55 protein-coding genes are annotated in these 56,014 nt (G+C 71.0%); 25 read left to right on the forward strand and 30 right to left on the reverse strand.

Features of this window, described 5'->3' with window-relative positions; translation table 11 throughout:
* Positions 1–21 precede the first annotated feature (21 nt).
* Both OWR29_RS21860 and OWR29_RS21865 read right to left on the reverse strand, forming a co-directional pair.
* Positions 22–3,009 carry a UPF0182 family membrane protein gene (locus tag OWR29_RS21860; protein WP_267564911.1) on the reverse strand — a complete coding sequence of 996 codons (2,988 nt, stop codon included), beginning with the start codon at positions 3,007–3,009 and terminating at the stop codon, positions 22–24.
* 79 nt (positions 3,010–3,088) lie between these two features.
* Entirely contained in the window at positions 3,089–4,114 is a 1,026-nt protein-coding gene (locus OWR29_RS21865; protein ID WP_267564912.1) for a YlbL family protein, read from the reverse strand.
* Positions 4,115–4,204: 90 nt separating this feature from the next.
* Here OWR29_RS21865 and OWR29_RS21870 point away from each other — a divergent pair, with 90 nt between their 5' ends.
* The gene (locus tag OWR29_RS21870) at positions 4,205–5,467 is read left to right on the forward strand and encodes a zinc-dependent metalloprotease (protein WP_267564913.1); all 1,263 of its coding nucleotides are present in this window, start codon (positions 4,205–4,207) and stop codon (positions 5,465–5,467) included.
* Position 5,468: 1 nt separating this feature from the next.
* Here OWR29_RS21870 and OWR29_RS21875 read toward each other — a convergent pair whose 3' ends face one another.
* Together OWR29_RS21875 and OWR29_RS21880 are read right to left on the reverse strand one after the other, a co-directional pair.
* On the reverse strand, positions 5,469–6,065 hold the full coding sequence (locus tag OWR29_RS21875; RefSeq protein WP_267564914.1) for a hypothetical protein: 597 nt from the start codon (positions 6,063–6,065) through the stop codon (positions 5,469–5,471).
* A 9-nt stretch (positions 6,066–6,074) separates the two neighbouring features.
* Positions 6,075–6,608, reverse strand: a complete 534-nt coding sequence (locus OWR29_RS21880; protein ID WP_267564915.1) for a M48 metallopeptidase family protein — start codon at positions 6,606–6,608, stop codon at positions 6,075–6,077.
* 469 nt (positions 6,609–7,077) lie between these two features.
* Between OWR29_RS21880 and OWR29_RS21885 the strand changes: the two genes are divergently transcribed.
* From OWR29_RS21885 to OWR29_RS21900, 4 genes are all read left to right on the forward strand, one after another.
* Positions 7,078–7,239 carry a DUF5679 domain-containing protein gene (locus tag OWR29_RS21885; protein ID WP_015625326.1) on the forward strand — a complete coding sequence of 54 codons (162 nt, stop codon included), beginning with the start codon at positions 7,078–7,080 and terminating at the stop codon, positions 7,237–7,239.
* Between the two features lie 274 nt (positions 7,240–7,513).
* Entirely contained in the window at positions 7,514–8,554 is a 1,041-nt protein-coding gene (locus OWR29_RS21890) for a ThiF family adenylyltransferase (RefSeq protein ID WP_267564918.1), read from the forward strand.
* Positions 8,555–8,651: 97 nt separating this feature from the next.
* Complete coding sequence (locus OWR29_RS21895) at positions 8,652–9,998, forward strand: ABC1 kinase family protein (RefSeq protein WP_267564919.1); 1,347 nt, start codon at positions 8,652–8,654, stop codon at positions 9,996–9,998.
* A gap of 100 nt (positions 9,999–10,098) precedes the next feature.
* Positions 10,099–11,370: a M18 family aminopeptidase gene (locus tag OWR29_RS21900; protein WP_267564920.1), complete on the forward strand. Its 1,272-nt coding sequence runs from the start codon at positions 10,099–10,101 to the stop codon at positions 11,368–11,370.
* 297 nt (positions 11,371–11,667) lie between these two features.
* Here OWR29_RS21900 and OWR29_RS21905 read toward each other — a convergent pair whose 3' ends face one another.
* From OWR29_RS21905 to OWR29_RS21915, 3 genes are all read right to left on the reverse strand, one after another.
* Complete coding sequence (locus tag OWR29_RS21905; RefSeq protein WP_221375701.1) at positions 11,668–12,030, reverse strand: WhiB family transcriptional regulator; 363 nt, start codon at positions 12,028–12,030, stop codon at positions 11,668–11,670.
* A 143-nt stretch (positions 12,031–12,173) separates the two neighbouring features.
* Positions 12,174–12,461 carry a hypothetical protein gene (locus OWR29_RS21910; RefSeq protein WP_267564921.1) on the reverse strand — a complete coding sequence of 96 codons (288 nt, stop codon included), beginning with the start codon at positions 12,459–12,461 and terminating at the stop codon, positions 12,174–12,176.
* A 135-nt stretch (positions 12,462–12,596) separates the two neighbouring features.
* Complete coding sequence (locus OWR29_RS21915; RefSeq protein WP_267564922.1) at positions 12,597–14,732, reverse strand: ATP-dependent DNA helicase UvrD2; 2,136 nt, start codon at positions 14,730–14,732, stop codon at positions 12,597–12,599.
* An 82-nt stretch (positions 14,733–14,814) separates the two neighbouring features.
* Here OWR29_RS21915 and OWR29_RS21920 point away from each other — a divergent pair, with 82 nt between their 5' ends.
* Positions 14,815–15,060 (forward strand): mycoredoxin, encoded by a 246-nt coding sequence (locus tag OWR29_RS21920; RefSeq protein WP_267564923.1) that lies wholly within the window; start codon positions 14,815–14,817, stop codon positions 15,058–15,060.
* Here the strand turns inward: OWR29_RS21920 and OWR29_RS21925 are convergent.
* From OWR29_RS21925 to OWR29_RS21950, 6 genes are all read right to left on the reverse strand, one after another.
* Positions 15,021–15,509, reverse strand: coding sequence for a hypothetical protein (locus tag OWR29_RS21925; protein ID WP_267564924.1), 489 nt, complete (start codon positions 15,507–15,509; stop codon positions 15,021–15,023). The genes OWR29_RS21920 and OWR29_RS21925 overlap by 40 nt on opposite strands.
* Entirely contained in the window at positions 15,506–15,958 is a 453-nt protein-coding gene (locus OWR29_RS21930; RefSeq protein ID WP_267564926.1) for a hypothetical protein, read from the reverse strand. Before OWR29_RS21930 ends, OWR29_RS21925 begins: the two co-directional genes overlap by 4 nt.
* Positions 15,959–15,985: 27 nt before the next feature.
* The gene (locus OWR29_RS21935) at positions 15,986–16,879 is read right to left on the reverse strand and encodes a phytanoyl-CoA dioxygenase family protein (RefSeq protein ID WP_267564927.1); all 894 of its coding nucleotides are present in this window, start codon (positions 16,877–16,879) and stop codon (positions 15,986–15,988) included.
* A gap of 102 nt (positions 16,880–16,981) precedes the next feature.
* Positions 16,982–17,953 carry an NAD(+) diphosphatase gene (gene nudC / locus OWR29_RS21940; protein WP_267564929.1) on the reverse strand — a complete coding sequence of 324 codons (972 nt, stop codon included), beginning with the start codon at positions 17,951–17,953 and terminating at the stop codon, positions 16,982–16,984.
* Positions 17,950–19,269 (reverse strand): M16 family metallopeptidase, encoded by a 1,320-nt coding sequence (locus OWR29_RS21945; protein ID WP_267564930.1) that lies wholly within the window; start codon positions 19,267–19,269, stop codon positions 17,950–17,952. Before OWR29_RS21945 ends, nudC begins: the two co-directional genes overlap by 4 nt.
* Positions 19,266–20,573, reverse strand: a complete 1,308-nt coding sequence (locus OWR29_RS21950) for a M16 family metallopeptidase (protein WP_267564931.1) — start codon at positions 20,571–20,573, stop codon at positions 19,266–19,268. The genes OWR29_RS21945 and OWR29_RS21950 overlap by 4 nt, the downstream gene beginning before the upstream one ends.
* A gap of 167 nt (positions 20,574–20,740) precedes the next feature.
* Between OWR29_RS21950 and OWR29_RS21955 the strand changes: the two genes are divergently transcribed.
* The 4 genes from OWR29_RS21955 to OWR29_RS21970 are packed head-to-tail and all read left to right on the forward strand — an operon-like array spanning position 20,741 to position 23,912.
* Entirely contained in the window at positions 20,741–21,151 is a 411-nt protein-coding gene (locus OWR29_RS21955; protein ID WP_267564932.1) for an RrF2 family transcriptional regulator, read from the forward strand.
* Positions 21,148–22,218, forward strand: a complete 1,071-nt coding sequence (locus tag OWR29_RS21960) for an ABC transporter substrate-binding protein (protein ID WP_267564934.1) — start codon at positions 21,148–21,150, stop codon at positions 22,216–22,218. Before OWR29_RS21955 ends, OWR29_RS21960 begins: the two co-directional genes overlap by 4 nt.
* A gap of 13 nt (positions 22,219–22,231) precedes the next feature.
* Positions 22,232–22,987 carry an ABC transporter ATP-binding protein gene (locus OWR29_RS21965; RefSeq protein WP_267564935.1) on the forward strand — a complete coding sequence of 252 codons (756 nt, stop codon included), beginning with the start codon at positions 22,232–22,234 and terminating at the stop codon, positions 22,985–22,987.
* The gene (locus tag OWR29_RS21970; RefSeq protein ID WP_267564937.1) at positions 22,977–23,912 is read left to right on the forward strand and encodes an ABC transporter permease; all 936 of its coding nucleotides are present in this window, start codon (positions 22,977–22,979) and stop codon (positions 23,910–23,912) included. The genes OWR29_RS21965 and OWR29_RS21970 overlap by 11 nt, the downstream gene beginning before the upstream one ends.
* Here OWR29_RS21970 and OWR29_RS21975 read toward each other — a convergent pair.
* Entirely contained in the window at positions 23,909–24,799 is an 891-nt protein-coding gene (locus tag OWR29_RS21975; RefSeq protein WP_267564939.1) for a hypothetical protein, read from the reverse strand. The genes OWR29_RS21970 and OWR29_RS21975 overlap by 4 nt on opposite strands.
* Positions 24,800–24,834: 35 nt before the next feature.
* Complete coding sequence (locus tag OWR29_RS21980; RefSeq protein ID WP_267564940.1) at positions 24,835–25,035, reverse strand: hypothetical protein; 201 nt, start codon at positions 25,033–25,035, stop codon at positions 24,835–24,837.
* 165 nt (positions 25,036–25,200) lie between these two features.
* On the opposite strand from OWR29_RS21980, the gene OWR29_RS21985 reads away from it, so the two are divergent.
* Entirely contained in the window at positions 25,201–25,914 is a 714-nt protein-coding gene (locus OWR29_RS21985; protein WP_267564941.1) for a lysophospholipid acyltransferase family protein, read from the forward strand.
* Positions 25,915–25,969: 55 nt separating this feature from the next.
* On the opposite strand, the gene cspE is transcribed toward OWR29_RS21985, so the two are convergent.
* A complete protein-coding gene (cspE, locus tag OWR29_RS21990) occupies positions 25,970–26,173 on the reverse strand; it encodes a transcription antiterminator/RNA stability regulator CspE (protein WP_015625344.1) in 204 nt (67 codons plus the stop codon).
* Between the two features lie 222 nt (positions 26,174–26,395).
* On the opposite strand from cspE, the gene OWR29_RS21995 reads away from it, so the two are divergent.
* Entirely contained in the window at positions 26,396–26,812 is a 417-nt protein-coding gene (locus OWR29_RS21995; protein WP_267564942.1) for a pilus assembly protein CpaE, read from the forward strand.
* Here the strand turns inward: OWR29_RS21995 and OWR29_RS22000 are convergent.
* The 5 genes from OWR29_RS22000 to OWR29_RS22020 all read right to left on the reverse strand — a co-directional run bounded on the left by OWR29_RS22000 (position 26,809) and on the right by OWR29_RS22020 (position 36,870).
* Positions 26,809–30,189: an ATP-dependent helicase gene (locus OWR29_RS22000; protein ID WP_267564943.1), complete on the reverse strand. Its 3,381-nt coding sequence runs from the start codon at positions 30,187–30,189 to the stop codon at positions 26,809–26,811. The genes OWR29_RS21995 and OWR29_RS22000 overlap by 4 nt on opposite strands.
* Positions 30,186–34,145 (reverse strand): ATP-dependent helicase, encoded by a 3,960-nt coding sequence (locus OWR29_RS22005; protein WP_267565128.1) that lies wholly within the window; start codon positions 34,143–34,145, stop codon positions 30,186–30,188. Before OWR29_RS22005 ends, OWR29_RS22000 begins: the two co-directional genes overlap by 4 nt.
* A gap of 101 nt (positions 34,146–34,246) precedes the next feature.
* Entirely contained in the window at positions 34,247–35,269 is a 1,023-nt protein-coding gene (locus OWR29_RS22010; protein ID WP_267564944.1) for a LacI family DNA-binding transcriptional regulator, read from the reverse strand.
* A 268-nt stretch (positions 35,270–35,537) separates the two neighbouring features.
* Positions 35,538–36,089 carry an LOG family protein gene (locus OWR29_RS22015; protein WP_267564945.1) on the reverse strand — a complete coding sequence of 184 codons (552 nt, stop codon included), beginning with the start codon at positions 36,087–36,089 and terminating at the stop codon, positions 35,538–35,540.
* A 1-nt stretch (position 36,090) separates the two neighbouring features.
* On the reverse strand, positions 36,091–36,870 hold the full coding sequence (locus tag OWR29_RS22020; RefSeq protein WP_267564946.1) for an LOG family protein: 780 nt from the start codon (positions 36,868–36,870) through the stop codon (positions 36,091–36,093).
* A 190-nt stretch (positions 36,871–37,060) separates the two neighbouring features.
* On the opposite strand from OWR29_RS22020, the gene OWR29_RS22025 reads away from it, so the two are divergent.
* Positions 37,061–37,261 (forward strand): hypothetical protein, encoded by a 201-nt coding sequence (locus OWR29_RS22025; protein ID WP_267564947.1) that lies wholly within the window; start codon positions 37,061–37,063, stop codon positions 37,259–37,261.
* 2 nt (positions 37,262–37,263) lie between these two features.
* On the opposite strand, the gene dapE is transcribed toward OWR29_RS22025, so the two are convergent.
* Positions 37,264–38,334: a succinyl-diaminopimelate desuccinylase gene (gene dapE, locus OWR29_RS22030; protein WP_267564949.1), complete on the reverse strand. Its 1,071-nt coding sequence runs from the start codon at positions 38,332–38,334 to the stop codon at positions 37,264–37,266.
* Between the two features lie 70 nt (positions 38,335–38,404).
* Between dapE and dapD the strand changes: the two genes are divergently transcribed.
* A complete protein-coding gene (gene dapD / locus OWR29_RS22035; RefSeq protein WP_267565130.1) occupies positions 38,405–39,340 on the forward strand; it encodes a 2,3,4,5-tetrahydropyridine-2,6-dicarboxylate N-succinyltransferase in 936 nt (311 codons plus the stop codon).
* Here dapD and OWR29_RS22040 read toward each other — a convergent pair.
* Positions 39,330–40,130 (reverse strand): LysR family transcriptional regulator ArgP, encoded by an 801-nt coding sequence (locus tag OWR29_RS22040; protein WP_267564951.1) that lies wholly within the window; start codon positions 40,128–40,130, stop codon positions 39,330–39,332. The genes dapD and OWR29_RS22040 overlap by 11 nt on opposite strands.
* A 71-nt stretch (positions 40,131–40,201) precedes the next feature.
* On the opposite strand from OWR29_RS22040, the gene OWR29_RS22045 reads away from it, so the two are divergent.
* The 6 genes from OWR29_RS22045 to OWR29_RS22070 all read left to right on the forward strand — a co-directional run bounded on the left by OWR29_RS22045 (position 40,202) and on the right by OWR29_RS22070 (position 44,389).
* Complete coding sequence (locus OWR29_RS22045) at positions 40,202–40,798, forward strand: LysE/ArgO family amino acid transporter (protein WP_267564952.1); 597 nt, start codon at positions 40,202–40,204, stop codon at positions 40,796–40,798.
* Positions 40,799–41,090: 292 nt separating this feature from the next.
* Complete coding sequence (locus OWR29_RS22050) at positions 41,091–42,113, forward strand: DNA polymerase III subunit beta family protein (RefSeq protein ID WP_267564953.1); 1,023 nt, start codon at positions 41,091–41,093, stop codon at positions 42,111–42,113.
* A 42-nt stretch (positions 42,114–42,155) separates the two neighbouring features.
* Positions 42,156–42,461, forward strand: a complete 306-nt coding sequence (locus OWR29_RS22055; RefSeq protein WP_267565131.1) for an ArsR/SmtB family transcription factor — start codon at positions 42,156–42,158, stop codon at positions 42,459–42,461.
* Complete coding sequence (locus OWR29_RS22060; RefSeq protein ID WP_267564954.1) at positions 42,458–42,838, forward strand: SRPBCC family protein; 381 nt, start codon at positions 42,458–42,460, stop codon at positions 42,836–42,838. Before OWR29_RS22055 ends, OWR29_RS22060 begins: the two co-directional genes overlap by 4 nt.
* An 85-nt stretch (positions 42,839–42,923) precedes the next feature.
* Positions 42,924–43,652: a class I SAM-dependent methyltransferase gene (locus OWR29_RS22065; RefSeq protein WP_267564956.1), complete on the forward strand. Its 729-nt coding sequence runs from the start codon at positions 42,924–42,926 to the stop codon at positions 43,650–43,652.
* Between the two features lie 29 nt (positions 43,653–43,681).
* The gene (locus OWR29_RS22070; protein WP_267564957.1) at positions 43,682–44,389 is read left to right on the forward strand and encodes a carbon-nitrogen hydrolase family protein; all 708 of its coding nucleotides are present in this window, start codon (positions 43,682–43,684) and stop codon (positions 44,387–44,389) included.
* Here the strand turns inward: OWR29_RS22070 and OWR29_RS22075 are convergent.
* Positions 44,386–45,114, reverse strand: a complete 729-nt coding sequence (locus tag OWR29_RS22075; RefSeq protein ID WP_267564958.1) for a class I SAM-dependent methyltransferase — start codon at positions 45,112–45,114, stop codon at positions 44,386–44,388. The genes OWR29_RS22070 and OWR29_RS22075 overlap by 4 nt on opposite strands.
* A 30-nt stretch (positions 45,115–45,144) precedes the next feature.
* On the opposite strand from OWR29_RS22075, the gene OWR29_RS22080 reads away from it, so the two are divergent.
* The 5 genes from OWR29_RS22080 to OWR29_RS22100 all read left to right on the forward strand — a co-directional run bounded on the left by OWR29_RS22080 (position 45,145) and on the right by OWR29_RS22100 (position 48,908).
* Positions 45,145–45,537, forward strand: coding sequence for a RidA family protein (locus tag OWR29_RS22080; RefSeq protein WP_267564960.1), 393 nt, complete (start codon positions 45,145–45,147; stop codon positions 45,535–45,537).
* Between the two features lie 497 nt (positions 45,538–46,034).
* Positions 46,035–46,514 (forward strand): hypothetical protein, encoded by a 480-nt coding sequence (locus OWR29_RS22085; RefSeq protein ID WP_267564961.1) that lies wholly within the window; start codon positions 46,035–46,037, stop codon positions 46,512–46,514.
* Positions 46,511–47,065, forward strand: a complete 555-nt coding sequence (locus OWR29_RS22090; RefSeq protein ID WP_267564962.1) for a hypothetical protein — start codon at positions 46,511–46,513, stop codon at positions 47,063–47,065. The genes OWR29_RS22085 and OWR29_RS22090 overlap by 4 nt, the downstream gene beginning before the upstream one ends.
* Positions 47,062–47,772 carry a hypothetical protein gene (locus OWR29_RS22095; RefSeq protein ID WP_267564963.1) on the forward strand — a complete coding sequence of 237 codons (711 nt, stop codon included), beginning with the start codon at positions 47,062–47,064 and terminating at the stop codon, positions 47,770–47,772. The genes OWR29_RS22090 and OWR29_RS22095 overlap by 4 nt, the downstream gene beginning before the upstream one ends.
* A gap of 482 nt (positions 47,773–48,254) precedes the next feature.
* Positions 48,255–48,908, forward strand: coding sequence for a hypothetical protein (locus tag OWR29_RS22100; RefSeq protein WP_267564964.1), 654 nt, complete (start codon positions 48,255–48,257; stop codon positions 48,906–48,908).
* A 6-nt stretch (positions 48,909–48,914) separates the two neighbouring features.
* Here OWR29_RS22100 and OWR29_RS22105 read toward each other — a convergent pair whose 3' ends face one another.
* The 6 genes from OWR29_RS22105 to OWR29_RS22130 form a co-directional block, all read right to left on the reverse strand.
* Positions 48,915–50,231: a DUF4407 domain-containing protein gene (locus tag OWR29_RS22105; RefSeq protein ID WP_267564965.1), complete on the reverse strand. Its 1,317-nt coding sequence runs from the start codon at positions 50,229–50,231 to the stop codon at positions 48,915–48,917.
* Positions 50,232–50,614: 383 nt separating this feature from the next.
* On the reverse strand, positions 50,615–51,259 hold the full coding sequence (locus tag OWR29_RS22110; protein ID WP_267564966.1) for an SIMPL domain-containing protein: 645 nt from the start codon (positions 51,257–51,259) through the stop codon (positions 50,615–50,617).
* Between the two features lie 504 nt (positions 51,260–51,763).
* Positions 51,764–52,237, reverse strand: coding sequence for a hypothetical protein (locus tag OWR29_RS22115; protein WP_267564967.1), 474 nt, complete (start codon positions 52,235–52,237; stop codon positions 51,764–51,766).
* A gap of 92 nt (positions 52,238–52,329) precedes the next feature.
* Positions 52,330–53,424 carry a S8 family serine peptidase gene (locus OWR29_RS22120; protein ID WP_267564968.1) on the reverse strand — a complete coding sequence of 365 codons (1,095 nt, stop codon included), beginning with the start codon at positions 53,422–53,424 and terminating at the stop codon, positions 52,330–52,332.
* 263 nt (positions 53,425–53,687) lie between these two features.
* Positions 53,688–55,589, reverse strand: a complete 1,902-nt coding sequence (locus OWR29_RS22125; protein WP_267564969.1) for a hypothetical protein — start codon at positions 55,587–55,589, stop codon at positions 53,688–53,690.
* On the reverse strand, positions 55,586–55,996 hold the full coding sequence (locus tag OWR29_RS22130) for a hypothetical protein (RefSeq protein ID WP_267564970.1): 411 nt from the start codon (positions 55,994–55,996) through the stop codon (positions 55,586–55,588). Before OWR29_RS22130 ends, OWR29_RS22125 begins: the two co-directional genes overlap by 4 nt.
* Between the last annotated feature and the right edge of the window lie 18 nt (positions 55,997–56,014).

Here is a 56,014-nt window from a genome sequence, read left to right on the forward strand (position 1 = left end):
GTGGGTCACCGGGACCGGCGGTCAGCCGCTGGGGGTTGGTGAGGGGTTTCCGGAGGGGTTGGCCGGCGCCGACGGGGTGGCTGAGGCGTTGGGGGCCGGGGTGGCGCCGGCGGCGGCGTTGCGGGCGGCCTCGAAGTTGTTCATTGCGGTTTCGAGGGCCTGCAGCGCTTGGCCGTAGCGGGCGAAGTCGCCGGACTGCTGGGCTGAGCGGACGTCGGCGATGGCCTTGTCGACGGCGGCTGCGGCGGTGGCTAGTTCGCCGGTGAGGGCGGGCGGCGGGGCGTTGTTGTTGCCGCTGTTGCCGCTGTTGTTGCCACTGTTGTTGTTGCCGCTGTTGCCTGTGTTGCTGTTTCCGCTCTGGGCCTGTTTGCCCTGCGTGACCAGCTGTTCGAGGCCCTGTTTCAGGTTGTCGGCCAGCACCACGTACGTGCCGCCGTCGCCGTACGACATCAGGATCTTCTGCAACTGCGGGGCCGCGTTCTCTTGGTTGCCGGGTCGTACGTAGACCGGTTCCACATAGAGCACGCCGCCTTCGACCGGCAGGGTGATCAGGTTGCCGTAGAGCACCTGGCTCTGCGAGTTGTTCGACAGCAGGGTGAGCTGCTGTCTGGCCGTCGAGTTGCTCGTCATCTTCTGATGGACCTGGACCGGGCCTGGTGTGACCGCCTGATCCGGTAGCTCGAGCACTTCGATCTTGGGTTTGTTGTCGACGTACGAGCCGGAGATCAGCGCGGCCAGGTTTTCGCGGTTGGCCGGTGTGACGCCGGCAGTCAGCTGGAACCTGGTCTGGTCTTGTTCGGGCAGCTGCACGTTCAGATAGAACGGCGGCTGCTTCTGGTTGCTCGAGGGCGCGTCGGGCGCGTTCGGCACCTGCCAGAAGTCCTGGCCGGAGAAGAACGCCTGCGGGTCGGTCACGTGGAACCGGGTGAGCAGGTTCCGCTGCACCTTGAACAGGTCTTGCGGGTAGCGGAAGTGCGCCTCGAGCGAGGCCGGGGTGTCCGCCTTGGGGACGATCAGGTCGCCGCCGAAGGCCTTGTTCCAGGCCTTGAGCACCGGGTCGTTGTCGTCGAACTCGTACAGCTTGACCGTGCCGTCGTACGCGTCGACCGTCGCCTTCACCGAGTTGCGCATGTAGTTGACGTCGTCGCGGGCCAGCGCGAACTGCCCCTGGCCGGTGAGCTCGTCCTGCGTCTCGCTGGCCAAGTTGATCTTTTGCGAGTACGGGTACGAGTTCGACGTGGTGTAGCCGTCGAGGATCCACACGATCCGGCCGTCGACGGCCGCCGGGTACGGGTCGCCGTCGATCGTCAGGAACGGCGCGACCTTCTCGACCCGCTCGCGGGGCTCACGGATGTACATGAGCTTGGAGTCGGAGTTGACCGCGTCGGAGAGCACGAAGTTGCTCTCGGTGTTCTTGATGGCGAAGACGAGACGCCGGAAGAACGAGCCGATCGAGACGCCGCCCTCACCGGTGTAGGTGTAGAGCTCTTCGCCGGCGTTGTTGTCCTCTTGCGGCCGGTCGAACTCGACCTTGCGGTTCTCGTCGGCCTGACCGACGATCGCGTACTCGGAGGACTGCTCGCCGTAGTAGACGCGCGGCTGGTCGACCTTGATCTCTTCGGTGGACGAGGAGCAGCCGGGCGGGCGGTCGTCGCCGAGGAAGCCGGAGACGAACACCGGCAGACCACCGCAGAACTGGTTGGCCGGCGCCGCCACCAGGCCGTAGCCGTGGGTGTAGACGGTGTGCCGGTTGAGCCAGTTGCGCTGCTGCGTGGTCAGCTTGTCGTCGTTGATCTCACGCACGCCGACCACGTAGTCGGCCGCCTTGCCGCCGATCGTGTAGCGGTCGACGTCGAGCTTCGCGCCGAAGTCGTAGAAGCCGCGCGACTGCTGCGACTGGGTGAACGCCTGCGAGACGAGTTGCGGGTCGATCAGGCGGGCGTTCTGGGCGCTGGTGTTGGAGGCCAGGTCGCCCGGCGGCACCACATTGTTCGCCCGGTACGGCGCGACCTCGGTGTTCTCGAGCCCGAAGGCCTGCCGGGTGGCGTCGATCGAGCGCTGGATGTACGGCGCTTCTTTCTCGCTCAGGCTGGGCTTGACCGAGAAGTTCTGCACGGCCAGCGGGTAGATGCCGCCGATGGCCACCGCCGAGATCGCCAGCAGGGCCAGCGAGACGCCGGGCCATACCAGATTGCGCATCCACGCGTTGGAGAACACGATGATCGCGATCGCCACCACGATGGAGATGTACGCGAGGATCTCTTTCGCCGGTAGCAGCGCGTTGACGTCGGTGTAGCCGGCGCCGTAGAGCCCGGGCGAGACGTGCTGCTCGAGCAGCAGCGCGCGCCGGTCGAGCACGTACGCCACGGCCTTGAGCAGCACGAACAGCGCGACCAGCGAGGTCAGGTGGGCCCGCGCGGCGGTGGTCATGCGGTCGCCGACGCCCTGCAGCCGTACGCCGCCGAAGATGTAGTGGACGGCGAGCGCGCCCAGCACCGAGAGCACCACGGCGGTGAACGCAACGCCGAGCACGTAGCGCAGCATCGGGTAGTCGAAGACGTACCAGCCGACGTCGACCTTGTGCTCGGGATCCTGGACGCCGAAGCTCCCGCCGTTGCGGAAGAGCATCCAGTCCTTCCACCGGCCCTGCGCGGACAGGCCCGCGAAGAAGCCGATGATCAGGGTGAGGACGGTGATCCAGGTGCCGAGCCGGGGCGCGATGATCATGCGGTAGCGCTCGAGCGTGGCCTGTTCGGCCGAGTGCGGCCGCAGCATCGGGCGCAGGCGGTAGGCGAGGTAGAGGTTGCCCGCTATGACCAGCGCGACGACGGCGCCGATGACCAGGAAGAGAAGGAGGCGGGTGAGCAGGACACCGGAGAAGACGTTGACGAAGTCGACCTCGTTGAACCAGAGGTAATCGGTGTACGCGTCGATGCCCCACCCGAGCAGCGTGAAAAGAAGGAAGACCCCGACCAGGACGCCGACGGTGACGCGACCGCGCCGGCTCATCCTCGGTAGAGGGCTGTTACGCATAACCAACGGAGGCTCCACATTTCAGTCGGGCCGGTGTCTCACAGTACGTCATCTGTCACTCTGCCGAGCACGGCTTGGGAGTGCCGCCCCCGGTGAAGGTCTTGAGCGCGGTCAGGGCGTCGTCCACCGTGGCCACCTCGGCCATCGGCAGACCGTCCACAGCGTTGCGCAGTGCCTCGGCGCAGTTACCCTCAGGCACCAGGAAGATCTGAGCGCCGGCCTTCTTGGCCCCGACGAGCTTCTGCGGGATGCCGCCGATCGGGCCCACGTTGCCGTTGTTGTCGATGGTGCCCGTACCGGCAATGATCTTGCCGCCGGTCAGGTCGGCCGGCTCGAGCTTGTCCATGATGCCGAGCGTGAACATCAGCCCCGCGCTCGGTCCGCCGATCTTGTCGAGGTCGATCGAGACCTTGAACGGCGCGTTCTGCTTCGTGTTGATCTCGACGCCGAGCCGGGGCACGTTGTTCTCGGCCGCCTTGGTGGTGATCTTCGCCGTGGCCGGCTTGCCGGCCCGGGTGTACGCGATGGTGAGCGCGGTGCCGACCGGCTTGGCCCGGACCAGTTCGGTCAGCTTGGACGGGTCGATGACCTTGGACCCGTCGACCGCGGTGATCACGTCGCCCGCCTGCAGAATGCCGGTCGCGGCGCTGCCGGCGCTCACCTTCTCGACCACCGTCTGGACGGGGTAGCCCAGCTTGGTCAGGGCGACGGTGATGGCGCTGTCCTGCGACTCGGTCCATTCCTCGGCGTTCTGCTGCTCCACCTGCTTCTCGGTGCGGTCGGGCGGGTAGATCAGTTCCCGCGGCACGACCGCGTCGGACGAGCTGAGCCAGCTGCTGATCGCCCACACCAGCTCGACCTGCGACTGCACGTTCACCGTGGTCAGCCGCAGCTGACCGGCCGACGTGGTGGTCTTGGCATCCGTCACCTGGATCACCTCGGCGCCGTTGTCCGAACCGAGTGTGTTCACCGTCGGGCCCGGCTTCAGCACGACGTAGGGCAGCGGCGCGGCCATCACACCGACGGCCAGCAGGGCGGTGATCAGGGCGCCGAGGATTACGGTGACACCACGACGTCTCATGCGCGAGAGACTATCGCCCCTGCCTGAGTTCTCTCTGAGCTGACACCGCCACGGGTCCCGAGCGGTCGTTTCGCGCGTACCGTTGGCTACGTGCCTGATATCCCGTTCGGCTTCTCCCTGCCGGGTGCCCAGCCACCCGACCCCTCCGACCCGCAGCAGATGCAGCAGTTCATGGCGCAGCTGCAGCAGATGTTCGCCGGCCCCGGCAGCGGCCCTGTGAACTGGGACCTGGCCCGGCAGGTCGCCGCCAGCCAGCTGTCCGCCGCCGGCGACCCCGCGGTGAACATGTTCGAGCGTCACCAGGTGGAAGAGGCGCTGCGCCTGGCCGACCTGTGGCTCGACCCGGCCTCGGCACTGCCCAGCGGCATCCGTACGGCGGCCGCCTGGAACCGCAACGAGTGGATCTACAACACCCTCGACGTGTGGAAGAAGCTGTGCGACCCGATCGCGGGCCGCATGGTGGGCGCCATGGGCGACCTGGTCCCCGACGAGGCGAAGGCGCAGCTCGGCCCCATGCAGTCGATGGTCGCGACGCTCGGCGGCGCGCTGTTCGGCGGCCAGCTCGGCCAGGCCCTGGGCCAGCTCGCGGCCGAGGTGCTGTCGGCGGGCGACATCGGCCTGCCGCTCGGCCCCACCGGCACGGCCGCCCTGGTGCCGGCCAACATCAAGGCGTACGGCGACGGTCTGGAGATTCCCGAGGACCAGGTACGCCTGTACGTGGCGCTGCGCGAGGCGGCTCACCAGCGGCTGTTCGGTCACGTGCCGTGGCTGCGCGCGCACGTGCTGAGCGCCGTCGAGACGTACGCGAACGGCATCACCGTCAACCGTGAGGCCATCGAGGACGCGATGAGCCGCGTCGACCCCGCCGACCCGGAGTCGATGCAGGCCATGGCGCTCGAGGGCATCTTCACCCCGGAAGACACCCCGCAGCAGAAGGCCAGCCTGGCCCGCCTCGAGACGGCGCTCGCGCTGATCGAGGGCTGGGTCGGCCACGTGGTCGACCGGGCCGCGGGCGACCGGCTGCCCTCCGTGGTGCAGCTGGGCGAGGCGTTCCGCCGCCGCCGCGCCGCCGGTGGCCCGGCCGAGCAGACGTTCGCCGCCCTGGTCGGCCTCGAGCTGCGCCCCCGCCGCCTGCGTGAGGCGGGCGTGCTGTGGGCCGCCGTCACCGACCACCGCGGCGTGCAGGGCCGCGACGCCCTGTGGGGCCACCCCGACCTGCTGCCTACGGATGAGGACTTCGCCGACCCGCAGGTCTTCGCCCAGGGCACCGCCGACTGGGACATCAGCGAGCTCGACAACCTGGGCCAGGGCCCCGACGAGGGCGACACCAAGGACGGCGAGACCAAGGAGTAGGTCAGCCGCCGAGCAGGGCGCGCGTGTTCTCCCAGCCCTCCAGGGCCGGGTCCAGGCGCGCCAGCTCGGCCGGCCCGCGCAGCCGCCGCCACTCGGGGGTCGACGAGACGTCGCCGGGCCGGGGTGCGCCGCGCCGCAGCACCTGGGCCGAGGCGTCGTCGAGCTCGTGGTCGGCCAGCCAGTCCGGCGCGGGCAGGCTCGTAGCCAAACCGAACAGCCCGTTGCCGGCGCCGCCCGGCGAGACCGCGACGGCCTTGTTCTCGAGCGGCCGCAGCAACTTCCCCAGGATCATTCCCGGCACGTCGGGCGCGTCCGCGGCGATCACCGCCGCCTGGTCGAAGCCGTCCTTCGCGGCCGCGGCCAGCACCGGCAGGTACGTCGGGGTGGGCACCTCGTAGATCCGCATGCCCGGCCAGGCGATCTCGCGGGCCAGATCCAGATCGCCGGCGGTGGCGGCGACGGCCGCCTCGGCCTGGGCCAGCCGGGCCAGCAGATCGACCACGTCCTCGGCGAGTGCCGTCCGCCAGGCGGTGAGATCAACACCGGGCGGGCTCCACGTCACCGGCACCAGCAGAGCTGCGACCACCCGTTGAACCACGAACCCACACTAGTCGTCGGCGAGCACCAGGCCGGTCGCGGCGGAGATGCCCTCGAGGTAACCGCGGGCCCGTTCGGCCTTGGGGAAGCGGTTGACCAGTTCCCAGAAGCGGGCGCTGTGACTGGGCACGACCAGGTGGGACAGCTCGTGCAGGAGCACGTAGTCGATCACCCAATCCGGCATCTCCTGAATGCGGTGCGAGATGCGGATCGTGCCGTCGTCGGGGGTGCAGGAACCCCACCGGCCGTTCTGGTTGGTCACCCAGCGCACGCTGGCCGGCTGCACTTGGGCGGCATGGTCGCTGAGGTAGCGGTTGGTGAGGCGGCGCGCCCGGATCAGCAACTCGTCGTCGGTGCGCTGGATCCGCTCCTCACGGGCGGCCAGGCGAGCCAGCATCCGCTCGACCCACTCGGTCTCTTCCGCTCGGGAGAACCGGTCGGGGATGAGCACGACCACGCGTTCACCGTCGCGATAGGCGGACACTGTGCGACGACGGCGCTGGCTGCGCCGCACTTCCACGACAGGCTTGCGCGTCCGGGCCATTACCGGCTCGCGCGGCCCAGATTCGGGTTCACGTTGAGACGCTAATCCGTGAGACCCATGTCACCGCAAGAGTACGCCGGATGACACGCGTGAGATTTGTGTACTTCGTCCGCTTATTACCGAAAAATTTTTCGTCACTCCGCCGACGGCGGCGGTTCGCCAACTTAGCTCACGGGTCGGTCCGTCGGCCAACGCGTTCGGCGTCCCATTTCTGCCCGTTTGATGGCACCGTACGGCGTGTTGCACCACAACATCCCAAAAAGGGCGATTCGGACGGGCACACTCACGTCGTCGGCGACACCGCCGACGCCGCGCTGACATGGAACTGGCCTGACCTGGGTAGTGACCGCCCCGACGGGTGGCCACATCCACGTGGTCTCGGAGCGGTCCAGCGCCGAACACAGGTCGCGGCCTGCCACCGCGAGCAGGCATCGGGCCGACCCGGCCGACAACATGACGAGGAGGAACCGTGGCCGACAACACGTACAACGGCTACTGCGTGAAGTGCAAGGAAAAGCGCGACTTCCAGGGCACCGTAGAGGTCTCGAAGACGGGCATGAACATGGCCAAGGGCAAGTGCCCGGTCTGCGGCACGACCGTGAACCGCATCCTGGGCAAGGCCAAGGCCTGAGAGAAGGAACGGCCCCGCCGGCTTGGTCCCACTAGGCCAACTTCAAGCCCGCGGCAAGGCCGTTCACCCACCCGGGGAGGGCTGATCGCCCTCCCCGGTATTTCTCACCGCACCGCCATATCCCCACCCGGCGGGGCACGTTGAGTGAGGTTGTGGATAACCCCACGGCCCTGTGGATAACTCACCGCAGCCTGTGGACAAAGCGTGTCACGAGCCGTCGCGGCCTGTGGACAACTTATTCGCTCCGCATCCCCGCAGTGACATCCTGTGACACGTGAACCGCCCTCTTCTTATCCCCGGCCTGCCGCGCGTCTGGCGTGACGAAGGTGAGCTGCAGCTCGGCTCCGACCCGTCCCGGGCGTTCGTGCTTCGCCTCCCCCATCCCCGCACCGCTCAGGTGCTCGACCTGCTCGACGGCAGTCGGCCCGAGCGAGTCGTCCTGCTGCATGCCGCCGAAAAGGGCATTCCCTCCGAAGAGGCCCAGGCGGTCCTCGATTCTCTTCGCGCCGCCGGGCTGGCCGTGCCGGCCGCCTCGCTGCTGCCGCACTCCATCCCGTCCGTGCACCGCCTCACCGGCGAGGCCGCCGTCCTGGCGATGCGCGGCGGCACTTCCCGCACGCCCGCTTCCCGCCTGCGCCGCCGTCACGCGGCCCGGGTGGTGATCAGCGGGCGGGGCCGGCTGGGCGCGCCGATCGCGGTGGCGCTGGCCGAGGCCGGCGTCGGCCACGTTCATCCCGAGCAGCCAGGGGTCGTCCACCCCGGCGAGCTGGCGGGCGGCCCGCTGCGGGCGTCCGATGTCGGCCGGCCGCGGGACGAGGCGATCGTCGCGGCTCTCGAGCGAGTGGCGCCGGGCATGGAGACCGGCGCCGTCCGAGGCGGGCCCGCGACCCTGGTCGTCCAGCTCGACCCCGACATGCCGGTCACGCTGGTCGCGGCCGCCCACTCGCAACGCCGCCAGCCTCACCTGGCCGTGACGATCCGCGACGGCGCCGCCGTGATCGGCCCCCTGGTCCCGGCCACCGGCGGCCCCTGCCTGGCCTGTCTCGACCTGCACCGGCGCGACCGGGATGCCGCCTGGCCCGGCCCGCCCACCCGCACCGCTCCCGAGCCGTGCACCGTCGCCACCCTGCTGGCCGCCACCGCGTACGCGATCGAAGAGATTCTGACTTTCATCGACGGCGGCACTCCCGAGACGCTGGGCGTCTCGACCGAGCTGACCTCGCCCTCCCGCCTGCGCCGGCGCACGTGGCCGCCGCATCCGGGCTGCGACTGCCTGCGGCCGCCGCGCCGCCGCAGCCGGCCGGTCAGCTCGTGAAGGAAGTGGGCAAATCGCGATGGACTTTCACGGTTCTATCGGGCAAATGGCATTGAGGCGGGCGGTTGAACCTTCCGACTTCGGTCACAATGATCTGGTGAGCGACATTCCGCGGCGTGCGGTTTCCCGCACCGCCAAGCTGGCCGCGCTTCCCCTGGGCTTCGCCGGGCGCACCGCGCTGGGGCTGGGCAAGCGCGCCGTCGGAATGGCCACCGACGTCATCTCCGAGGACATCCAGCGCCGCACGGCCGAGCAGCTTTTCAGCGTCCTGGGCCAGCTCAAGGGCGGGGCCATGAAGTTCGGCCAGGCTCTGTCGGTCTTCGAGGCGGCCCTGCCGGAAGAGATGGCCGGCCCGTACCGGCAGGCCCTGACCAAGCTGCAAGAGGCCGCGCCGCCCATGCCGGTGGCCAGCCTGCACAAGGCCCTGGCCGAGCAACTGGGCCCCGACTGGCGCGACAAGTTCGCCGAGTTCGACGACAGCCCGGCCGCCGCGGCCAGCATCGGCCAGGTGCACCGCGCGGTCTGGAAGCTGCCGCCGGCCCGCAAGAACGCCAAGCCCAAGACGGTCCCCGTCGCGGTCAAGGTGCAATACCCGGGCGCCGGCGAGGCCCTGATCGCCGACCTCAAGCAGCTCTCCCGCCTGGCCGGCATGTTCAAGATCATCCAGCCCGGCATGGACATCAAGCCGCTGCTGGCCGAGCTGCGCGAGCGCATCACCGAAGAGCTCGACTACGCGATGGAGGCGGAGACCCAGACGGCCTTCGCCGAGGCGTTCGCCGGCGACCCCGAGATCTACGTGCCGCGGGTCATCGCCTCCGCGCCCAAGGTGCTGGTCACCGAGTGGGTCGAGGGCACCCCGCTCTCCAAGATCATTTCCGACGGTACGGTCGAGGAGCGCGACCAAGCCGGCCGCCTCATGGCGACGCTGCACTTCTCGGCCCCGGCCCGCTCCGGGCTGCTGCACGCCGACCCGCACCCGGGCAACTTCCGCATGCTGCCCGACGGCCGCCTCGGCGTGATCGACTTCGGCGCGGTGGCCCGGCTGCCCGGCGGTCACCCCGAGCCGATCGGCCGGCTGGTCCGCCTGGCCCTCGAGGGCGACGCCCAGGGGGTGGCCGACGGGCTGCGTGAGGAGGGCTTCGTCAAGCAGGACGACGAGATCGACGCCCAGGGCCTGCTCGACTTCCTGCGCCCGATGATCGAACCGGTCGCGGTCGAGAAGTTCCGGTTCACCCGCAGCTGGCTGCGCGGCGAGGCGACCCGGCTGAGCAGCCCGCGCTCGCCGGCCTACCAGCTCAGCCGCAAGCTCAACCTGCCGCCGTCGTACCTGTTGATCCACCGGGTGACGCTGGGCTCGATCGGCGTGCTGAGCCAGCTCGAGGCCGAGGCGCCCTACCGCGCGATCCTCGAGAAGTGGCTGCCCGGCTTCGCACCGGTCGCGTGAGGCCGCCGAATGAGCGACCGGAGGCCGGCCGCGTGAGGCGGCCGGGATGAGCGACCGGTCGGGCGGCTGAGCGGCGGTCGCTCATGATCTGATGGGTGGCATGGACGCGTCTGCTCACATCGATGATCTGGCCGCCTTCGTCTCGGCGTCGCCCAGCTCGTACCACGCGGCCGCCGAGGTGGCCCGCCGCCTGGGCGCGGCCGGCTACGAGACGCTTGACGAGACCGCCGACTGGGCCGAGGCCGTACGCCCGGGAGCCCGCCTGCTGATCGTGCGCGACGGCTCGGTCATCGCCCTGGCGCTGCCCGATGCGGCCGGTCGCGGCACCCCGTTCCGGGTGCTCGGCGCGCACACCGACTCGCCCGGCTTCAAGCTCAAGCCGAAGCCATCCACGGTCACGTTCGGGTGGTGGCAGGCCGGGGTCGAGGTGTACGGCGGTCCGGTGGTCCCGTCCTGGTTCGACCGCGAGCTCGAGTTCGCGGGCCGGGTGGTGCACCGCGACGGCGCGGCCCACCTCGTGCGTACCGGCCCGTTCGCGCGCATCCCGCACCTGGCCATCCACCTCGACCGCGCCGTCAACGACTCGTTCGCCCCGGACAAGCAGCGCGAACTCCAGCCGATCTGGGGCGTCGGCGCTTCCGAGAACGCTGACATCGTCGCCCACCTGGCCGGGCTGGCCGGCATCGACGGCGCCGACGTGGCCGGGTACGACATCATCACGGCCGACTCGGCGGCTCCCGCCCGCTTCGGCGCCGACGGCAAGCTGTTCGCCTCGGGCCGCCTCGACAACCTGTCCAGCGTGCACGCCGGCGTGGCCGCGCTGCTGACGGCCGAACCGGTCGACGCGATCGCCGTGCTGGCCGCCTTCGACCACGAGGAGGTCGGGTCGGAAAGCCGTTCCGGCGCGGCCGGTCCGTTCCTGGCCGACGTGCTGGAAAGGGTCTCGGCCGGCCTCGGCGGCGACCGCTCCGATCTGGCTCGCGCGATCGCCGGCTCGTGGTGTCTTTCCTCCGACGCCGGTCACGCCGTGCACCCCAACCGCCCCGACCGCCATGATCCGGTCAACCGCCCGGTGCCCGGCGCGGGTCCCCTGCTGAAGATCAACGCGAATCAGCGCTACATGACCGACGGCGCCGGCGCCGCCCTGTGGGCCCGCACGTGCGCGGCGGCCGGTGTGCCGTACCAGGAATTCGTCTCGAACAACTCGGTGCCCTGCGGCTCGACGATCGGCCCGATCACCGCCGCCCGCATCGGCATCCCCACGCTGGACGTCGGCGTGCCGCTGCTTTCGATGCACTCGGCCCGCGAGCTCTGCCACGTCGACGACCCGGCCTACCTGAGCGCCGCCATCAAGGTTTTCCTGTCCGCATAAGCAGCACAGCGAGAGGCCCGCCCGCGGATTGCGGACGGGCCTCTCGGCATCTCATGTGCAGTTCAGTGAGCAGCGACTATCAGAATCGCCGTCCGCCGAGTTCGCGCGAGGCGGTGTGACGCGCCTCCATGGCTACCTGGCGAGCGGGACGGTGTGCCTCAGGTGTGTAGTCACTCTGAGGCCGACGCATTCGGGCCCTGCTCAACGCTTCTTGGAGAAGTCTCATCTTGGTTGCTCCACTCGCATACATGTCGGTTGTCTGCTTTCCGTTGAAGGGGAGGGGGACGATGGTCATTTTCAGGCCGCCAGACCGACGGTCTTGCGGGATTCGAGTCCGTTAGCGGCGAGCCGCTCCTCGACCTCGTGGGCCAGCTCGGCGTCGCGCGCCACGTCGGCCTTACGGGGACGGCCACGCGGCCGCTTGCGCGGAACCACGGCGCCGCGCTCGAAGATCTCGCCGCCCCAGACACCCCAGGGCTCGTTCCGCTCGACCGCGCCGGCCAGGCACTCGACGCGCAGCGGGCAGTCCCCGCAGAGCGACTTGGCCAGTTCCAGCTGGGCCGGGGAGTCGGAGAACCACAGGTCCGGGTCGAACTTCCGACAGGGCAGGTTTGCCTCGATCTCGACGCTCACGTCGAGTGGGGCCAGCGCCAGACTCATAAAGCCCGGTCACCTCTCTCTTCTCATCGATCTTCTGGATCGCCGTTCAGGTCGTGCACCGGTCGGTGAACCGGCAAAAAAATTAAGGCCGCGGATCCCGGTTACGGGTTCCGCGGCCTCGAGGTGAGCCGGAGGTCTGTTGATCAGACCGGCCTTCCTCGAGGCGGGACACCGCTGCCACCATCCGTGTAGCGCTTGGAGATGGAGACATTGCTGCCCTTGAACCCAGTGGTGCTGGTGGTGCCTTCGGCTGCGAGCTTCCATGCCACGCCCAGCTCGGCCTGGACGGAGACCTGGTGCACCCGCGGAGCCGGAGCCCGCTCTGCGGCCAGCACCGGCACCACGGGGGCCGGAGCGAGCAGCGAGGCGGACGGAGCGCAGGCACGGGTCAGCGGCATCGACAGCTGCATCGTCATCGTGTAGATCTCCATCGTTGCCACCTCCTCCATTTGCACTGCACTCGTGTGTGTGCGATCTAGAACCTCAGCCCGCCGAACATCCCTGCTCGGCGAGGTGTGAACTGAGGCTATGCCTGGCGTAGCAGCCGAGGCAAACGAATTAACGGACTAACTTTCAAAGTTTTTCTGAGCGACCTCGTCGGGGCTCGCTCCGCCTACGAGAGCGAACACCGATTCGCCGTACTGACCGAGCTTGCGGGGCCCGATCCCGGCGATCGCCAGCAGCTCGGCCGGCGACGACGGACGGCGCTCGGCCATGGCCACCAGCGTGGCGTCCGTGAAGACCACGTACGCAGGCACTTTGAGCTCGGCCGCGGTGGCCGCCCGCCACTTCTGCAGACGCTCGAAAAGCTCCTCGTCGAGGTCCGACGGGCAGGTCGGGCAGCGGCCCAGTTTGCGGTCGGCCCCGGCCAGCAGGGTGGCCCCGCAGATGCGGCAGGACGACACCTGCGGGCGCCTTCGGTCGGGTTTCCGACTCCGGTCGCCGGCCCGCTCGGTGGCCGAGGTGCGTTCGAGCTGAGGCAGGAACCGGCACGGGCGGCGGGCCCGGCCGCCCGGGGAGCGCGCCTGGCCGTACGAGAGCCACAGCCACTGCCGAGCCCGGGTGACCCCCACATAGAGCAGGCGGCGCTCCTCTTCGAGCTGCTCCGGCGTCTTGGCGTACGTCGTGGGCAGCGTGCCGTCGGCCAGGCCGACCAGGAAGACCGCGTCCCACTCGAGGCCCTTGGCCGAGTGCAGCGAGGCCAGGGTGACCCCGGCCACGGTGGGCGCGTGCTGCTGCTCGGCCCGGCGGCTCAGCTCGTCGTTGAAGGCGGTCAGGGTCACGTCGCGCTGCACCGCGCCGGCCTGCCCGATCGGTTCCAGGGCGGGAGCGCGCGCGTAGTCCTCGGCCAGGGCGACCAGCGCGGCCAGCGCCTCCCACTGCTCGCGGGCCGAACCGCCGGGCGGGGGCTGCTCGCGCTGCCAGCCCGTCGCCGCCAGCGCCTCGACGACCGCCTGGACCAGCGGCGTCTCGCCCGGGATGGAACGGACGGCGGCGCGCATGGCGATCATCGCCTGGCGGATCTCCGGCCTTTCGAAGAAGCGCTCGGCCCCGCGTACGACATAGGGAACTTCCGCCTCGGCCAGTGCCTTTTCGTACGCCTCGGACTGCGCGTTCGTCCGGAACAGCACCGCGATCTCGCTGGCCGGCGTGCCCGACGCGATCAGGTCGCGGCACCGGCGAGCCACCGCGACCGCCTCGCCCGCCTCGTCCGGGAAGATCTTGAGCTCGGGTTCGGCCCCGGGCGGCCGCTGACCGACCAGTTCGAGCCGGAGCCGGGCCTCGTTGCCGCGGGCCTGCCGGATCACCGCGTTGGCCAGCCCGACGACCTGTGGGGTGGAGCGGTAGTCGCGGACCAGCCGGATCACCACCGCCTCGCGGCGCTGCCGGGGAAAGTCGATCAGGTAGGACGAGGTGGCGCCGGTGAACGAGTAGATCGTCTGGCTGGCGTCGCCGACCACGGTCAGGTCGTCGCGCCCGCCCAGCCAGGCGTCGAGCAGGCGCTGCTGCAGGGGGTTGACGTCCTGGTACTCGTCGACGACGAAGTGGCGGTACTGCGCGCGGATCTGCTCGGCCACGTCGGGGTGCTCCTCGATCCCCCAGACGGCGGCGCGCAGCATGTCCTCGAAGTCGATCACGCCTTGGCGGCGCTTGAGCGACTCGTACGCGGTGAAGACCTCGGCCACCTTGGCGGGCTCGAAGGGTGGTTCGCGCAGAGCCTTCTTGGCCGCCACCGCGTACTCGCTGGGCTCGACGAGCGACGACTTGGCCCACTCGATCTCACTGGCCAGGTCGCGCGCGCCGGTGCGGTCGGCCCGTACCCCGGCCCGCGCCGCGGCCAGGCCGACCATGCGCGCCTTGCTCTCGAGCAGCTCGGGCATGGCCCGCCCCTCGAGCAGCCGGGGCGCGAAGTAACGCACCTGGCGCAGTGCCGCCGCGTGGAACGTGCGCGCCTGTACGCCGGCCGCCCCGAGCTCGGTGAGCCGGGAGCGCATCTCGGCCGCGGCCCGCGCCGTGAAGGTGACCGCGAGGATGTGCCGCGGACTCACCTCGCCCGTCAACGTTCGATACGCGATGCGATGGGTAATCGCCCGAGTCTTACCGGTGCCGGCGCCGGCCAGGATGCAGACCGGGCCGGCGGGGGCGGTCACCGCCGTCCGCTGCTCGGGGTCGAGCCCAGCCAGCACCGCATCAGTCCGCACGATAGGGAATCATGGCACCCGGGTCTGACGTTGTGCCGGAAGGCGCTGTGCCATGTGACCCAGCCGAAGGAGTTCCCGACCGATGTTGACCATGTACTCGACGTCCTGGTGCGGTTATTGCCACCGCCTCAAGTCGCAGCTCGACCGCGAGGGAATCGCCTATGAGGTCGTCGACATCGAGCAGCAGCCGGACGCGGCCGAGTTCGTGATGAGCGTCAACGGCGGCAACCAGACCGTGCCCACCATGAAGTTCGACGACGGGTCGGCGCTGACCAACCCGTCCATCGTTCAGGTGAAGGACAGGCTGGCCGCGCTGGCCGCCGGCTGATCCCGCACCGCCTCCGCGATGACCTCGACGGCGAGCTCCTCGGCCTCCATGACCAGGCCCTCGAGCTCGCCGTCGGTCATTGCCAGCTCTTCCACGAGCCCCGCGAAGAGCAGCAGGTGGGCCCCGCTGCGGACGGCGTCGTCGATCTCGTCCACCGGCACCGTCTCGCCCAGCGCGTCGCGGATCAGCATCTCGGCCGCGAGCGCCGGCAGGGCGGCGGCCGCATGGTGCTGCAGCACGGCCGTCACGGTGCGCCGGATCTCGGCCAGCGGGCTGTCCGGTTCGAACCGGCGGCGGACGGCGAGTCCGAAAGCGATCTGCCACACGTGGCGCGCGGCGGACGTCGCTTCCCCGCTGCGCGCGGGCGGCGCGTCCTCATAGGCCACGCGCCGCAAATAGCGCCCGGCGGCGGTGTGAATGCCGTGGACCGGCGAAAAGATCGGGCTCATGATTCCGGCCGGTCGAAACGGGCCAGCCGCCACTCGGCCTGATGCACCAGCGCGACCAGTTCGGCCGTGGGCACGCCGGGCGGCCGCGCCAGGTCGCCCACGATGTGACAGATCAGCTCGAAGCGGCGCAGATCCGGGATTCCGTACGCCAGCTCGGGCTCGCCCAGCACCGAGCGGATGACCGCCTCGGCCTCGCGGGCCAGCTGACCGCCGGCCGGCAGCGACTGGTACTCGAGCAGGTCGCGGACGTAGGCCGTGACGTCGCGCGGATCACGCCCGACGAAGCTGCGCCGCACCGCGACCGTGAAGAGCTCGCGCAGCAGCCGGACCGTGCGCGGCGAATCGTGCCGACGCGACAGCGACCGCGCCGGGGACTCCTCCCCCAGAGACTCGAGGAGAAGCCGGCCCGCCGCGGTCGCCGTGTTGTCTAATGTCCCGCTTTGCCCCACATCCGTAGGGTATCTGGGAAGCGGCTGTTACGGGATGAGAGCCGGGATGCTGGAGTCGAGCAGTCCCCGCTCCTTGAGCGCGCCGTACAGCGGCGTCGTCTCGGGGTAGTGGCCCCACGCGTGGTCGCCGCTGCCGTCGCCCTGCGGGCAGTGGCCCAGCAGCTGCTTCTGCACGTCGTTGAAGCCGGCCCACTCCGGGGTGTCCGGCAGGCCGGCGACGTCGTCGCGGCCGGCGATCCAGCGGTACGTGTAGCCGAAGAAGGCGCCGACGCGGGTGATCTCGGAGTAGTTGTCCGAGCGCGCGTGCCACAGGCGGCGGTCGAACACGACCAGGTCGCCGGGGTTCGCGGTGATCTGCAGCGCGCCCTCGGGCTGCGGCCACGGGGTGCCCCGGTTCGGCGGGCCGGGCAGCCAGTTGGTCTTGTGGCTGCCGGGCAGGACGGTGAAGTTGCCCCGGCCGGTCTCGCTCACGTCGGACAGCCAGTAGGCCAGCTTCACCGACAGCGTCGGGCGCGGGTCGGTCTCGATCTCACGGTTCTGGCGGCCGCCGTCCTGGTGCCAGTGCCACCAGTCCTTCTGCTTCTCGTGGATCTGCGGGTGCACGTCGATGTGGGAGTGGTAGACGTGCACGTTCCAGCCGAGCAGCGACCAGATGTAGCGGAACGCCACCGGGTGGTCGAGCAGGAACGCCAGCTCGGGCAGGGACGTCACCGCGGAGAGTTGGTGCAGCGCACCGGTGGAGCCCAGGCCGTGCCCGCCCGGCTGACCGGCCCGCTCGAACGCGCCCAGGACCGCGTTGCGCGCCAGCGCGATCTCACTCTCGGACAGGACCCCGGGCACCACGAGAAAGCCGTCCCGGTCGAACTGGGCCCGCTCTTCCGCGGTCATCGGGGCCCATGCGGGCGCTTCCACCTGCGTCATCGATCTTCCGCCTCTCGGTCTTTGTAAACCGAGACGCGGACGGAGGCCTTTTTGGTTACTTCGGAAGAAGAAAACTTCTCTGATTAGACGAACTTGATTCCGTTAGCGGGCCAAACCGCCCAACCAGCGCTCAATGAGGTAGAAGGCGATGGAAGAGGGCATCGGCAGGCCCATCGGGACGCCCGTCGACGGGTCGTGGAAGTCGCCCGCGATCATCTTCGCGATGTCGTCGCGGGTGAACCAGTGCGCCTCGTCGATCTCGGCCGGGTCGAGCCGCATGGGCTGCTCGGGGTCGGCCGTGGCGTGGTAGCCGAGCATCAGCGAGCCCGGGAACGGCCAGGACTGGCTGCCCGCGTAGCGCAGCGAGGTGAGGGCCAGGCCGACCTCCTCGCCGACCTCGCGGGCGACGCTGGCCTCGGCCGACTCGCCGGGCTCGACGTAGCCGGCCAGGCACGAGAAGCGCAGGCCCCCGTCGGCGCCCTTACCCCAGGCCGCGTTGTGCCCGAGCAGGCAGCGCCCCTCGGGCCCGGCCACGCCGTCGTGCACGAGCACGATCATGGCCGGGTCGGTGCGGGGCCACATCATGTTGCCCTCGGTGTCCTTCCGCGCCCAGCCGGCCTCCACGGCGGTGGTGGGCAGGCCGGTGCGCGGTGAGAACTTGTGGCTGCGGTGCCAGTTGCCCAAGGCGACGGCGGTGGTGAAGATTCCGGCGTCGCGATCGTCCAGCAGGTGGCCGACGTCCCGCAGGGTGACCGCCGGGGCGTCCCCGGACTCGGGCAGGGGCGCGTCGACGGTCCACAGCGGGGTGCCGTCGGCGTCGAGGCCGAGGAACCAGTGCTCACCGTCGGGCGCCTCGGCCGACGGCAGCAGCACCAGCCGATCGTCGGCGGCCCGGGCCCGGCCGCCCTTGCTCAGGTCGACCACCAGCACCCGGCCGCGGGTCCAGGCCGCGGCCAGCCACTCGTCGTCGGTGCGGTGCAGCGCCGCCCGGTCGAGGGTGCTGCGGGCCAGCGGCGGCGCGTCGATCAGGCCGCTGGGCTGCTCACGGACATCGGGCTCTTCCGGGGCGCTCACGCGACGCTTCGTTCCACCGTGGTGAGCGCGGACAGCGGACCCTCGACCTGCGCGGCGTCACCCAGCACGACGGTGACCGCCTGAGACGGGGCGAGGAAGCGGGAAGCCACCTCGGCCACCTGCTCGCGGCTCGCCGTGGCCAGGGCGGCCGAATACTGCCGCAGATGGTCGAGGCGGAGGCCGAAGCTGGCGTACATGCTGGCCAGGCCGGCCAGACCGGCCTGGGTGGACATGCCCAGGCGCAGCGTGCCCAGGGCATAGCGGCGGGCCTGCTCGAGCTCTTCCTCACCCGGCGGCAGGCTGGCGATGCGGCCCAGCTCGTACAGCGTCTCGAGCAGGGACGGGCCGGTCACCTCGGTCGCCACCTCGGCCGAGAGCACCAGCGCGGAGCCGGCCAGGTAGTGCTCGATGCCGGTGTGCGGGCCATAGGTGTAGCCCTTGTCCTCGCGCATGTTCTCGACCCAGCGGGACGAGAAGTAACCGCCGAAGACCAGGTTGGCCAGCTGCAGGGCGGCGTAGTCGGGGTCGGTGCGCTCGAGGGCGGGCAGGGCCATGCGCAGCGACGACTGCACGGCGCCGGGCCGGTCGACCAGCAGCAGCGGGCCGGGCTCGAGGGCCGGGGTGGGCGGCACCTCGACCGCCTTGGCCGGGCCGGTCCAGCTGCCGAGCGCCTTCTCGGCGGCGTCGATGGCCTTCTCCGGGTTGAGGTCGCCCACCAGCACCAGCACCGCGCCCTCGGGGCGGACCCGCTCGGCGTGCAGGGTGCGCAGCTGGGCCGGGCGGACCGCGCGCACCTGCTCGGGCTCGGGCGTCTGGATCGCGTACGGGTGCTTGCCGTACATCCGCTTGAGCAGAGCCGTACGCGCGAGGTGGGCCGGCTGGGTCAGGGCCACCTGGATGTGGTCGACCAGCCGGTCGCGCTCGGTCGCCACCTCGTCGTTCGGGTACGCCGGGTCGGTCAGCACGGCGGCCAGGATCTCGAGCATGCGGTCGAGGCCTGAGGCCAGCGAGTTGCCGGTGACCAGCAGCCGGTCGGGGTCGAGCCCGGCCGACAGCCCGCCGCCGACCGCCTGCAGCTCGGCCGCGATGTCGACGCTGGTCATCGTGCCGGTGCCGGTGAACAGCGCCTGGGACAGCACCGTGGCCCGGGACAGCGGCGCCTTGCCGAACGGCACCCGCAGCCGCAGCTCGACGAGCGGCACCGACGTACGCCGGATGGCGATCACCGTGAGGCCGCCGGCCAGCGTGCGTTCGGCCTCTTTGGGCAGCTTGAGCTTCGCGTCCGGGATCAGGGCGGGCAGGGACTTGCTGGTCATGCGGCGGCTCCCGGGACGACCTCGACGGTGGCGCGCCGCTCGGGGCGCAGGGTGGCGGCCGCGGCGGCGATCTGCGCCTCGGTGACCTCGCCGACCAGCTTGGGCAGTTCGTTGAGCATCTCGGGCCGGCCGCGCTGCAGTTCGAGCACGGCCATCGGCAGCGCCCGGCCGAGCACGGCGTCGGTGTCCCGCAGCAGGTGGGTGGCGATGCGGGCCTGCACCCGCTCGAGCTCGCCCGGCTTGAGGCCCTCGGTGGCCAGGTGGTCGAGCTCTTCGTCCACCGTGCGCAGCACCTTTTCGGCGTCGCCACCGGGCGGCATGTGCGCCTGCAGCAGCATCGCGGTGGGGTTGCGGACCTGGAACTCGTCGCCCATGAAGCCGATGTAGCCGCCGATGCTGGTCACCGTACGGTCGCGCTGGACCAGACGCTCGACCAGCCGGGACGCGTCGCCGTCGGTCAGCACCTCGGCCAGGACGACGAAGGGCAGGTAGTTCTCGAAGTCGCCGATCGGGTCGGGCACCCGCCAGGCGCTGGCCACGCCGGGCAGCGGGGCCAGCCGGTCGGTGTAGACGTCGCGCTTCTCGCTGGTCAGCCCGGGCTCGTCGAAGTCGGGCAACGGCGGCGCGGGGCGGGCCGGCACGTCGTCGAAGTGGCGGTGGATCATCTCGGTCGCCGTGGCCACGTCGAAGTCGCCCGCCACGGCCAGGGTCGCGTTGCCGCAGGCGTAGTAGCGGTCGAAGAAGGCCTGAGCGTCCTCGACCGTGGCGCTGTCGAGGTCGCCGAACGAGCCGTAGCCGTCGTGGGCGTTGGGGAACGTCGAGAACATCACCGGCGGCAGCCGCAACCAGGGGAACCCGCCGTAGGGCCGGTTCAGCACGTTGACGCGGATCTCTTCCTTCACCACGTCGATCTGGTTGAGCAGGTTCTCTTCGGTCAGGCGGGGGCCGCGCATGCGGTCGGCCTCGAGGAAGAGCGCCCGCTCGAGCGCGCCCGAGGGCAGCACCTCGAAATAGTCGGTGTAGTCGAGGTGGGTCGAGCCGTTGAACGTGCCGCCGGCCCCCTGCACGTGCCGGAAGTGGGCCAGCTTCTCCAGATTCTCGGAGCCCTGGAACATCAGGTGCTCGAAGAGGTGGGCGAAGCCGGTGCGGCCCTCGGGCTCGGAGCGGATGCCCACGTCGTAGACCACCGCGACCCCGACGACCGGGGCGCTGCGGTCGGGGGTGAGCACCACCCGCAATCCGTTGGCCAGGGTGAAACGCTCCACCGGGTACTTCGTCGCGGGGATCTTGATTCTGCGCGCCACAAAATGACATTAGCGCCTTCTCCGACCTGCGTCGCGACCGCAGGTGACCACTTGACCACCGGCTGATGTTCCGGCATGGGGACACGGGCTTGACGCCAATTCCTCCTTAGACCATCATTCCTATCCACTAGATAGGTGTAAGAGACAATGGCGGGACAGGGGGCTACGTGTACGTCTCGGCGCGCACCGACTACGCCGTGAGGGCCATGCTCTCGGTGACGGCGGAACACCCCCGCCTCGTGAAGGCGGCCACGCTGGCCGCCGCTCAGGACATCCCGCTCAGTTTTCTGCAGGGCATCCTGCTCGACCTGCGCCGCGCCGGCCTGCTGCACAGCCACCGCGGCGTCGACGGCGGCTACGCGCTCGCCCGGCCGGCCGAGCAGATCACCGTGGGCGACGTCGTCCGCGCCGTCGGGGGCGCGCTCGCCACGGTGCGCGGCCTGCCCACCACCAACGCGACCTATCACGGGGCCGCCACCGGGCTGCGCGACGTGTGGGTCGCGGTCGAGGAAGCCATCGAGGGCGTCGTCGACCACAAAACCTTGGCTGAACTCTCCATTCTCAAGGAGTCCGCATGAGCTCCCGCACCTCACGTGCGCTTGCTGTTGCCGCCACCGCCCTGCTGTCCGTCTCGCTGCTGGCCGCCTGCGGCGGTGACGACGAGGCCGGCGGGTCGTCCTCGGGCGGATCGGCCGAGGCCGCGTCGCTGCGCCTGGGCTACTTCCCGAACATCACCCACACGCCGGCCCTGATCGGTGTGAACAAGGGCTTCTTCCAGACGTCTCTGGGCAACACCAAGCTCGAGACGAAGACGTTCAACGCCGGCCCGGCCGCGATCGAGGCGCTCTTCTCGGGCGCCATCGACGCCACGTACATCGGCCCCAACCCGGCCATCAACGGCTGGTCGCAGTCCAAGGGCACCGGCCTGAAGATCATCGCGGGCAGCACCTCGGGCGGCGCCGGCCTGGTGGTCAAGGAGGGCATCAACACCGCGGCCGACCTCAAGGGCAAGAAGATCGCCACCCCGCAGCTGGGCAACACCCAGGACGTGGCGCTGCGGGCCTGGCTCAAGGAGAACGGCCTCAACGCCGACCAGCAGGGCGGCGGCGACGTCTCGGTGCTGCCGCAGGACAACGCGACCGCGCTGCAGGCCTTCGCCCAGGGCGCGATCGACGGCGCCTGGGTGCCCGAGCCCAACTACAGCCGGCTGATCCTGGAGTCCAAGGGCAAGGTGCTGGTCGACGAGAAGGACCTGTGGCCCAGCGGCCTGTTCGTCACCACCCACCTGATCGTCACCCAGGAGTTCCTGAAGAAGTACCCGGCCACGGTCAAGAAGCTGCTGCAGGGTCACCTCGAGTCGCTCGACTACATCGAGAAGAACAACGCCGAGGCCCAGACCGCGGCCAACGCCCAGCTCGAAGCGCTCAGCGGCAAGCCGCTGAAGGACGACGTGCTCAAGGCGTCGTTCAAGAACCTCACCTTCACCGCCGACCCGGTCGCCTCGTCGCTGTTCACCAGCGCCAAGCACGCCGAAGAGGTCGGTCTGCTCAAGCCGGTCGACCTCAAGGGCATCTACGACCTCGGGCCGCTCAACGAGCTGCTCAAGGCCGCGGGCAAGCCCGAGGTCAGCGACGCGGCCGCCTGAAAGGCCTGAGCTCATGAGCCTCCTGCAACAGAAGACGGGTTCGGTCGTACGCCTGGAGAACGTCTCCAAGAGCTACGGAGACCTGCTGGCCCTCGACCGGGTCTCGCTCACGGTCGGCCAAGGCGAGTTCGTCTGCCTGCTGGGCGCGTCCGGCTGCGGCAAGAGCACGCTGCTCTCGCTGGTGGCCGGGCTCGACGGCATCACCGGCGGCACGCTCGACACGGGCGGTCGCAAGGTGTCGCTGATGTTCCAGGAGGCCGCGCTCTTCCCGTGGCTCTCGGTCCGGGGCAACGTCGAGCTGCCGCTGCGGCTGCAAGGCGTGTCCCGGCCCGAGCGCCGCCAGCGGGCCGAGGAACTGCTCGGCATCGTCCGGCTCGGCGGCTTCGCCGACAAGCGGCCGCACGAGCTCTCCGGCGGCATGCGCCAGCGCGTGGCCCTGGCCCGCGCGCTGGCCCAGAACGCCGACATCCTGCTGATGGACGAGCCGTTCGGCGCGCTCGACGCGATGACCCGCGACATCCTGCACGACGAGCTGGAGCGGATCTGGCGCGAGCAGCAGCTGACCGTCCTGTTCGTCACGCACAACGTGCGCGAGGCGGTGCGCCTGGGCGACCGGGTCATCCTGCTCAGCAGCCGCCCGGGCCGGGTGATCGAGGACTACCCGATCACCCACGAGCGGCCCCGGCGCATCGACTCCCCCGAGGTGGCCGGGCAGGCCGCCGAGATCACCGACCGGCTGCGCGCGGAGGTTGCCCGCCATGCCCATTAAGTACCCGTCCGCGCGCGCCGGGCTCGAGGGCGTGAACGGCGACAGCACGGCGCCGGTCGCGGAGAAGCCCGGCGTCGACCCGGAGGCGGCCGAGGTCGCCGGTCTCGACGCGCTCGAGCTGCAGCCCAGGAAGGACAAGGGCGCCCTCGGCAAGCGCATCTGGAAGAGCACCTGGCCCAAGGTGCTGGCCATCGCGATCGTGCTGCTGATCTGGCAGATCACGGTGTGGTCGGAGTGGAAGCCGATCTACGTGCTGCCCTCGCCCACCACGGTCTTCACCGACCTGGGCAACGTGATCACCACGGGCGACTTCTGGGACGGCGTACGGGTCACGATGACCCGCGCCTTCACCGGCTTCCTGCTGGCGGTGGTCATCGGCACCATCATCGGCGCTCTGGTCAGCCAGTTCGCGCCGTTGCGGGCGGCCATCGGCTCGCTGATCACCGGCCTGCAGACGATGCCCTCGATCATGTGGTTCCCGCTGGCCATCCTGCTCTTCCAGCTCAGCGAGAGCGCCATCCTGTTCGTGGTCGTGCTCGGGGCCGCCCCCTCGGTGGCCAACGGGCTGATCAGCGGCATCGACTACGTGCCGCGCACCTGGCTGCGGGTCGGGCAGGTGCTGGGCATGCGGGGCTTCGCGAAATACCGGCACCTGATCCTGCCGGCGTCGCTGCCCTCGTTCATCTCGGGCCTCAAGCAGGGCTGGGCGTTCTCGTGGCGCAGCCTGATGGCGGGCGAGCTGCTGGTCATCGTGCCGGGGGCGCTGTCGATCGGCGTACGCATGCAGCAGGCGCGCGACCTGAGCGATTCGAGCCTGGTGATCTGCTACATCATCGTCGTCCTGATCATCGGCATCCTGATCGACGTCCTGTTCAACGCGGCCGACAACGCCCTGCGGAGGCGTTGGGGTTTGTTGAGTAACTAAACAGGGCGCACAGAAGCAAGCACATCTTCGATCACGTAGTTCCACTGTTTGTGGGTGCCGGGGATCGAGATGTAGAGGACGGCCGCGGTCGTCTTGCCGACGTCGATGACCGCCACCGCGGACAGCTCCTCGGTGGCGGTCAGCCCGGCCGCCTGGAAGTGCAGCCGGAACTCGCTCACCCAGGCCGGCCGCCCGCCCAGCGTGGTCAGCTCGTCGCGGATCGGGTCCATCGTGTTCGGTTGCGGGTAGTACTCGGCCCGCACGTCGGCCGACACCTGCCGCCCCACGCACTCGAGGTTCAGCGTCACCGCGTCGTTGTCGGCCGCCGGCACCGCGGCCGACAGAATCGAGGCGTGATAGCTGCCCCCGCTGTACTGCTCGGTGACGAAGTGCTGGCCCACCCGGTACGGCACCTCGAGCGTGCCGGCCCGCCACACGTCGGTCCACGGTTCCCAGGGTTCCCCGTACGCCTTGTACGAGATGCCGGCCTCGTCGTCGGTGGTGCGGGGGCCGCCCGGGACCGGCGGCGCGCTGGGCGCCCGGCTCGGGCCCGCGCTCGGTGAACCGCTGGGCGCCGGGCAGGCCTGGGCCAGCGGTGGGCGTACGTCGGTCGGGGCCGATTCCTTCGAGCCGAACGGGTCACCCTCGGCCGAGAACACGAGGATCAGCACCACGGTCAGACCGATCGCCAGGATCGCGCCCGCGACGCCGGCGAAGATCCGCATCTGCCGGCGGCGCCGCTGCGGCCCGTCGGGCTGCGGAGCCTCGGGCTCGGGCGGGGGCGGCGGCTTGACCGGAGGGCCGCCCGGGGCCGTAGTGACCAGGCCCGAACCGAGCCGGCCGCCCGCCTGCTGCCACGAGTACGGCTCGGGGGTCTGCTCGGACATGAATCCCAGTGAACACCACGATGGTGGCGATCACGTCACGGCAGCCGGGCGGTGTTCTCCACAGCCGTGCTGAACAGGGCGCTGACCTGCTGCCAGAGCGTGGGGCTGACGTCGGTCGGGCCGGTGCCGACCGCCGGGTACCACGGCGCGAAGGCCACCACGAGAACCAGCGCGACGCCGAAGACGGCGACCGCGCAGACGAATCCGAATTCCCGGCGGGCGGATGGTCCGCTCATGCCGGTACCTCCCCAGTCGCGGCCGGGCCCGTCACCTCGAGGCCCGGTCAGGTCAGAGCCCCGTCACGTCCGAGTGAAAAGGGCCGATAATGCTTAGACGCATGAACGGCCCCGGACGTTGCACCGTCCCAGGAGAAGTTCAGCGACTTCCGCTACCGTCTTGCCATGGAACTCGTGTATCCGCCGGTCGTCGCCCTCGCCAAGACGATGTTCCGGGTGCTCGACATGAAGATCGAGATCGACGGCGCCGAGCACATCCCGGCCACCGGCGGGGCGGTGCTCGCGAGCAACCACGTGAGCTACCTCGACTTCATCTTCTGCGGTCTGGGTGCTCAGCCGGCCAAGCGCTTGGTGCGCTTCATGGCCAAGGATGCCGTTTTCCGTCACAAGGTCAGCGGCCCGCTGATGCGCGGCATGCGGCACATCCCGGTCGACCGGGACGCGGGCGCCGCGTCGTTCCGCACGGCCACCGAGGCGCTGAAGAAGGGCGAGGTGGTCGGCGTCTTCCCCGAGGCGACGATCAGCGAGTCGTTCACCGTCAAAGAGCTCAAGTCGGGCGCGGTCCGGCTGGCCCGCACGGCCAAGGTGCCGCTGATCCCGATGGTCGTCTGGGGTCCGCACCGGCTGTGGACCAAGGGCCGCAAGAAAGAGCTGACCAAGCGCCATGTGCCGGTCATCATCAAGATCGGCGAGGCGATGGAGATGCCCAAGGGCACCTCGCCCGACGCGCTCACCGCGATGCTCAAGGAGCGGCTGAGCGGCCTGCTCGACGCGGCCCAGCGGGCCTACCCCGAGCAGCCCTCCGGCCCCGACGACCGCTGGTGGCTTCCCGCCCACCTGGGCGGCACGGCACCCCTGCCGCCGGTCGCCGCGATCTGAGACAACGCAAAAGCGCCTCACCCCGGCCGGGGTGAGGCGCTTTTGACTAGTTACTTCAGAGCGGACGGATGTTCGCGGCCTGCGGGCCCTTCTGGCCCTGGGTCACCTCGAACTCGACCCGCTGGTTCTCGTCCAGGCTGCGGTAGCCCGAGGTCTGGATAGCGGAGAAGTGGGCGAAGACGTCGGCGCCGCCGTCGTCCGGGGTGATGAACCCGAAGCCCTTGTCCGCGTTAAACCACTTCACAACGCCGGTAACCATGATCGTCTCCTCGACGGTCGATCGCTCCGTCCCAACATGGGCGGAACGAGGTAATAAGACCCACACTTCATGAGTCTCGTGTCGCCGTACTGATCGCCCGTACCGGAGAAACCCGGGTTACGACAAAGAGCGCCTGGGGCAGACTTCCCCACAGGCGCTCCTGAGTACTTGGGAACCAAACTGACAACGCGGAGAGCCTAACACGTCCAAGGAGGTTCGCCGGTGATCGGCGTTGAACTGGCACAGCAGCTCAGAGAGGCCGGACTGGCCTGGAAGCCGGCCCTCGGCGACCGGTTCGCCATCCCCGACCGGGATCTGGACGACGAAGTGTTCGTGTTGAGCAACATGACTGTCGAGGTGCATTCGATGCCGGAGGGCCGGGTCATCGGCTTCAACGGCACCACTGAATGGGCGCTCGACGACGTGGAACTCGACGAGACGGTGTGGCTGCCCCGCGAGGACCAGCTGCGCGAACTGCTCGGCGGGACGTTCCGGGTCCTGCGGCGCGGGCCGGCCGGCTACGAGGTGGTCATCGACCTGCTGGGCGAGGAGCGGACGTTCGGGGCGGAGACGACCGAGGGCGCGTACGCCTCGGCCCTCCTGCACCTGCTGGCGGCAGCGGGGGCCGACGGCCTCTAATTCACCCGTTCGGGGAGTCGTTCGATCAGCTCCGCGAGCTGCGCGGCGTCGAGCAGGTCGACCGGTCGCACGGTCACCTGCTCGCGTACGTAATGGAAGCCCGCCCGCACCCGGTTGACTGGCACCTCGGCCAACGAGGCCCAGGCCAGCCGGTACGCGGCCAACTGGACCGCGGCCGCCTCGGCCTCCGCCCCCTCGGGCCGCCGGCCGGTCTTCCAGTCGATGACGTCGTAGCGGTTGGCCGTGCCGGCGTAGACGGCGTCCATCCGCCCCCGCACGACCACCCCGGCGATCGTGGTGGCGAACGGGACCTCCACCTCGATCGGCGTACGGTCGGCCCACTCGCCGGCCAGGAACGCCTCTTGCAGGGCAACCAGCTCGGCGTCGTCGGCCGCGTCGTCGTCGGCCGCGCCGGGCAGCTCGTCGATGTCGATCAGGCGGACGGCGCCGAACCGCTGCTCGAGCCAGGCGTGGAAGGCCGTGCCCCTTCGGGCATGCGGAAGGGGCCGATGGGGCAACGGGCGGCGCAGCGAGCGGGCCAGCGCCTGCGGGTCGCGGCGCAGCACCACCAGCTGCGACACCGACAGGTGAGCGGGCAGCGCGACCTCGATCGGGCCGTCCCGCCGGGCTCGTTCGTCCCGCTCGGCGAGTAGCAAGGCCGCCTCGCGCCGCCAGCGTTCGATGTCGGGATCCCGCACGGCCGGCAGACCGACCAGCTCGGCCGCCAGTTCGGAGCGGGCGGCGACCTCGGGCTCGGCCTCGGCCAGTTCGGCGAAGGCCTCGGCCGCCTCGGCGTCGGGGGCGGCGATCATGCGGCGGATCAGGTCGGCCGCGGTGGCCATGGCCGGGCGGCGCAGACCCAGCGGGTCGAACGGCCACTGCGCCGACGGCACCACCTCGGCCGCCGGGTTAGTCGCGCCGGGGACCGGCTCGGGGGTCCAGGCGTCGACCACACCGGCGCCCTCGTCGCAGGCGGCGCGGATCTCGTCGAGGAAGACCGACGGACCGCGCGGGCGCTTCACGCCGTCACCCCACCAATAGCCGGAGGCGAGCAGCAGGCGCCGGGGGCGGGTCACGGCGACGTAGGCCAGCCGGCGCTCCTCCCGCTCGTCGTGCTCGCGCCAGGCCGTGCCGAAGTTGCTGACCGCAGTGAGCACGCCCTTCTGGTCGATCGCCGGCGACAGGTCGAGCTTGGGCAGGCCGTCCGAGTCGCCGCGCAGCGGGAACGGCAGCACGCCGATGCCCATCAGGTAGTGGTCGGTGTTGCGGGTGACGCCCGGCCAGACCTGCTTGCTCAGGCCGGCCACCGAAACGACGTCCCACTCCAGGCCCTTGGCGGCGTGCGCGGTGAGGATCTGGACCGCGCCCTCGACCACGTCGACCTGGCCCGGCTCGAGGCCGCGCTCCTCCTCCTCGGCCGCGGTGAGGAAGGCGAGGAAGCCGGCCAGCGTGCCCCCGTCGGTCTCGGCGCCGTAGCGGGCGGCGGTGTCGGCCAGCGCGTCCAGGTGCCCGCGGGCCAAGCCGGCGTCGCCTGCGGCCCAGCCCCGCACGGCCACCTCGACGTCCAGGCCGATCGTGCGTTCAATGTCCGACACCAGGTCAGGCAGCGGCTGGTCGAGACGCTGACGCAAAGAACTCAGTTCCCGGCTGTACGCGTGGAGGCGCGCGAAGCCCTCGGCCGAGTACTGCTGCGGGGCGCCCAGATCGGCCATCGCCTCGACCAGTGTCGCGTCGTCGAGGCGGTCGGCCACGACGTCGTCGGGCTCGACGCCGGCCACCACGGCGGCCCGGGCCGCGGCCAGGCCACGGGCCCGGCGGTGCAGGGCCACCAGGTCGCGAGGGCCTATCCGCCAGCGGGCGCCGGTCAGCAGGCGCAGCAGTGACGCCCCGTCGGTCGGGTCGGCCAGCACCCGCATCGTGCACACGACATCGCGTACCTCGGGGGTGTCGAGCAGACCGCCGAGGCCGACCACCTCGACCGGCAGGCCTCGAGCGCGCAACGCCTCCTCGATGGCGGGGATCTGACTGCGTACGCGAACCAGGACGGCACTGGTGGGACGCTTCTCGACCGGGATCTCGCCGGGCAGGGCTTCGGGCATCCCGGCCGTGATCCGCCAGGCCGTGAGCATCGAGTCGCCGATCCAGGCCGCCTCGTCGGCGAACGTGGGCAGCAGGGCGCAGGCCACCGTGCGGCCGCCGACCGAGCCGGAAACCCGCTCGGCGGCCCGCAGCTCGGTGACGTTGGCGCCGAACGCCCGCAGCGGGGCCGAGAGGGTGTTGGCGACCCGCAGGATTTCGGGGCGGTTGCGCCAGCTGCGGGTCAGGCCGCCGATGCGGGCCGGCTCTCCGCTGGGCAGCGTGAACTCGCCGGGGAAGCGGTCGAGGGTGCCGGCCGACGCGCCGCGCCAGCCGTAGATCGACTGGCACGGGTCGCCGACCGCGGTGACCGGGTGCCCGCCGCCGAACAACGCGTTCAACATGGTCACCTGGGCGTGGCTGGTGTCCTGGTACTCGTCGAGCAGCACGATCCGGAACCGGCCGCGCTCGATCTCGCCCACCTCGGGATGGTCGCGGGCGACCAGGGCGGCCCGGGCCATCTGGTCGCCGAAGTCCATCGCCTCCAGGTCGAGCTTGCGCTGCTCGTACAGACGGACCAGGGGCAGCAGGGTGAGCCGTAGCCGCTGCCGGGCGAGCACGTCGTTGACGTCCTTGTAGACCTTGCCCGGCAGCTCCTGCACCTCGGCGAAGAAGCGGCCCGTCCAGGCGGCGAGCTCGTCCGGCGTGACCAGATGCTCGGCCAGCTCACCGGCCAGGGCGAGCACGTCGTCGGTGACGGTGGTCGGCGCGCGGTTCACGCCGGTCATCTCGCCGGTGTACGAGCGGACCAGCGAGTCCACGATCTGCCAGCGGGCGGCCTCGGTGAGCAGGCGGGCCGACGGTTCGAAACCGGCGCGCAGGCCGTGCTCGGTGACCACCCGGGCCGCGTACGAGTGATAGGTCGAGATCGTGGCCTCGCCGGCGAAGGCGTCGTCGCGGCCGAGGCGGCGCACGAGCTGACCGAGCCGGGTGCGGACGCGGTGGGCCAGCTCGCCGGCAGCCTTGCGGGTGAACGTCAGGCCCAGGATCTGGTCGGGGTGGGCGTAGCTGTTGGCGACCAGCCACACGACGCGCGAGGCCATCGTCTCGGTCTTGCCCGAACCGGCCCCGGCCACCACCAGCAGCGGCTCGACCGGGGCCGAGATGATCTCGGACTGCTCGGTCGTGGGCCGGGGCAGGCGCAGCAGGCGGGCCAGCTCTTCCGGGGTGTAGCGGGGGCCCGAATCGGCACGGCGGCGGGGCGTCGCCGGCTCGTCGGCGAACAGGCTCGGCTGGGTCACTGGCCCTGCTCTACGACTTGGCGTCCTTTGCCCGAGACCGGGCAGCTGGTGCGCACCGGGCAGACCCGGCAACGGCTGTTGGCGACGGCCGAGAAGGTGGCGGCGGCCATCGTGTCGGCGGTGCGGCGGACCATCTCGTACGCCCATTGAGGGTCGGTCGCGTCGGCCAGCGGCAGCTGCATCTGCTCGCGGGCGTCCTTGCCCGGGCCGAGCTGCACCAGCGCGGCCCCGCCGCTCTCGGCCCCGTAGTCGGCGAAAGCGCCCGCTTGTACGGCGGTCTGATAGCCCGCGAGCTGCGCGTGCTCCTCGACCTCGGCCGCCGCGACCGCCGTCGACTTGCCGGTCTTGAGGTCGATGACCACGAGGCGGCCGTCCTCGTCGATCTCGAGCCGGTCGACGCGGCCGGTGAGCTGGATCGGGCGGGTCGGGTCTTCCAGCCGGACGCTGAACTCGTGCTCGATGGCCAGCAGCCGGCGCGGGTTGACGGCGAGCCAGCGCAGCAGTTTGTCCACCATGGCCTGCGCCCTGTCTTGCTCGGGGCCGGCCAGCCAGCGGGCGGCCAGCTCGATCGCGTCGAACCGGGCGCTGACGTACTCGACCAGCTTCTCGCGGTCGGCGTTGGCGTCCTCGGCCAGCATGGCCGCCGCGTGCACCAGGTTGCCGACGCCCTGGGCCGGGCCGGCCGGGGCCGCGCCGCCGTGCCGTTCGAGCAGCCAGCGCAGGCTGCAGCGCAGGGCGCTCTCCATCGAGGAGGGAGTGACCTTGACCGCTTCACCGTCGTCGACCAGCGGCCGGTCGTCGGAGAGCGGGCGCAGTCCCCACCACTCGTCCGGGTGAGCGCCGGGCACGCCGGCCGCCGCCAGCTTGGCCAGTTCCGCCGCGGCGGCATGGCGCCGGGCCGGCGTCTGATCGGCGCCGACGACGACCGTACGCAGCTCGGCCACCAGCGCCGACAGCGTGAGCGCGCGCGGCGGCCGGCCGACCGGAATCTCCTCCGGGTCGTCGACCGGCTCGGCCTCGCCCGGATCGTCGTCGGGCGGCTCCTCGGTCGGCCACTCGCTCGGGTCGTCGCTGACCAGGACACCCTGCTCCGCCTCGGCGGGGCCGGACTCGGAGCTTCCCGCGCGCTGCTCGTCCGGCTCACCGTCCTCGCTCGCTGCGTCGGGTTCGCGTGGGCCCTCCGGATCGACGTCGGCCAAGCCAGGAGCCGCGCCGCCGATGGCGTCGGGTCCGTGTGGACCTTGCGCGTGGGTGTCGGACTGGCCGGGAGCCGTGCCGCCGGTGGCGTTGGGGTCGCGTGGGCCTTGCGGGTGGGTGTCCGGGAGGTCGGGGCCCGACGGAGGTGGGCCGGCGGGTGGGGGTGGGCCGGGCTCGCCGTCGTCGGAGAGGCCCAGCTCGGTGAGGAAGCGGCTGGGCTGCTCCTCGCCCTCGGAGCCCCCGACGCCGGCCGAGGCGATCGCGGTGACGATCAGCTTGTGGCGGGCGCGGGTGGTGGCCACATAGAACAACCGGCGCTCCTCGTCGAGCAGCGCCGACGTCTCGCCGACGACCGCGGCCTGGCCGGTGGCGGCCCGGCCGGCCAGCACGTCGACCAGCCTCTCGGAGCCGAGCAGGCTGCCGCGCAGCCGCAGGTCGGGCCAGATGCCCTCTTGCACGCCGGCCAGCACGACCACATCCCACTCGAGCCCCTTGGCGGCGTGCGCGGTGAGCAGCCGGACGGCCTCGCCCCGGTCGGCGCTGGGCGCGATCGAGTCGGCCGGCAGGTCTTGAGCCAGCACGTGGTCGAGGAACGTGTCGACGCGGGCGCCGGGCAGCCGGTCGACGAAGCGGGCCGCCGCGTCGAACAACACGACCATCGAGTCGAGATCGCGGTCGGCCGCCTCGGCCCGCCACTGCCGCGCGCGGCCGGCATCGGTGTTCTCGGGCGCCGGACCGGAGCGGGTGCTCATCGCGTACCAGCGGTCGGCCAGCCCGCTGGCCTTCCAGATGGTCCACAACACCTGCTCGGCGGTGGCGCCGGGCGCCGCGGCCGCCTCACGCGCGGTCGCCAGCAGCCGGGCAACATTCTGCGCGGGCAGGGCCCAGCGCCGCTCCACCATGTCGAGCCCGGCCGGGTCACGCACCGCGTCGACCAGCAGCTCACCGGACGGACGCCTGTCCCCCGCGGCCAGTGCCAGCGCCCGCAGCCCCTGCCGCAGCCGCCGCTCGGCCAGCGGGTCGGCCCCGCCCAGCGACGAGTGCAGCAGCGCGACAGCGGTTTCTTCGTTCAGCGCCTCGGCATCAAGCGCGCACCGCAGCAGCAACAGGAAGGGCGCCACCGCCGGCTGAAGGTGCAGCGGCAGGTCTTCGGCGTGGGTCACCGTCGGCACACCGGCCGCCGCCAGCGCCCGCTGCAAAGACGGCAGCTGCAAAGACGTGCTGCGCAGCATGACCGCCATCCGCGACCACGGCACCCCGTGCAGCAGGTGAGCCTCCCGCAGCGCGTGCGCCACGTAAGCAGCCTCGGCGGTGGCCGCCCGGAACACCCGGACGACCGTCTCCGCGGCGATCGGGGGTTTGGCGCTGACGCCGCCCGCCTCGCCCAGCGCGGGACCAGCGGCGGCACGCTCCCCCGGCAGCCGGGCTTCGCTGGAGCCTTGCGCATCCGCCGCCCCGGCCGAGGCGGAGCGGGGTGCGCCCGGCAGCCCCGCTGACGAAGCGGGCTCGTCCGGCACGGCGGCTGAGGCGGAGCGGGGTGCGCCCGGCAGCACCGCTGACGAAGCGGGCTCGTCCGGCACGGCGGCCGAGGCGAAGCGGGATGCGCCCGGCAGCACCGCTGACGAAGCCGGCACTGCGGCCGAGGCGGACGCAGGCGCGCCGGCCGCGGGCGGGGGTGAGGCGGGGTCGGAGGAGGTTGCGGGTGGCGGTTCGGGGCCGAGGATCGGGGGTGGCGGGTGCATAGGGCGGTGCCGGATCGGGCCGCGCATGCGCCGGGAAACCCGCGATGTGGCGGAGAGCAGGGAAGACTCGGCGCGGTAGTTGGTGTGCAGGGTCAGCGTCTCGGCCAGGGCGCCCGACGCCGTACGGAACTTGGCGGGGAAGCCGGCCACCGCGCCGGGGTCGGCGCCGCGGAAGCCGTAGATCGAGGAATCCGGGTCGCCGAAGGCCACCAGCGGCTTGCCGCCCCCGGCGACCAGGGACAGCAGCTCGATCTGGGCCGGGTCGGTGTCGGCCAGCTCGTCGACGTAGACGTGAGCCAGGCGGCGGCGTTCGGCCTCGAGCAGCTCGGGGTTGTCGGCCAGCAGGCCCGAGGCGGCCCGCACCAGCTCGGCCGGGTCGTAGGCCGACGAGCCGCGGGTCGTCACGTCGCGCAGGGCGAGGACGGCGACGTACTCACGCAGGAAGCGGGCCGCGGCCGGCCAGTCGTCGCGGCCCAGGCGTTCGCCCAGGCGGGCCAGTTCGACCGGGCCGACGCCGCGCTCGGCGGCGCGCTGCATGAGGTCGCGCAGCTGCTGGGCGAAGGCCCGGGTGGGCAGGGCGGGCCGCAGCGCCGCGGGCCAGCCGATCGGGTCGGGCTCGTCGACGTCGCCCGAGGCCTCGAGCAGCTCACGGATGATCAGGTCTTGCTCGGGGCCGGTCAGCAGGCGCGGGGACGGCTCGCCCCGGTCGGCCGCGGCCCGGCGCAGGAGGCCGAACGCGTACGCGTGGAAGGTGCGGACCAGCGGCTCGTGCACGATGCGGCCAAGGTCGGCCGCGATGCGCGCCTCGATGCGGTCGCGCAGGGCCGTGGCGCCGCGCCGGCCGAACGTGAGGACGAGGATGCGCTCGGGGTCGGTGCCGTCGGCGATGCGGGCGGCCACCGATTCGACCAGCGTGGTCGTCTTGCCGGTGCCGGGACCGCCGACCACCAGCAGCGGACCGTCGACGTGGGCGGCCGCGTAGCGCTGAAGCGGATCGTCCAGCAGGGCCGGCCGCACCGTGGGCGGACGCCGGACCAGGCGGTACGCCGGGCGGCGGACCGCGGCGGGGGAAGAGGCCGGCGTGCTCACGGCAACAAGGAAACCACGCGGGTACGACGTTATCGAACAGGCGGTTTGCCGACCGAGTCGCGACGGCGGACCGGCATCGGCAGCCGTAGCACCGCGGGACCGGACGGCGGGCCGAGCAGCTTCTCGACGGCCTGCCATCCGAGCTGGTAGTGCGGCAGCGAGATGCTGGTGAGCTGGGGCCGCAGCCAGGCCGCCAGGTCGGAGTCGTCGAACGAGACGACCGACACGTCCTCCGGGATCCGGCGGCCGGCGTCGCGCAGCGCCTGGTAGGCGCCCAGAGCGATGCGGTCGTTGAGGCAGATGAAGACCTGCGGGCTGAGGCCCGCTTCCAGGCTGCGGCTCACCGCCTCGTACGCCGAATCGGGCCACCAGTCGCAGTCGACCGTCCCGGCCAGGTTCGCCTCCGATGCCTGCAGCCCCTCACGGATGCCGGCCAGCCTCTCGCGTCCGGCGAAGACGTGCTCGTCCGGGCTGCCGACCAGATAGATGCCGTCGCGATGCCCGGCCTCGAGCACGAGGGTGGCCGCGCTCCACCCGGCCGCCAGTTCGTCCGGGATGATCTGGTGCTGGGCCGGCCGGGCCCCTCGGGTGAGGCAGTTGAGCAGCACGACCTGATGGCCCTTGAGCTGCTTGGGCAGCCGCACGTAGCGGGTGAACATGCTGGCGTAGATGAACGCGTCGACCTGCCGGTCGAGGAAGTCGGAGATCAGCTTCTCCTCGACGACCGGGTCACCCTCGGTCTCGCCGATGAAGAGCAGGTGGCCGTGGGCGACGGCGGCGGCCAGGGCGCCGTGGATCGCCTTGCCCGCGTACGGGTCGGAGGCGAGGGTGTCGGAGACGAGGGCGATGGTGCGCGTCACCTTTGTGCGCAGGCTGCGCGCCATGAGGTTGGGCCGGTAGTCCAGCTCCTGGGCCGCCCGGAGCACCCGTTGCCGGGCGTCCTCCGAGATTCTCATGTCCAAGTGGCGTCCAGCGAGGACGAAAGAGGCCGTGCTGCGGGACACGCCGGCCCGCTGTGCGACCTGAAGCAGGGTCGCCCGTTGCGGCGGCATGCCCGCAGTCTTCCACGATCCCCCAAACGGGCACCATGCGAATGTTCGCAGATGCCACGTTGACGTCCGGCGATTTCCCGGCGCACTGTCGGCTCAACCGATCCAGCGCGTGCCCCGGCGGGCGCGACGCCGCCGGACGGCCGGAAGGTGCGCACCGGCGTGTCCCGGTGAGAGCGCGTGCGGCGCGCCCCCGGCCCGGCCGGCGGGCCCGCCGGGGCCCCTGGTCACGCCGGGTGGGTGTGGTGACACCCACCCGGCGTGACATCCCTCAGCTTCCGGTTACCCGTTCCTCGACGGCGTCCAACGCGGAGCCGATCGACTTGGCCACGATCACCCGATCGAGCGCGGACGAGCGGACGAAGGCCGTGTCGGCCAGCTGCCCGAGCCAGGCCAGCAGGCCGTCGTAGAAGCCCTCGGGGTCGAGCAGGACGATCGGCTTGGCGTGCAGATCCAGTATTCCGGTCGTCCACACCTCGAACAGCTCGTCGAGCGTGCCGAGCCCGCCCGGCAGCGTGATGAAGGCGTCCGACCGCTCGATCATGATGTTTTTCCGCGAGCCCATGTCATTGGTGACGATCAGCTCGTCCGAGGCCATGTCGGCCACCTCGAGGTCGACCAGCGACTGCGGGATCACCCCGAGCGTGTGCGCGCCGCCGGCCCGGGCGCCGTCGGCCACCGCGCCCATCATGCCGACGCAGCCACCGCCCGAGACCAGCGTGTGCCCGCGGGCGCCGATCTCTTCGCCGGTACGGGTGGCCAGGTCGAGCCACTTCTGGTCGAGGGTGCTCGACGAGGCGCAGAACACGCAGATGGCGGCCACGTCAGGCCTTGCTGTTGGCGTCGGCGAGCGCCGCGTCGGCGTCCACGATGATCTGCACGGCCTCGTCCACGTCGTCGGTGAGCTGGATCAGCTCCAGGTCGCTCTCGCTGATCTTGCCGTCGGCCAGCAGCGTGCCCTTGACCCAGTCGAACAGGCCCGACCAGTACGCCGTACCCATGAGAATCACCGGGAAGCGGGTGACCTTCTTCGTCTGCACCAGCGTGATCGCCTCGAACAGCTCGTCGAGGGTGCCGAAGCCGCCGGGCAGCACCACAAATGCCTGGGCGTACTTGACGAACATGGTCTTGCGGACGAAGAAGTAGCGGAAGTCGATGCCGATGTCGACCCAGTCGTTGAGGCCCTGCTCGAACGGCAGCTCGATGCCGAGCCCGACCGACATGCCGCCGGCCTCGGTCGCGCCCCGGTTCGCGGCCTCCATCACGCCCGGGCCGCCGCCGGTGATCACCGCGTAGCCGGCCTCGGCCAGCGCGGCGCCCAGGGCCGCGGCCATCTCGCACTCGGGGCTGTCGGGGTGGCTGCGGGCCGAGCCGAAGACACTGACCGCGGGCGGCAGGTCGGCCAGCGTGTCGAAACCCTCGACGAACTCCGACAGGATGCGCAGCGCCCGCCAGGCGTCCTTGGTCTTCCACTCCCGCCGGTGGTGCGAGTCGAGCAGTTTCTCGTCGGCCGTGCTCGGCGGGATCGACTCGCGGCGAAGGGTCACGGCGCCGCGGTGACGCTCCGGCGCACCGTCGCGTCGCCCGTTGGTGCTGTCCGTCATGCCTAAAAGGTAGTGCGGACGGTCAGTTGGACGGTGAACAACCGGGTGGGTTTCGGTAAGAGGATTGCGGGTGCGCGACCTTTTTGCCAGATTGAAGCAACGGACGGTAGCTCTAGAGCGTCTCTTCAGTTACCAACTCGCGGCACGCACGCACTGCGCCCGGCATGGTGGCCGGGCTTAAGGAGCCTCCGTGACGACCCGATACGAGCGCTTGAAGATGCAGCGCCGCATGCAGCGGCGCATCCGTCTGGTGGTCGAGGAACGCCGCATGGCGTTCGGCGCGCGCCCCCGGACCGACGGTGAGGTGGCAGTCGACCCGGAGGCCACCATGGAGATCGAGCCCATGAAGGTGCGCGCGATCGGCCGGGTGGCGGTGCGCCCCGCCCTCTGAGGCTACGAGGCCAGCCAGCGGTGCAACGTCGCCGCGCCGTCCCGGATCTTGCCGATCTCGACGTGCTCGTCGGGCGCGTGCGCCAGCAGCGGGTCGCCGGGGCCGTAGTTGAGGGCCGGGATGCCCAGCGCCGCGAACCGGGCCACGTCGGTCCAGCCCAGCTTGGCGGCCGGTTCGGCCCCGACGGCGGTCAGGAACTCGCGGGCCGGCGCGGCCGACAACCCGGGCAGTGCGCCCGGCGCCGAGTCGGTCAGTTCGACCTCGTACCCCTCGAAGACCTCGTGCACGTGTTCGAGCGCCTGCTTCTCCGTACGGTCGGGAGCGAAGCGCATGTTGACTTCGATCACACACTCGTCGGGCACGACGTTCCCGGCCACGCCACCATGGATCTTGACCGCGTTCAGGCCCTCACGGTACGTGCAGCCGTCGATCGTGACCGTCCGCGCCCGGTAGTCCGACAGCCGCCGCAGCACGTCACCCGCCGCGTGGATCGCGTTGACCCCGCGCCAGGCCCGGGCCGTGTGGGCCCGCCGGCCGGTGGTGCGCACCAGGGCGCGCAGGGTTCCCTGGCAGCCGGCCTCGACCACGCCGTACGTCGGTTCGAGCAGCACCGCGAAGTCGGCCAGCAGCCACTCGGGGTGGGCCTCGGCGACCAGGTTGAGCCCGTTGTACTTCGAGTCGATCTCTTCGGCCTCGTAGAACAGGAACGTGAGGTCGTAGCGCGGGTCGGGCAGCGTGGCCGCCAGGTGCAGGGCCAGCGCGACGCCGCTCTTCATGTCGGACGTGCCGCAGCCGTAGATCAGGTCGTCCACGACGGTCGACGGGAAGTTGTCGTTGATGGGCACGGTGTCCAGATGGCCGGCGAGGACGACGCGTTGTTCGCGCCCCAGATCCGTACGGGCCATGACGGTGTTGCCGAGCCGGTCCACGCTGAGATGGGACGCCTGGCGGAGCACTTCCTCCACGTTGCCGGCGATTGCCTGCTCTTGGCGGGAGACGGACTCGATGTCGACCAGGGTGCGGGTGAGCTCCACCGGGTCGACCAACACGTCCGGGGTAAGCGGGTTGGCCATAGGCCGCACGATACCGGCCGATGGTGAATCACGATCAGGCTCAGGGTTTTAGTAGGGTTCGGCCGTGGATATCTCGACCTCCCCTGCCTGGGGCATCGGCCTCGCCACCGTCACCGCCGAGGGGCAGGTGCTCGACACCTGGTACCCCGAGGGCTTCCTCGGGCTGGGCGAGGCGCCCGCCGAGGCGCCGGTGCTGCCGGCCGGGCTGACCGGGCCCAAGGCGCTGCCCGGCCTGTCGACGGTCGAGGTGCGCGTCACGATCGCTTCGCTGGCCGACCCGATCAAGGACGCGTCGGACGCCTACCTGCGGCTGCACCTGCTCTCGCACCGCTTCGTGGTGCCGAACTCGCTCAACCTGGACGGCATCTTCGGCGCGCTGGCCAACGTGGCCTGGACGTCGGCCGGCCCGTGCCCGGTCGACCGGGTCGATGAGCTGCGCTTTCTCGAGCGCGCGGCCGGCCGGCACCTGGCCGTCTTCGGCGTCGACAAGTTCCCCCGCATGACCGACTACGTGGTGCCGTCGGGCGTCCGGATCGCCGACGCCGACCGGGTGCGGCTGGGCGCCCACCTGGCCTCGGGCACGACGGTCATGCACGAGGGCTTCGCCAACTTCAACGCGGGCACGCTGGGCACATCGATGGTCGAGGGGCGCATCGTGCAGGGCGTCGTGGTGGGCGACAGCTCCGACATCGGGGCCGGGTCGTCCATCATGGGCACGCTGTCCGGCGGCGGGAAAGACAAGGTGCGCATCGGCGAGCGCAGCCTGCTCGGCGCGAACGCGGGCATCGGCATCTCGCTCGGCGACGACTGCGTGGTCGAGGCGGGCTGCTACATCACGGCCGGGTCGAAGATCACACTTCCCGACGGCCGGGTGGTCAAGGCGCGCGAGCTGTCCGGGGTCAACGGGCTGCTGTTCTGGCGCAACTCGGTGACCGGGGCGCTCGAGGCCAAGCCGCGCACGGGCTCGGGGATCGAGCTGAACGCGGCGCTGCACGCTAACTCCTGAGATAGGGGGCGGCCGCCGCTTTGACGGCGGCCGTCAACTCCTCCAGCACTTCCGAGCCGATCCGCCAGTACTGCCAATACAGGGGTACGTCGAGGTGCCGGCCCGGATTCAAGTCCTGGTAGAGCCCGGCTGCGATGTCGTCGCGCGCGATCCAGTCGGGGACCAGGCCCCAGCCCAGCCCGATGCGGACGGCCTCGATGAACGCCGAGGCCGAGGGGACAAAGTGCTCGCTCGTGTCTGATTTGTCGGGCATGAGCCGGTGCTGCAGGTGGTCCTTGCGGTTGTAGCGGACCATCGCCTGGTCCTCGGGGCGGCCGACGGCCAGGTAGCGCATCGCGCCCAGCCGCTCGATCCGGCAGCCCTGCACCGGCGCGTCGTCGGCCGTCACCGCGGCCATGGCCGTGCCCGACCGCAGCAGGTCGGCCGTGAAGTACTCGTCGTCGGTGTGCAGTTCATACTGCGGGCCGGGCACCGCGAGCAGCGCCGGCAGGAACCAGGTGTGCAGCGAGTCGGCGTTCACCACGATCGAGACGCGCGTGCCGCCGCGAGCCTGCCCGATCGCCTCGCGCTCGAGCAGCGCCACCTGGCCCGCGAAGCGCACGAGGGCTTCACCGGCCGGGGTGGCCACGCATGGTTTCGTACGCCGGACCAGAACTTGACCCACCGAACGCTCGAGCGCCTTGATGCGCTGGCTGACGGCCGACGGCGTGACGTGCAACTCGCGGGCCGCGGCATCGAAGCTGCCCGACTCGATGACGGCCTGGAAGGTCGCCAGCTGCGCGAAGTCCACGTAAGCGATGCTAATGCAACGTCAAAATCTTTAGTTTGAGTACGGAGTGACGCCCGCTTAGCGTCGAACCCGTGCTCACCTCCGTCGTCGCCGGCTTCTTCGCCTCGGCCGTCCTGATCATCGCCATCGGCGCGCAGAACGCCTTCGTGCTCCGCCAGGGCCTGCGCCGCGAACACGTGCTCGCGGTCGTGCTGGTCTGCGCCCTCTCTGACTTGTTCCTGATCCTCGCGGGCATCGGCGGCCTCGGCGCGGTGGTCACGGCCCAGCCCTCCGCGGTCACCGTGATCAAGTGGGTCGGTGCGGCGTTCCTTATTACGTACGCGGTCATGGCCGCCCGCCGAGCCCTGCGCCCGTCGAGCCTGCAGGCCGCCGACCGAGCCCCCGCCACCCTCGGCGCGACGGTGCTCACCTGCCTGGCCCTGACCTACCTCAACCCGCACGTCTACCTCGACACCGTGCTGCTGCTGGGGTCGGTCGCACAGCAGCACCCGCACCGCTGGCTGTTCGGGTTGGGCGCGGCGGCCGCCAGCCTCGTGTGGTTCACGGCCCTGGGAGCGGGTGCCCACCGGCTGGCCCCGTTGCTGGCGCGGCCCTCAGCGTGGCGCGTCCTGGACGGCCTGATCGCCGTGGTCATGCTGGGCGTAGCCGCGATGCTGCTCCTCGGCTAGGCGCGCGCCTTCAGCTGGGCCCACGCCTGCAGCTAGGCGCACGCCTGCAGCTAGGCGCACGCCTGCAGCTAGGCGCACGCCTTCAGCTAGGCGCACGCCTGTGGATAACCGATCGCGCCCTCCCTGTGGACAACTCGGCCGGCCGCGCTTGACACGGCGTAAGTTCCACCCACAACGCCCCGAGGCGGGAGGGGGCTGGGGATGGCCCGGGGCTGTCCCAAATTCTTGATGATCTAGCCGGCTTGACCCTCGACCTGGTTGAGGCGACAGGGTCTGTGAGGTGCGAGGAGACATGCGCGGCATCGGTGAGGTGGCGCGGGCCAGCGGGCTCAGCGTCAGCGCGCTGCGGTTCTATGACGGCGCGGGCGTGTTGGTGCCGGCCGAGGTCGACGCGGTCACCGGGTATCGGCGGTACGCCGACGAGCAGGTGCGGGTGGCCCGGCTGATCGCGGGGCTGCGGCGGGTCGGCATGCCGGTGGCCGAGATCGCCGAGGCGGCGCGCGAGATCGACGATCCGGCGGCCGTGCGCCGGCGGCTCGACGCGCACCGGCGGCGGCTCGAGGACGGGCTGGCCGATGCGAAGCGTGAACTCCTCCGCGTCCACGCCCTGCTCGACCTCGAGGAGAAGCTCATGACCCGAGTCAGCCTGCCCGCCGCCGCCCTGGCCGCCACGATCGACGCCGTCCGTTTCGCCGCGGGGGCCGACCCGGCGCTGCCGATGTTGCAGTGCGTGTTGCTCGACGTGACCGCCGGCGAGCTCACTCTTGTCGCGACCGACCGCTTCCGGATGGCCGTGGCTGCGGCCGCCGCCGACGTCGAGGGGCCACCGATCCGCACGGTGTTGCCGCTGGCTTTCGTCGACGAATGGCGAGCCCAGCTGGGCGACGGCACCGCCATCATCGAGGTGAGTTCTGATTTCGTACGCGCGGAGCCGGGCCCGGTCGCGGCCAAGCCTTTGCAGATCGACTACCCGGACCATCGCCGCCTGCTCGACGGGCTGCCGGCTCCCACCACGCGGGTCACGATCGACGCCGCCGTCCTGCGCGACCGGATCGTGGCCGCGCCGACCTTCACGCATGTGCACGAGGGAACGCCGTACGAGGTGGCGATTCTGGGTTTTGCCGAGGGCACGGTGAACCTCGTTCCGGAGGGTGAGGTCCACCTGGCCGTGAACCGGGAGTTCCTGCTGCAGGCGCTCGACGCGGGCGGCGCCGGCCAGCTCGTGCTGGAACTCGACGGCCCGATCAAGCCCTTGGCTGTCCGCGTGCCGGGCGACGACTCGCGCTTCTCCATCCTGATGCCGGTCCGCGCTTGACGTGTCGGAGATTTCCGACGCATTATGGCGGGCGTGGCCGACATGGATGTGTTCGGCGTGCTGGCCAATCCGGTGCGCCGGCGGTTGCTCGAGGCGTTGCGTGACGGGCCGCTGCCCGCGGGCGAGCTGGCCGGGCGGTTCGCCCTGAGCCGTCCGGCCGTCTCGGAACACCTGGCGGTGCTGCGCCAGGCCCGGCTCGTCACCGAGGAGCCCCGCGGCCGGCACCGCTACTACCGGCTGGCCGCCGAGCCGCTGGCCGAGGTGAGCGACTGGCTGCACCCGTTCGAGCGGTACTGGCGCGAGCGGTTGACCGCGCTGCGCGACCTGACCGAGGGAGAAGACCTGTGAGCAGCATCGAGTGCGACCAGTTCATCGCCAAGCCGCCCGCCGCCGTGTGGCGGGTGCTGACCGAGCCCGAGCTGCACGCCAAGTGGTGGGCCGCGGGCGACATCAAGCCCGTGGTCGGGCATCGCTTCACGCTCGACATGGGCTCGTGGGGCGTGCAGCAGTGCGAGGTGCTGCAGGTGGAGCTCGAGAAGCTGCTGCGTTACACGTTCGCCGAGGGTGTGCTCGACACCGTGATCACCTGGCGGCTGGAGCCCGAAGGCACCGGGACGCGGCTCTTCCTCGTACACGAAGGCTTCGCACCCGGATCGACCGCGCTCGAGGGCATGGGCCGGGGCTGGCCGGGTCTCCTCCGCCGGGTCGAGGTCGCGGCGGAATAACAATTTACGGCGCCGTCACGCGATAGTGCTTGAGCCACGTCACACCGGGTGTTTGGTCGCGCGGAGCAGTGGCTACCGTCGCAGGGTGCGCATCGGGCAGCAGTACGAGCAAGCCGCCGGCGAGCGCGCCACCGGCTGGGAGTTCGCCTGGCTGGACGGGCGCGACGTCGGCTCCGAGCCGTCGTGGTCGTACCCCGCAATGGCCCGTACGCTGCTGCGCCGTGCCTCCTCGGCCCTCGACCTGGACACCGGCAGTGGCGAGTTGCTGGCCGAGCTGGCCCCGCTGCCGCCGCACACCGTCGCCGTCGAGAGCTGGGCTCGCAACACTCCGGTGGCCCGCGACCGGCTGGCCCCGCTGGCCGTCGAGGTGCTGACCGAACTGCCCGGCGGCGAGGACGAGTTCGACGTCGTCCTGAGCCGCCACGGCCGCCTGCCGGCCGACGACATCGTCCGCCTGCTGCGCCGCGACGGCACCGTGCTGAGCCAGCAGGTCGGCAGCGACGACCTGGCCGAGCTGAACGTGGCGCTGGGGGCGCCACCCGCTCACCGCCAGCCCTGGAACGCCGACGTCGCCGTCACGCGGCTCACCGCGGCCGGCCTCGAGGTGATCGACGTGCGCGAGGAGCGTCCGCCGGTGACCTTCCACGACGTCGGCGCCGTGGTCCGCCAGCTTCGCGATCTTCCCTGGCAGATCCGCGACTTCTCGCCGAGGCTCTACCAGGAGCCGCTGGACCGGCTCGACACCTACATCCGCCTGCACGGCGGTTTCACCGTCACCGCCCACCGTTTCCTGGTCGAAGCCGTCCGTCCGTAATCACACCCCCCGCAGAAAGATCGCCCCCCATGCGCTCGTTGGTCATCGCCGTAGCCCAACCGCCCGTTCACTCTCTCGACGTCGCCGCCAACGTCACCCGGCACGCGGCCGCCGTTCGCGCCGCCGGGGCCCGGCTGGTGGTTTTCCCCGAGCTTTCCCTCACCGGTTACGACATGGACGCGCCCCTGCTGGCGCCGGACGACCCGCGACTGCAGCCGCTGATCCAGGCCTGCGCCGCCACCGACACGATCGCTCTGGCCGGCGCCCCCGTCGCCGGGCCGCACATCGCCACACTGCTGATCGACGGCGACGGGGCTCGGGTCGCGTACCGCAAGGTCAACCCGCACCACACCGAGTCGCGCTTCTCCCCCGGCCCCGGCCCTGAGGTGATCGATTTGGACGGCTGGCGTCTGGGCCTCGGCATCTGCCGCGACACCGGCGTCGAGGAGCACGCGGCGGCCACGGCGGCGCTGGGCATGGACGCGTACGTGGCCGGTGTGGTCGACGAGCCGGCCGACGACGTCGTGCTGGCCGAGCGAGCCCAGCGGATCAGCCGGACGTACGGCGTCTGGGTCGCGATCTCGTCGTGCGCCGGGGCGAGCGGCCCCGACTATCCGGAGACGGCGGGCCGCTCGGGCATCTGGGCGCCGGACGGTTCGGTGGCCGCCCGGGCCGGCCGGGCCGTCAACGAGATCGCGCGGGCCACCCTCTTCGCCGAGAAGCTCGCTCGCGTCTAGCCCCGGCGGGCCAGCACCAGGCTCGTGCGCAGTTCCAGATGCACCGAGCCGCCGAAGCCGTCGATAGCGGCGTCCAGCCCGTCGAGGGTGCGGCGCTGCTCGTCCGGCGTGTGGCGGCGGAACGGCGAAAAGGTCCGCATCAGCTCGAGATAACGCGACTTCGAAAACATGACGTACGTGGTGAAGCGCCGCTCTTCGACGTCGGACCACAGCCCCGAGGCGAGCACGCCGTCGCGTACCCAATGCTCGGCCCGCTCCACCACCGTCGGGTCGACCGCCCGCAGCACGTCGCCGATCGCCTGCTCCTCCCCGGGCTCGGCGTAGCCGTACTTGTGACCGAAGACCGCCAGGGTGCCGCCCGGCGCGAGCGCGTCGAAGGCCCGCTGGTTGCGCGTCGCCGCGTCCATCCAGTGCCAGGCCAGCGCGCAGGCGATCAGATCCGGCTTCCGGGCCGGCGGCGTCCACTGCTCGAACGTCGTCTCCAGCACTTCGACCTGGGGAAACTTGGCGCGCAGGACGGCCGCCATGCGCGGGTCGGGTTCAAGAGCGACAAGCGGTTTCCCGTACGCGACCAGCAGCTCAGTGCCTTTGCCAGTGCCGGCGCCCAACTCGGCGATGCTGCCGATCGGCCCCCCGTAGTCGAGAATCGCCTGCCGCACGGCGTCCGGGTAGCCCGGCCGGACGTCGTCGTAAAGGGCCGCCACCTCGCCGAAGACCTGCGCCATGGGCCCGACCGTAGCGGCTAGGCTCGATGCGTGCAGCACCACATCCGGCCGGCCGGGACGCCGCCCACCAACGGTTACAGCCACGCGGTCGCCTACACGGGCTCGACGATCGTGGTGTCCGGCCAGGTGCCGCTGGATGCTGAGGGCCGCCTGATCGGCGAGGACGACGCGCTCGAACAGACCCGCCAGGTGTTCCGGAACATCACGGCGGTGCTGGCCGCGGCCGGCGCCGAGATGTCCGACGTGGTCAAGCTGACAATCTTCCTCACCAACCTGGCCGACCTGGCCGACTTCAGGACGGCGCGCAACGAGTTCATCGACCAGTCGCGGCCCCCGGCCAGCTCCCTGGTGCAGGTGGCCGGCCTGGTGAACCCGGACTTCCGGGTCGAGGTCGAAGCGATCGCCGTCCTCCCGGCCGGCTGAGCCCCGATCCCCGGCTTTCACCGACAGAAGCGTCACCGGTAAGCCTCTTTCAGGTGAGCGCAGTGGCGAATTCGCATACCCCATTCGGGGAATCGTGCCCTTGCCGTGATGCAAACATCGCGATTAATGCTCGTCTTTCCTCGCGTTGAGGCGGCCTTTCCGGGGCCACGGACGAAGATCGATCATTCGACGCCTTGAACACGTGGCGTGCGCCTGGTACACCGCCGTTTAGCCTGCCTGCCGCGCTGAACAGCGCTTATCGGTGATCGCCGACGCGGGGCGAACGCTCGATGTTTGATGCCTCCGTCAGCCCTACGGGTTAATCCGTTCATCGAAACCCGGCTGACTTCGCGTTCCAGATAGGACGGGCAAAAGCACTATCGCCGAGCCAGTTTCCATCGGTCATCTTTGTCCCAGCGCCGGAACGCCTTCGAGCCCCGGCCACACCTAATTCGAGCACCGAACGAATTACCGAACGTTCCAGGAGGAACTTCCCCATGCGTCAGTTCACCAAGCGTTCCGCTGCCATCGTCACCGGCTCCGTTCTCGCCGTCGCCGGCGGAACCGCGGCTTTCGCTTACGCAAGCGGCTGGTTCCAGGGCTCCGCTACGACCTACGCGACCACTTCCACGATCGGTAACGTGACCGCGGTCATCGACATCCGGCCGGGCGGCGCCGTCAACAACCTCTACCCGGGCAAACTCGTCGAGCTCAAGGGTGTGACGGTCACCAACCCGAACGACTACAAGGTCAAGATCACCTCGGTCGACACCGTGACCGTGTCGGGCGCCGGAGACTGCGGCCAGACGCAGGCCGGAATCACCTTCCCCGAACTGAACACGTCGAAGGTGTTCAACAGCGGCGAGAACACCAACGTCGACCTGGGCGACATCAAGATGTCGGAGGACGCCCTGCCGGTCTGCGCGAACAAGACCCTTACCGTCACGGCGACCCTCAAGGGTGAAGTCGCCGCATGACGTCGAAGAGAGGTGGGCGGTCACGCGCCCACCTCTCTTCATCAATCCAGATCACTTCTCATGCGAGCGAGGCGACTGTGAAGGCATGGCGATCAGCTGTCACCGCGGCGGCGACACTGGCCACGGCATTCATCGTTGCCGGCAGCCAGCAAAGAGGGTCTGATGGGCGAGCCATGGTGCTGACGCACGGCGGCCGCGACTCGTACGGCAACGTCCGGTTCACCCTAAGCGGGCGACCGGTGACCGGGCTTTATCCCGGGGCAACCCAGCAGATCAAGGTCACCGTGGTCAACCCATTTGGCTTCTCGCTGTCGCTGCAGACGCTGGACGCCAGCCTGGTTGGCACGAATCGTCGCGACTGCCCCGCCACGGGTGCGACCTTGCGGGTCTCCGCCTACAACGGTCGCCTTCCCTTCACTATCAAGCCCTACGGTCGCAGCACGCTGGCCGGTGCAATCCCGGTGACCATGCCCCGGAGCGCCACGCCGAAGTGTGCCAACACCAAGCTGTTGATTTCACTCGCCGGAACCGGCAGAAAGGCCGGCCGATGAGGAAGCGCCTCGTATACGGCCTGGTCGGAACTACCGTCGCTGCCGTCGTCGCGGCCGGAACCCTGACCGCGAACGCCGCCTGGATCATCGGCGGCACGGCCAACGTCAAGACCCGCACCGTGAAGATACCGAAGGGCACAAAGCCCAGCGTCGAAGATCAGTCCAAGGCCGCGGTCGTCAGTTGGAGCGCTCAGGAACTGGTGCCGGGCGTGAAGATGGACCGCTACACCGTCACCGCGCACAGCCAGGACACACCGGCCAAGTCGGCGATCGTGCGCGAGGTTGAGGCGTCCGGCGGCGTCAGCGAAACGGTCACCTTCGCCGCGGCCGAGGTGGCGGGCGGCAAGTGGAAGTGGACCGTCATTCCCCGCTACGCGAAGTGGGTCGGTGCCGAGAGCGGCCTGAGCAAGGCCCTCGCCTTCCCGGCCGCTCCGACCGCCAAGGCGGCCGAAACTGCACCGGCCGCCAAGACCATCGCGCCCACCACCGTGGCTCCGACGCCGTCGCAGCCGACCGCCGAGACCACGAGTAAGCCGGTCACCGAGCCGGTCATCACTCCGCCTGAGGTGGAGCCGGCGCCGGAGCCGGAGAAGAGCGACGACAAGAACGTACCCCCGCCCGCGAGCTCACCCGCGGTGCTGGAGCCTGTTCCGGCGGCGCCGGAACCGTCCGCCAGCGGTTCGGCCGACGAAGGCATTCCGAAATAGGTGGGGTAATGATCGAGCCCGCGGCGGGGTCCCACGCCGCGGGCTCGATCGATTTTGCGCCCCGGACGGGTTAGTCGGAAGACTCTGATAGCTCCGGACATTCGGCGGATGCCCACCTGGCCGGAGCGGGCAGAAATCGCGGGCATCGGCGCTGGGCGGGCGGCTGCCGCCCGTACGCGGGGAACGGTCTTCTCGGGATTCGACGGGTGCGAATATTGCCGGGTGGAGGCGTCTCTTCAGTCGTCTGGCAAGCGTTGGCGGCGGCGCTGGGGATGGGCGATGCATTGACGGCGATTTGCCACGCCGCTCCCCCTTTGGGATTAAGCCGGACAGCCTCAACTGTGCGATTTATGCGTGCGGAACCGGGGACGGAATCCCGATCACACGACCACGCGTCGTCGGCGACCGTTATTAAAGCAACAGAGTCCCCAACCCGTCGCTGAAGGAGGAAGGCGCCGCATGCGTAAGACGGAGGCACGGTCATGATGCGGCGTGATCTTCTGCTGACCCGGCTTCGGGAAAGTGGCGGCTTGAACGACAGCGGCCACGAGGGCAACAGGATCACCGACATGCACATCGAACTGGACCCGGCCGACCACGAGGAGCCGACGTGGGAGGTCCGGCACCCGGGAGCGCCGGCTCCCAAGAAGCGCCTGGACCGGCGTACGCGGATGATCCTCGGCATCGCCTCGGCGGCCGCCGTCGTGGTCAATGCGGGCGCGGCCTGGTCGTACTGGCAGATCACCCGGACCGAGGTGACCCAACCGGCCGACGGGCCGCCGGTCGAGCTGACGTTGCGGGCGCGGTCCGACCTCAACCAGGCGCTGACGCCCGGCGCGACCGGCGACCTGATCGTCACGGTCACCAACGACAACAGCTACCCGATCAAGATCACTTCGGTGACTCCGGCCGGGACGGTCGTGGCCGATCCCGAGCACGAGAAGGCCGGCTGCAAGGTCACCGGGGTTCGGCTGAGCCGGTCTAGCTACGACGTACTGTGGCAGATCGACCGCAACTCGATCGGCGCGTTCAACGTGCCCGGCGGGCTCACCATGCGCCCGGGCTCGGCCGCGGCCTGCCGAGGGGCCACCTTCACGGTTCCGCTGCGGGTTTCCGGCGTACGCCAGGAGAGCTGAGCCGCCTCATTCGGTCTCGGCCGGCGTGGGGCGGTGGTGCCGCGCCCGGTGGCCGTGGAGCAGTTCGGCGTGCACCGACCGGTGATGCCGGCCGGGGTGGGCGGTGAGCTCGCGGATCTCGGGCGGCACGACCACCGACGTCCGCAGCACGGCGCTGGCCCGCTCGGCCGAGTCGTGCAGCACGTCCTCGTCGTGGCTGGCCGTCTCTATCCCGTCGGCCACCACGCGGGCCATCGCCGCCCCGTACGTCCGGGCGTCCTGGATCTCCCGCTCGTGGATCAGGGTGGCCTCGTGCTCGCGGCGGCGGGCGAGGCGGGCCTCGTTGCGCTCGTAGCCGTTGCCCCGGGAGGCGAACTTGAGCCCCACCGCGGCACAGTCCAAGGCGACCAGCAGCAGCGTGATCCCGAGGTAGAACACTCCCACGCCCCAGAAGTCGCTGGTCACCAGGTGCCACATGGCGGCCGTGCGCGCGCCGAAGCCGGCGTCCGCCTCGACCGCCTTTTCGTTAGCCTCCCGCTGCTCGTTGATCTGCCGGGTGAGGTCGGCCTTCTCGTCGGCCCGGGCCTCGCGCGCCGCCCGCTGCGTGTCGAGCAGGCGGCCGGCCCGCACGTCGAGCGCGGTCGCCTCGTCGTCCAGCGCCCGCGACCGTTTGACCAGCTGATCGCAGGACCCGCCGGACGGGCACCCGGCGGCCCGGGTCACCCCGTCGCCGGCCGAGTCGTCGACCGCCTGCTGATAGAGCCGGCGTGCGTCCTCGCGCTTCTGGGCTGCGGTGTCGTTGAGTCCACGCACGGCGGCGTCGTCCCCGGCCGTCTCCCGGTCGAGCTGGCCCAGGCGGGCGGTCCAGGCGCCGACCACGCCGTCCCGGTCGATCCGGCTGAGCTGCTGGTTGTGCACCTCGTTGAGCCGGGCGTCGATCTCGCCCTGGTAGCGGGCGAGCATCAGCGGTTCGGTGATGAGAACGGCGAACAGCAGCGCCAGGCCGAGCCGTCCGACGTACAACCAAATGGTTGGTTTCTTGAGCAGGTGCTTCGGGTCGGTGGAGTCCAGGTTGTCGTAGCTGATGGCCACCCGCCCGACGACCGCGCGGTCATAGGCGACGACACCGGCCGCGACCAACGGGCCGACCAGCCAGCGGTACCACGGGTGCTCGTAGTTGGAGCCGGCGTCGATGAACGCGGCGCCGCCGAGCGTGGCGTAGACGAAGTACAAGACGATGAAGATGCCGATCGCGGAGTACAACACCCGGTCGGTGTGGGTGCTCACGCTGGCCGGGTTGACGTTCGCCACCCGCAGCAGCACGTCTCGGCGGCCCTTCGGCATGCAGCCGAGTCTTGCCGATCATGGCGCTTGGCGCGCCCGAAACGGCGTTATCCGGACGATATGACCGCCCCCGCTGGACCAGTCGGAGTCGTCGCTGCCTGGCGAGCAGACCCGCCGAGCAGCGCGGCACGGGCAGCGCGGTGCCGCACGGACGGCGCGGTGCCGCACGGACGGCGCGATGCCGCACGGACGGCGCGATGCCGCACGGACGGCGCGGTGCCGCACGGACGGCGCGGTGCCGCACGGACGGCGCGATGCCGCACGGACGGCGCGATGCCGCACGGACGGCGCGATGCCGCACGGACGGCGCGATGCCGCTCGGGCGGCGCGATGCCGCTCGGGCGGCGCGATGCCGCTCGGGCGGCGCGGTGGGTGGCGTGTTTTTAGGGGGCCAGCTCGGGTTGGGTGATTGTCACGCGGACGACGACTGACGCCTGGACCGTTTGTTGCTGCGGGTCGATCTCGAAGCCGGCGGACTGGGCACCGCCGACCTGGAAGTCCATCGCGCGCATCATCGGGGCACCGCCGCCGGTGCCCTCGTCGGCGATCTCGACCAGCTTGTCGATGCGGGCGCCGACGGCGGCCGCATACTCGCGGGCCCGCGACAAGGCGTCGGCGATGGCCTCGCGCCGGACGTCGGCGCCGGCTCGGCTGCCCGGCCGCAGCTGCCACCACGGGCCTTCGACGTCAGCGTGCTCGATCGCGGCCAGTCGCAGCAGCAGCTGACCGAGCGGTTCGAAGTCGGTCACGATCACGGTGGTGCCGACGTTTCCCGTGTACGCGACCACGCGCTCACTGCCCCGCTTGATCTGCGGAAACACCCGGACGCCACTGGTCTCGCGCCGCTCGATCGCGTCGCCCGCCTCGGCCAGCAGCGCGTGCAGCTCGTTCGAGCGCTCGAGGAGCCGGGACAGCACGGTCTCACGGTTTGAGTCACGGGCGGTCAGCCTGACGGACACGACCGCCTGCTCGGGCGGCACCTCACGCAACGCCTCGCCCCGAACCACGACAGTGGGTTGATCGACCATGCCGTGACGCTACCCGGCCGACGCTCGTTCCGCGCCGAGCCTAAGCCGCCACCCGCTCCACGCCGGACCAGGCCGCCATCCGTTCCACGCCGGGCGTAAACCGCCACCCGTCCCACGCCAGGCGAGGCCACCACCCGTCCCACGCCGGACCAGGCCGCCACCCGCTCCACGCCGCGCCTAACCGCCACCCATCCCACGCCGGGCGAGACCGCCACCCGCTCCACGCCGGGCCGAATCGGCGCTCGTTTCGCGGCGAGCCGAAGCGCCACCAATCCCCGCGGGGCCGAGGCCGCCTTGTCCATACCCGGGCCGAGGCCGCCGCCCGTTCGGCGCACAGCCCGCACGAGCCACCCTGCCGGTTGTGCATCTCGCCGATTTGCGGCCCACGATGCCGATCGTCGGGACGCCTCCCGCATCGTCCTGCCCTCGCTGCCCGCGGACGCCGACGCCTCGAGCGCCGGGCAGGATTGCCTCGCCGGGCGGGATGGCTGGCGTGGTCGCCGATTACCAGGTGGTCGCCCGTTCGGCGTCGGCGTTCGGGCGGGACAAAGTGGACAGGCAGTCGCGGACGTCGGCGCTCAGGCGGTCGGTGTCGCATGATGTCAGCGGGCCGGCCTCGGCGCTGTCGATGCGGCCGCCGCGGACGCGTAGACGGAACAAGCCGCGCGGGCCGATGATCACTCGTTCGGCCGGTGGTTCGCGGCCCTCGTCGATCAGGCGGTACGCCTCGGTGATGCGGCCGCGGGCCGCGTCCAGGACTTCGCCTCGCTCGACCAGCGGGACGATCGCCGCGGTCATCCGCGCCGATTCCAGCGCCTCGAGCAACGCCGCCGCGACACGGGCCGGGCCGAGCTCGAGCCACCAGTCGGGCCGCAGACCGATGTCGACGATCCGGCCGACCGGATCGACCACGGCGTAGGCCGCGCCGGTGCGGTCCGACCCGGTAATCCGATTCGATTCATATGAACTATGTGACATCACCGGTGCTCCCCCGATCTCCGGTACGACCGAGAGTAGCGCACATATTCCCTCGCGCGAATGCCAGACCTACCCCGCCCGAACCGGGCTGATCAGGAACTTCGCCGTGCCCGAAGCACCATGACGACCGACAGACCGGCGATCAGCACCAGGACGCCCACCGCCACGATCACTAACGGCGACGGGCCGCTGTCGTTCGTGGACGATGCGGCGGCCGGGGCCCGGACCGCGTCCTGGGCCGGAGCGGCGCCTGTCTTGGACGGGGTGGCGCGCGGCGCGGTCAACGCCGCCATCAGGTCGAGCTGACCGGCGCCGTAGCTGTCGTCGCGGCCCTTGGCGCCCCGGTCGATCGCGGTGGACATCAGCCGGTCGACGACCTCGGGCGCGCGCATGTCGGGATAGCGCGCCCGGATCAGCGCCACGGCGCCCGCTACCAGCGCCGACGAGACGCTGGTGCCGTTCGTGACGTCGTACTTGTTGCCGGGCCGGGCCACCGGGATGCTGACGCCGTAGGTCACCAGATCGACCTCGGGGCCCCGGTTCGAAAACGACGCCACGCGGTTGTTCCGGCCCACCGCGCCGACGGCCACGACGTGTGGGAAGACGGCCGGCTCGACCACCTTGCCACCGCCGTTGCCGGCCGCGCCGACCAGCACGACGTCGTTCGCGTAGGCCTCGTCGATTGCGTCCTCAAGTACCTGGTCGGACGGTATGTCGAAGGACATGTTGATCACTTTGGCGCCGTGGTCGACGGCCCACCGGATGCCGTTGGAGATCAGCAGGTCGTCGTTGACCGGCCGGATCGGCATGACCTTGCTGCGCGGCGCGACCCCGAGCAGACCGCGGCCGTCGCCGTGACCCCGCCCGGCGATCAGCGCGGCCATCCCGGTGCCGTGCGGGCCAGTGTCCACATTGTCGGTCGGCTCATTCCGCGTGACGATCCAGCCCGGTACGGTCGCGCCCCGCAGATCCCAATGGCTCGAGTCCACGCCGGTGTCGATCACCGCGACCGTCACGCCGGCGCCGCCCTTGCCCAGTTTCTGGGCTTCGGCCAGCCGCATCGGCTCGAAATACCACTGCCGGTCCCGCCAGCTGTCGGCCCGAGCCGGTACGCCGGTGAGCACCACAACAAGCAGCGCAGCGCCCAGCCCAGCCACCACCCGCCGCACAACGTCAAGCGCAGCCACCACTCGACGCACAACACCAAGCGCAGCTACCGCCCGCCTCGCTTCGACCACCTGCGCCGAGGCATCCGCCCGCCCCACACCAGCGGCCCGGCCAGCGTCAGCCTCCCGGCCGGAGTCAGCCGCTCGGCCGGCAACGGCCACCTGTCCGGCGGCGCGAATGTGTCCGACAGCGCGCATCTGTCCGATGGCCGCTGCTCCGACTGCGAGGGTGGCTTCACTCCGGCCTGGGACCGGGGTGGAGCCACCCTGCGGAGCGGAGCGGATCACCCGCGGCGGCCGATCACGTTCGGGCCGGGGTCGTGCCAGTCGTCGTCGACGCCGGGGTTGATCACCGGAGCCACGCCCTCGGCGACCTGCCACAGGTTGTCGGGGTCGAAGCCGGTCGGACCGTCGCCGGTGCGCGGTCGGCCCTGACCTCGGCCGCCCTGATTCGCCGCCGCGAGATGCCGGTCCGGACCGACCGGGTCGTCCGGCAGCCACGCCGGTCGCGGCGCTCGAGCGGCACCCCGTCCGCCGCCGGCTCCGGCGCTACCGGCCCGCGCGCCGCCGACCGGCCCACCCAAGGGGCCACCGACCGCGCCGACCTTCCCGGCTCCGCCGGCGAAGCCCTCGACGGAGGCGCCACCAGGGCGAATGTCCTCGTCGGAGCCGCGCCGGCCACCGCTGCGGCCTCGCGCCGCACCCGGTCCGCGCAGGCCACCGGCCGCACCCCGGCCGATTCCGGCCCCGGGCCCGCCGACGCCACCTAGCGTCGGCCCACCGGCGGCACCGCGCCCGACGCCGCCGCGGCCTGGTTCTCCTTCGAAGGAGCCCACGCCGGGCCGCGCCCCAGCACCCGCCCGGCCGGCCGGCCCACGACCGCCCGCGGCACCAGGCCCGCCGACACCGCCGACGCCACGCCCGCCACCAACACCGGGCCCGCCAACACCACCGACGCCACGAGCACCGGGCTCACCGACACCGCCGACGCCACGGCCGCCACCAGCGCCGGGCCCACCGACGCCACGACCTCCGGCAGCGCCCGCACCTCCGGCACCACGCCCGCCAACGCCAGGCCCGCCGATCGATCCCGGCCCACCGATGCCACGTCCACCGAGGCCGCCCGGCCCGCCGATGCCACGGCCGCCAACTCCGCCCGGACCGCCGATGCCACGGCCAGTAACGCCGCCCGGCCCCCCGATGACCGCGCCCGAAGGCAGCGTCCGCCCGGCGACCGGCCCGCGACCGGCCCCGCCGATCGGCGGACGTCCCACGCCGCCTCCGCCCACCGGCCCACCGCCCGGCAGCAGACCCGGCACGACCGGCGGCACACCGGCCACCGGCGGCGCACCGCCCGGCAGGGGCCCGGCCGCACCTGGCTCTCCCAGCCCGGGCAGAGTCGCCGGCGGATTGATCACTCCGGCCAGATCGGGGCCCCCGGGCCGTACGACCGCACCCGGACCACCCACGACGCCGCCCGGATCGGACCCGTCAGCGCCGGGCACCGGAATGTCGGGCGCGACCGGGTCGAGCCCCGGCAGCGGCGGCACCGGGTCGTGCGGCACGCTCGGGCTGACGCCGCCCGATCCCAGACGGGCCGATCCCGTGCCCGGCCCGCCTTCGCCGCCCGGCTGCGGACGGGGTGGCCATTCGTGCGTCCCCTCGATGCGGAACTCGAACTTGTCGGGCACCTTGAGGTCGGCCACCGCGTCCGAGACCGCGCGCTCCATCGTGATCATGTGGTTGCGGGCCTCGACGTCCAGTTCGTCCTCGGCGCCGTCGAACCAGCGCGGGACCAGGTCGTCGCTCTTGTCTTTGTACTTCTCCCACAGCGGCTCGATCGCCTTCTTCGCGCCGTCCAGCGCGTTCAGGATCCGGTCGAGCCCGGTGGCCGTGGTGTCGGCGTCGGCCGAGGCCGCTTCGAGCCGCACCATCAGCCGGTCGAGTTCGTTCAGGAACGCCTCGGCCGACGCGTTCTTGTCGGGCGGCCACGCGGCCATCAGGTCGGCCTTGGCGGTCGACAGGGCCTGGTGCTGGCTGCGGATCGACGACGCCAGCCGCCGCCAGCCGAGCACCTGCTCGCGGGCGAGCGCGTCGTCCTCGTTCATGACCATCGACCAGATGCGGGGCGTGTTGAACGAGTCCCACGCCGTGCACCAACTGCTGGTCAGCACCGGTTCGGTCATATCGCACGCGCCGTTCCGGGCGCGACGCTCCGCTCGGCGGCCACCCGGCGCTCCTGCGCCTCTTGGGCGGCCGCAGCGAGGGCGCCGCTGATCCAGTCGGTGCGGCCGGCCGAGCGGCTGTCGGACGCGTCGAGCGCCGCGGCGACCTTGGCTGCCGCGTCGGCCAGGACGCGCGCCGCCGCCATGTATTCCTCGACGTTGGCCGTCGAGACCTCCACACTGGCCGCATAGCGGGTCTTCGCGGCGTGCACGCTGCCGCTGGCGTTGTTCGCTCCGAATCGGACGCCCGTCCCGAAGGACACTCGCGCGTCGGAATAGCCTGGTTCGAGGGTGCGGGACGTGTCGTCCTGCACCTGTCCCGAGAACTTGTTCAGTCCGTCGGTCTCGACCTGAATGCCGTCACTCACGACCGCCTCCCCGTAGCT

Source organism: Paractinoplanes pyxinae (assembly GCF_026626335.1).
GTDB classification, from domain to species: domain Bacteria; phylum Actinomycetota; class Actinomycetes; order Mycobacteriales; family Micromonosporaceae; genus Actinoplanes; species Actinoplanes pyxinae.

What these genes read in the sequence shown, in the direction of transcription:
- OWR29_RS21920 (WP_267564923.1), top strand. Translation starts at nt 14,815, where the DNA reads ATGTTGACCATGTACTCGACGTCCTGGTGCGGTTATTGCCACCGCCTC.
- OWR29_RS22115 (WP_267564967.1), bottom strand. Translation starts at nt 52,237, where the DNA reads ATGTCACATAGTTCATATGAATCGAATCGGATTACCGGGTCGGACCGC.
- OWR29_RS22105 (WP_267564965.1), bottom strand. Translation starts at nt 50,231, where the DNA reads ATGCCGAAGGGCCGCCGAGACGTGCTGCTGCGGGTGGCGAACGTCAAC.
- OWR29_RS22095 (WP_267564963.1), top strand. Translation starts at nt 47,062, where the DNA reads ATGAGGAAGCGCCTCGTATACGGCCTGGTCGGAACTACCGTCGCTGCC.
- OWR29_RS21860 (WP_267564911.1), bottom strand. Translation starts at nt 3,009, where the DNA reads ATGAGCCGGCGCGGTCGCGTCACCGTCGGCGTCCTGGTCGGGGTCTTC.
- OWR29_RS21945 (WP_267564930.1), bottom strand. Translation starts at nt 19,269, where the DNA reads ATGACCAGCAAGTCCCTGCCCGCCCTGATCCCGGACGCGAAGCTCAAG.
- OWR29_RS21975 (WP_267564939.1), bottom strand. Translation starts at nt 24,799, where the DNA reads ATGTCCGAGCAGACCCCCGAGCCGTACTCGTGGCAGCAGGCGGGCGGC.
- OWR29_RS22125 (WP_267564969.1), bottom strand. Translation starts at nt 55,589, where the DNA reads ATGACCGAACCGGTGCTGACCAGCAGTTGGTGCACGGCGTGGGACTCG.
- OWR29_RS21970 (WP_267564937.1), top strand. Translation starts at nt 22,977, where the DNA reads ATGCCCATTAAGTACCCGTCCGCGCGCGCCGGGCTCGAGGGCGTGAAC.
- OWR29_RS21935 (WP_267564927.1), bottom strand. Translation starts at nt 16,879, where the DNA reads ATGACGCAGGTGGAAGCGCCCGCATGGGCCCCGATGACCGCGGAAGAG.
- OWR29_RS22010 (WP_267564944.1), bottom strand. Translation starts at nt 35,269, where the DNA reads ATGCCGCCGCAACGGGCGACCCTGCTTCAGGTCGCACAGCGGGCCGGC.
- OWR29_RS22020 (WP_267564946.1), bottom strand. Translation starts at nt 36,870, where the DNA reads ATGACGGACAGCACCAACGGGCGACGCGACGGTGCGCCGGAGCGTCAC.
- OWR29_RS21910 (WP_267564921.1), bottom strand. Translation starts at nt 12,461, where the DNA reads ATGGAGATCTACACGATGACGATGCAGCTGTCGATGCCGCTGACCCGT.
- OWR29_RS22050 (WP_267564953.1), top strand. Translation starts at nt 41,091, where the DNA reads ATGCGCGGCATCGGTGAGGTGGCGCGGGCCAGCGGGCTCAGCGTCAGC.
- OWR29_RS22070 (WP_267564957.1), top strand. Translation starts at nt 43,682, where the DNA reads ATGCGCTCGTTGGTCATCGCCGTAGCCCAACCGCCCGTTCACTCTCTC.
- OWR29_RS21905 (WP_221375701.1), bottom strand. Translation starts at nt 12,030, where the DNA reads ATGAGTCTGGCGCTGGCCCCACTCGACGTGAGCGTCGAGATCGAGGCA.
- OWR29_RS21880 (WP_267564915.1), bottom strand. Translation starts at nt 6,608, where the DNA reads ATGGCCCGGACGCGCAAGCCTGTCGTGGAAGTGCGGCGCAGCCAGCGC.
- OWR29_RS22100 (WP_267564964.1), top strand. Translation starts at nt 48,255, where the DNA reads ATGATGCGGCGTGATCTTCTGCTGACCCGGCTTCGGGAAAGTGGCGGC.
- OWR29_RS21980 (WP_267564940.1), bottom strand. Translation starts at nt 25,035, where the DNA reads ATGAGCGGACCATCCGCCCGCCGGGAATTCGGATTCGTCTGCGCGGTC.
- OWR29_RS21925 (WP_267564924.1), bottom strand. Translation starts at nt 15,509, where the DNA reads ATGAGCCCGATCTTTTCGCCGGTCCACGGCATTCACACCGCCGCCGGG.
- OWR29_RS21985 (WP_267564941.1), top strand. Translation starts at nt 25,201, where the DNA reads ATGGAACTCGTGTATCCGCCGGTCGTCGCCCTCGCCAAGACGATGTTC.
- dapE (WP_267564949.1), bottom strand. Translation starts at nt 38,334, where the DNA reads ATGGCCAACCCGCTTACCCCGGACGTGTTGGTCGACCCGGTGGAGCTC.
- cspE (WP_015625344.1), bottom strand. Translation starts at nt 26,173, where the DNA reads ATGGTTACCGGCGTTGTGAAGTGGTTTAACGCGGACAAGGGCTTCGGG.
- OWR29_RS22090 (WP_267564962.1), top strand. Translation starts at nt 46,511, where the DNA reads ATGACGTCGAAGAGAGGTGGGCGGTCACGCGCCCACCTCTCTTCATCA.
- OWR29_RS21865 (WP_267564912.1), bottom strand. Translation starts at nt 4,114, where the DNA reads ATGAGACGTCGTGGTGTCACCGTAATCCTCGGCGCCCTGATCACCGCC.
- OWR29_RS22085 (WP_267564961.1), top strand. Translation starts at nt 46,035, where the DNA reads ATGCGTCAGTTCACCAAGCGTTCCGCTGCCATCGTCACCGGCTCCGTT.
- OWR29_RS21960 (WP_267564934.1), top strand. Translation starts at nt 21,148, where the DNA reads ATGAGCTCCCGCACCTCACGTGCGCTTGCTGTTGCCGCCACCGCCCTG.
- OWR29_RS22055 (WP_267565131.1), top strand. Translation starts at nt 42,156, where the DNA reads ATGGATGTGTTCGGCGTGCTGGCCAATCCGGTGCGCCGGCGGTTGCTC.
- OWR29_RS21965 (WP_267564935.1), top strand. Translation starts at nt 22,232, where the DNA reads ATGAGCCTCCTGCAACAGAAGACGGGTTCGGTCGTACGCCTGGAGAAC.
- OWR29_RS21900 (WP_267564920.1), top strand. Translation starts at nt 10,099, where the DNA reads ATGGACGCGTCTGCTCACATCGATGATCTGGCCGCCTTCGTCTCGGCG.
- OWR29_RS22110 (WP_267564966.1), bottom strand. Translation starts at nt 51,259, where the DNA reads ATGGTCGATCAACCCACTGTCGTGGTTCGGGGCGAGGCGTTGCGTGAG.
- OWR29_RS22075 (WP_267564958.1), bottom strand. Translation starts at nt 45,114, where the DNA reads ATGGCGCAGGTCTTCGGCGAGGTGGCGGCCCTTTACGACGACGTCCGG.